The sequence below is a fragment of the Allobosea sp. 05T433 genome (assembly GCF_056396065.1).
Map to the genome: position 1 here is coordinate 113,896 of NZ_JBFTKS010000002.1, position 55,034 is coordinate 168,929.

The 55,034-nt window shown below is 65.6% G+C and carries 56 protein-coding genes, 2 pseudogenes and 1 other annotated feature (1 of these 59 running past the window's edge); of the genes and pseudogenes, 28 read left to right on the plus strand and 30 right to left on the minus strand.

All coding sequences use genetic code 11. The annotated features are described in order from the left end of the window. Window positions 1–225 precede the first annotated feature (225 nt). The 3 genes and pseudogenes from AC1DGP_RS02660 (at window position 226) to AC1DGP_RS02670 (ending at window position 1,676) form a co-directional block, all read left to right on the plus strand. Window positions 226–1,216: pseudogene (locus tag AC1DGP_RS02660) on the plus strand (aldo/keto reductase). A gap of 32 nt (window positions 1,217–1,248) precedes the next feature. Then, window positions 1,249–1,440, plus strand: a complete 192-nt coding sequence (locus AC1DGP_RS02665) for a hypothetical protein (protein ID WP_441504547.1) — start codon at window positions 1,249–1,251, stop codon at window positions 1,438–1,440. Between the two features lie 23 nt (window positions 1,441–1,463). Continuing rightward, a complete protein-coding gene (locus AC1DGP_RS02670) occupies window positions 1,464–1,676 on the plus strand; it encodes an MFS transporter (protein WP_441504850.1) in 213 nt (70 codons plus the stop codon). Here AC1DGP_RS02670 and AC1DGP_RS02675 read toward each other — a convergent pair. After that, window positions 1,673–2,347 (minus strand): LuxR C-terminal-related transcriptional regulator, encoded by a 675-nt coding sequence (locus AC1DGP_RS02675; protein ID WP_441504548.1) that lies wholly within the window; start codon window positions 2,345–2,347, stop codon window positions 1,673–1,675. The genes AC1DGP_RS02670 and AC1DGP_RS02675 overlap by 4 nt on opposite strands. 322 nt (window positions 2,348–2,669) lie before the next feature. On the opposite strand from AC1DGP_RS02675, the gene AC1DGP_RS02680 reads away from it, so the two are divergent. After that, complete coding sequence (locus AC1DGP_RS02680) at window positions 2,670–2,795, plus strand: hypothetical protein (RefSeq protein ID WP_441504549.1); 126 nt, start codon at window positions 2,670–2,672, stop codon at window positions 2,793–2,795. A gap of 197 nt (window positions 2,796–2,992) precedes the next feature. Here the strand turns inward: AC1DGP_RS02680 and AC1DGP_RS02685 are convergent, their stop codons facing one another. The 5 genes from AC1DGP_RS02685 to AC1DGP_RS02705 form a co-directional block, all read right to left on the minus strand. After that, complete coding sequence (locus AC1DGP_RS02685) at window positions 2,993–3,775, minus strand: DUF4344 domain-containing metallopeptidase (RefSeq protein WP_441504550.1); 783 nt, start codon at window positions 3,773–3,775, stop codon at window positions 2,993–2,995. Window positions 3,776–4,637: 862 nt separating this feature from the next. Beyond that, window positions 4,638–5,336 (minus strand): RibD family protein, encoded by a 699-nt coding sequence (locus AC1DGP_RS02690; protein ID WP_441504551.1) that lies wholly within the window; start codon window positions 5,334–5,336, stop codon window positions 4,638–4,640. A gap of 101 nt (window positions 5,337–5,437) precedes the next feature. Then, complete coding sequence (locus tag AC1DGP_RS02695; protein ID WP_441504552.1) at window positions 5,438–6,505, minus strand: NAD(P)-dependent alcohol dehydrogenase; 1,068 nt, start codon at window positions 6,503–6,505, stop codon at window positions 5,438–5,440. Continuing rightward, the gene (locus AC1DGP_RS02700; protein WP_441504553.1) at window positions 6,502–6,858 is read right to left on the minus strand and encodes a carboxymuconolactone decarboxylase family protein; all 357 of its coding nucleotides are present in this window, start codon (window positions 6,856–6,858) and stop codon (window positions 6,502–6,504) included. The genes AC1DGP_RS02695 and AC1DGP_RS02700 overlap by 4 nt, the downstream gene beginning before the upstream one ends. Continuing rightward, entirely contained in the window at window positions 6,855–7,271 is a 417-nt protein-coding gene (locus AC1DGP_RS02705) for a (R)-mandelonitrile lyase (protein WP_441504554.1), read from the minus strand. Before AC1DGP_RS02705 ends, AC1DGP_RS02700 begins: the two co-directional genes overlap by 4 nt. A gap of 126 nt (window positions 7,272–7,397) precedes the next feature. Here AC1DGP_RS02705 and AC1DGP_RS02710 point away from each other — a divergent pair, with 126 nt between their 5' ends. After that, window positions 7,398–8,291, plus strand: a complete 894-nt coding sequence (locus tag AC1DGP_RS02710) for a LysR family transcriptional regulator (RefSeq protein WP_441504555.1) — start codon at window positions 7,398–7,400, stop codon at window positions 8,289–8,291. A 256-nt stretch (window positions 8,292–8,547) separates the two neighbouring features. On the opposite strand, the gene AC1DGP_RS02715 is transcribed toward AC1DGP_RS02710, so the two are convergent. After that, window positions 8,548–9,480: a LysR family transcriptional regulator gene (locus tag AC1DGP_RS02715; RefSeq protein ID WP_441504556.1), complete on the minus strand. Its 933-nt coding sequence runs from the start codon at window positions 9,478–9,480 to the stop codon at window positions 8,548–8,550. A 291-nt stretch (window positions 9,481–9,771) separates the two neighbouring features. Here AC1DGP_RS02715 and AC1DGP_RS02720 point away from each other — a divergent pair, with 291 nt between their 5' ends. The 10 genes from AC1DGP_RS02720 to AC1DGP_RS02765 all read left to right on the plus strand — a co-directional run bounded on the left by AC1DGP_RS02720 (window position 9,772) and on the right by AC1DGP_RS02765 (window position 19,414). Then, complete coding sequence (locus tag AC1DGP_RS02720; protein WP_476831746.1) at window positions 9,772–11,205, plus strand: NAD-dependent succinate-semialdehyde dehydrogenase; 1,434 nt, start codon at window positions 9,772–9,774, stop codon at window positions 11,203–11,205. A 40-nt stretch (window positions 11,206–11,245) separates the two neighbouring features. Further along, window positions 11,246–12,232, plus strand: a complete 987-nt coding sequence (locus AC1DGP_RS02725; RefSeq protein ID WP_441504557.1) for a dihydrodipicolinate synthase family protein — start codon at window positions 11,246–11,248, stop codon at window positions 12,230–12,232. Window positions 12,233–12,265: 33 nt separating this feature from the next. Then, window positions 12,266–12,817, plus strand: coding sequence for a 3-hydroxyanthranilate 3,4-dioxygenase (locus tag AC1DGP_RS02730; protein WP_441488463.1), 552 nt, complete (start codon window positions 12,266–12,268; stop codon window positions 12,815–12,817). A gap of 118 nt (window positions 12,818–12,935) precedes the next feature. Next, window positions 12,936–14,102, plus strand: a complete 1,167-nt coding sequence (locus AC1DGP_RS02735) for an ABC transporter substrate-binding protein (protein WP_441504558.1) — start codon at window positions 12,936–12,938, stop codon at window positions 14,100–14,102. 15 nt (window positions 14,103–14,117) lie between these two features. Then, window positions 14,118–15,032 carry a branched-chain amino acid ABC transporter permease gene (locus tag AC1DGP_RS02740; RefSeq protein ID WP_441504559.1) on the plus strand — a complete coding sequence of 305 codons (915 nt, stop codon included), beginning with the start codon at window positions 14,118–14,120 and terminating at the stop codon, window positions 15,030–15,032. 4 nt (window positions 15,033–15,036) lie between these two features. Beyond that, a complete protein-coding gene (locus AC1DGP_RS02745; protein WP_441504560.1) occupies window positions 15,037–16,038 on the plus strand; it encodes a branched-chain amino acid ABC transporter permease in 1,002 nt (333 codons plus the stop codon). After that, entirely contained in the window at window positions 16,035–16,787 is a 753-nt protein-coding gene (locus tag AC1DGP_RS02750; RefSeq protein ID WP_441504561.1) for an ABC transporter ATP-binding protein, read from the plus strand. The genes AC1DGP_RS02745 and AC1DGP_RS02750 overlap by 4 nt, the downstream gene beginning before the upstream one ends. Next, window positions 16,787–17,488, plus strand: coding sequence for an ABC transporter ATP-binding protein (locus tag AC1DGP_RS02755; RefSeq protein ID WP_441504562.1), 702 nt, complete (start codon window positions 16,787–16,789; stop codon window positions 17,486–17,488). Before AC1DGP_RS02750 ends, AC1DGP_RS02755 begins: the two co-directional genes overlap by 1 nt. A 1-nt stretch (window position 17,489) precedes the next feature. Then, entirely contained in the window at window positions 17,490–18,596 is a 1,107-nt protein-coding gene (locus AC1DGP_RS02760) for an alpha/beta hydrolase (RefSeq protein WP_441504563.1), read from the plus strand. Window positions 18,597–18,598: 2 nt separating this feature from the next. After that, window positions 18,599–19,414 carry an aspartate dehydrogenase gene (locus AC1DGP_RS02765; protein WP_476831712.1) on the plus strand — a complete coding sequence of 272 codons (816 nt, stop codon included), beginning with the start codon at window positions 18,599–18,601 and terminating at the stop codon, window positions 19,412–19,414. A gap of 160 nt (window positions 19,415–19,574) precedes the next feature. Here the strand turns inward: AC1DGP_RS02765 and AC1DGP_RS02770 are convergent, their stop codons facing one another. Beyond that, window positions 19,575–20,198, minus strand: a complete 624-nt coding sequence (locus AC1DGP_RS02770; RefSeq protein ID WP_441504564.1) for a class I SAM-dependent methyltransferase — start codon at window positions 20,196–20,198, stop codon at window positions 19,575–19,577. A gap of 368 nt (window positions 20,199–20,566) precedes the next feature. Here AC1DGP_RS02770 and AC1DGP_RS02775 point away from each other — a divergent pair, with 368 nt between their 5' ends. Beyond that, window positions 20,567–20,947 carry a hypothetical protein gene (locus tag AC1DGP_RS02775; RefSeq protein ID WP_441504565.1) on the plus strand — a complete coding sequence of 127 codons (381 nt, stop codon included), beginning with the start codon at window positions 20,567–20,569 and terminating at the stop codon, window positions 20,945–20,947. 99 nt (window positions 20,948–21,046) lie between these two features. Here AC1DGP_RS02775 and AC1DGP_RS02780 read toward each other — a convergent pair whose 3' ends face one another. The 5 genes from AC1DGP_RS02780 to AC1DGP_RS02800 all read right to left on the minus strand — a co-directional run bounded on the left by AC1DGP_RS02780 (window position 21,047) and on the right by AC1DGP_RS02800 (window position 26,228). Then, entirely contained in the window at window positions 21,047–22,555 is a 1,509-nt protein-coding gene (locus AC1DGP_RS02780) for an amidohydrolase family protein (RefSeq protein WP_441504566.1), read from the minus strand. A 28-nt stretch (window positions 22,556–22,583) separates the two neighbouring features. Continuing rightward, on the minus strand, window positions 22,584–23,372 hold the full coding sequence (locus AC1DGP_RS02785; protein ID WP_441504567.1) for an ABC transporter permease: 789 nt from the start codon (window positions 23,370–23,372) through the stop codon (window positions 22,584–22,586). Beyond that, complete coding sequence (locus AC1DGP_RS02790; RefSeq protein WP_441488475.1) at window positions 23,359–24,138, minus strand: ABC transporter ATP-binding protein; 780 nt, start codon at window positions 24,136–24,138, stop codon at window positions 23,359–23,361. The genes AC1DGP_RS02785 and AC1DGP_RS02790 overlap by 14 nt, the downstream gene beginning before the upstream one ends. 37 nt (window positions 24,139–24,175) lie before the next feature. Then, window positions 24,176–25,180 (minus strand): ABC transporter substrate-binding protein, encoded by a 1,005-nt coding sequence (locus tag AC1DGP_RS02795; protein ID WP_441488476.1) that lies wholly within the window; start codon window positions 25,178–25,180, stop codon window positions 24,176–24,178. Between the two features lie 136 nt (window positions 25,181–25,316). Beyond that, the gene (locus AC1DGP_RS02800; RefSeq protein ID WP_441488477.1) at window positions 25,317–26,228 is read right to left on the minus strand and encodes a LysR family transcriptional regulator; all 912 of its coding nucleotides are present in this window, start codon (window positions 26,226–26,228) and stop codon (window positions 25,317–25,319) included. 116 nt (window positions 26,229–26,344) lie between these two features. Between AC1DGP_RS02800 and AC1DGP_RS02805 the strand changes: the two genes are divergently transcribed. The 6 genes from AC1DGP_RS02805 (at window position 26,345) to arsH (ending at window position 30,900) form a co-directional block, all read left to right on the plus strand. After that, the gene (locus tag AC1DGP_RS02805; RefSeq protein ID WP_441488478.1) at window positions 26,345–27,286 is read left to right on the plus strand and encodes an N-carbamoyl-D-amino-acid hydrolase; all 942 of its coding nucleotides are present in this window, start codon (window positions 26,345–26,347) and stop codon (window positions 27,284–27,286) included. A 286-nt stretch (window positions 27,287–27,572) separates the two neighbouring features. Then, window positions 27,573–28,022 (plus strand): helix-turn-helix domain-containing protein, encoded by a 450-nt coding sequence (locus tag AC1DGP_RS02810; protein ID WP_441504568.1) that lies wholly within the window; start codon window positions 27,573–27,575, stop codon window positions 28,020–28,022. Between the two features lie 185 nt (window positions 28,023–28,207). Then, window positions 28,208–28,579, plus strand: coding sequence for an ArsR/SmtB family transcription factor (locus AC1DGP_RS02815; protein ID WP_441504569.1), 372 nt, complete (start codon window positions 28,208–28,210; stop codon window positions 28,577–28,579). Then, window positions 28,557–29,021 (plus strand): arsenate reductase (glutaredoxin), encoded by a 465-nt coding sequence (arsC, locus tag AC1DGP_RS02820; RefSeq protein WP_441504570.1) that lies wholly within the window; start codon window positions 28,557–28,559, stop codon window positions 29,019–29,021. Before AC1DGP_RS02815 ends, arsC begins: the two co-directional genes overlap by 23 nt. Window positions 29,022–29,152: 131 nt before the next feature. Then, window positions 29,153–30,205: an ACR3 family arsenite efflux transporter gene (arsB, locus tag AC1DGP_RS02825; RefSeq protein WP_441504571.1), complete on the plus strand. Its 1,053-nt coding sequence runs from the start codon at window positions 29,153–29,155 to the stop codon at window positions 30,203–30,205. Next, window positions 30,202–30,900: an arsenical resistance protein ArsH gene (gene arsH, locus AC1DGP_RS02830; protein ID WP_441504572.1), complete on the plus strand. Its 699-nt coding sequence runs from the start codon at window positions 30,202–30,204 to the stop codon at window positions 30,898–30,900. The genes arsB and arsH overlap by 4 nt, the downstream gene beginning before the upstream one ends. Window positions 30,901–31,001: 101 nt before the next feature. Here arsH and AC1DGP_RS02835 read toward each other — a convergent pair whose 3' ends face one another. The 3 genes from AC1DGP_RS02835 to AC1DGP_RS02845 all read right to left on the minus strand — a co-directional run bounded on the left by AC1DGP_RS02835 (window position 31,002) and on the right by AC1DGP_RS02845 (window position 35,464). After that, window positions 31,002–32,477 (minus strand): SulP family inorganic anion transporter, encoded by a 1,476-nt coding sequence (locus tag AC1DGP_RS02835; protein WP_441504573.1) that lies wholly within the window; start codon window positions 32,475–32,477, stop codon window positions 31,002–31,004. Window positions 32,478–32,582: 105 nt separating this feature from the next. Next, window positions 32,583–32,638, minus strand: a sequence feature (sul1 is cis-regulatory element that is thought to sense ions involved in sulfur or methionine metabolism; They are found in Alphaproteobacteria). Window positions 32,639–32,738: 100 nt separating this feature from the next. After that, a complete protein-coding gene (locus AC1DGP_RS02840) occupies window positions 32,739–34,064 on the minus strand; it encodes an O-antigen ligase family protein (protein ID WP_441504574.1) in 1,326 nt (441 codons plus the stop codon). A 278-nt stretch (window positions 34,065–34,342) separates the two neighbouring features. After that, window positions 34,343–35,464: a 2OG-Fe(II) oxygenase gene (locus AC1DGP_RS02845; protein ID WP_441504575.1), complete on the minus strand. Its 1,122-nt coding sequence runs from the start codon at window positions 35,462–35,464 to the stop codon at window positions 34,343–34,345. A 211-nt stretch (window positions 35,465–35,675) separates the two neighbouring features. Here AC1DGP_RS02845 and AC1DGP_RS02850 point away from each other — a divergent pair, with 211 nt between their 5' ends. Continuing rightward, window positions 35,676–37,016 (plus strand): hemolysin family protein, encoded by a 1,341-nt coding sequence (locus tag AC1DGP_RS02850; RefSeq protein ID WP_441504576.1) that lies wholly within the window; start codon window positions 35,676–35,678, stop codon window positions 37,014–37,016. Between the two features lie 205 nt (window positions 37,017–37,221). Here the strand turns inward: AC1DGP_RS02850 and metG are convergent, their stop codons facing one another. Further along, the gene (gene metG / locus AC1DGP_RS02855) at window positions 37,222–38,904 is read right to left on the minus strand and encodes a methionine--tRNA ligase (RefSeq protein WP_441504577.1); all 1,683 of its coding nucleotides are present in this window, start codon (window positions 38,902–38,904) and stop codon (window positions 37,222–37,224) included. A 350-nt stretch (window positions 38,905–39,254) separates the two neighbouring features. Between metG and AC1DGP_RS02860 the strand changes: the two genes are divergently transcribed. Then, the gene (locus AC1DGP_RS02860) at window positions 39,255–39,785 is read left to right on the plus strand and encodes a hypothetical protein (RefSeq protein ID WP_441504578.1); all 531 of its coding nucleotides are present in this window, start codon (window positions 39,255–39,257) and stop codon (window positions 39,783–39,785) included. A 175-nt stretch (window positions 39,786–39,960) separates the two neighbouring features. On the opposite strand, the gene AC1DGP_RS02865 is transcribed toward AC1DGP_RS02860, so the two are convergent. Genes AC1DGP_RS02865 through AC1DGP_RS02880 form a run of 4 tightly spaced genes read right to left on the minus strand, consistent with a single transcriptional unit; the run spans window position 39,961 to window position 43,252 of the window. Further along, complete coding sequence (locus AC1DGP_RS02865) at window positions 39,961–40,716, minus strand: transporter substrate-binding domain-containing protein (protein WP_441504579.1); 756 nt, start codon at window positions 40,714–40,716, stop codon at window positions 39,961–39,963. A 38-nt stretch (window positions 40,717–40,754) separates the two neighbouring features. Continuing rightward, on the minus strand, window positions 40,755–41,519 hold the full coding sequence (gene hpaI, locus AC1DGP_RS02870; protein WP_441504580.1) for a 4-hydroxy-2-oxoheptanedioate aldolase: 765 nt from the start codon (window positions 41,517–41,519) through the stop codon (window positions 40,755–40,757). Window positions 41,520–41,538: 19 nt separating this feature from the next. Continuing rightward, window positions 41,539–42,321: a 2-oxo-hept-4-ene-1,7-dioate hydratase gene (hpaH, locus tag AC1DGP_RS02875; RefSeq protein ID WP_441504581.1), complete on the minus strand. Its 783-nt coding sequence runs from the start codon at window positions 42,319–42,321 to the stop codon at window positions 41,539–41,541. A gap of 37 nt (window positions 42,322–42,358) precedes the next feature. Beyond that, window positions 42,359–43,252 carry a dioxygenase family protein gene (locus tag AC1DGP_RS02880; protein WP_441504582.1) on the minus strand — a complete coding sequence of 298 codons (894 nt, stop codon included), beginning with the start codon at window positions 43,250–43,252 and terminating at the stop codon, window positions 42,359–42,361. A 279-nt stretch (window positions 43,253–43,531) separates the two neighbouring features. Between AC1DGP_RS02880 and AC1DGP_RS02885 the strand changes: the two genes are divergently transcribed. Both AC1DGP_RS02885 and AC1DGP_RS02890 read left to right on the plus strand, forming a co-directional pair. Then, a complete protein-coding gene (locus AC1DGP_RS02885) occupies window positions 43,532–44,257 on the plus strand; it encodes a GntR family transcriptional regulator (protein ID WP_441488494.1) in 726 nt (241 codons plus the stop codon). A gap of 16 nt (window positions 44,258–44,273) precedes the next feature. Next, window positions 44,274–45,173: a sugar phosphate isomerase/epimerase family protein gene (locus AC1DGP_RS02890; protein ID WP_441504583.1), complete on the plus strand. Its 900-nt coding sequence runs from the start codon at window positions 44,274–44,276 to the stop codon at window positions 45,171–45,173. A 28-nt stretch (window positions 45,174–45,201) separates the two neighbouring features. Here the strand turns inward: AC1DGP_RS02890 and AC1DGP_RS02895 are convergent, their stop codons facing one another. The 9 genes and pseudogenes from AC1DGP_RS02895 to AC1DGP_RS02935 form a co-directional block, all read right to left on the minus strand. Beyond that, complete coding sequence (locus AC1DGP_RS02895; protein WP_441504584.1) at window positions 45,202–46,128, minus strand: Gfo/Idh/MocA family protein; 927 nt, start codon at window positions 46,126–46,128, stop codon at window positions 45,202–45,204. Window positions 46,129–46,138: 10 nt separating this feature from the next. After that, a complete protein-coding gene (locus AC1DGP_RS02900) occupies window positions 46,139–47,233 on the minus strand; it encodes an ABC transporter ATP-binding protein (protein ID WP_476826091.1) in 1,095 nt (364 codons plus the stop codon). A gap of 71 nt (window positions 47,234–47,304) precedes the next feature. After that, entirely contained in the window at window positions 47,305–48,615 is a 1,311-nt protein-coding gene (gene melA / locus AC1DGP_RS02905) for an alpha-galactosidase (RefSeq protein WP_476831713.1), read from the minus strand. 36 nt (window positions 48,616–48,651) lie between these two features. Further along, window positions 48,652–49,509: a carbohydrate ABC transporter permease gene (locus AC1DGP_RS02910; protein WP_441504587.1), complete on the minus strand. Its 858-nt coding sequence runs from the start codon at window positions 49,507–49,509 to the stop codon at window positions 48,652–48,654. Then, the gene (locus AC1DGP_RS02915; protein ID WP_441504588.1) at window positions 49,506–50,438 is read right to left on the minus strand and encodes a carbohydrate ABC transporter permease; all 933 of its coding nucleotides are present in this window, start codon (window positions 50,436–50,438) and stop codon (window positions 49,506–49,508) included. The genes AC1DGP_RS02910 and AC1DGP_RS02915 overlap by 4 nt, the downstream gene beginning before the upstream one ends. A gap of 38 nt (window positions 50,439–50,476) precedes the next feature. Then, window positions 50,477–51,772, minus strand: coding sequence for an ABC transporter substrate-binding protein (locus AC1DGP_RS02920; protein ID WP_441504589.1), 1,296 nt, complete (start codon window positions 51,770–51,772; stop codon window positions 50,477–50,479). Window positions 51,773–51,841: 69 nt separating this feature from the next. Beyond that, complete coding sequence (locus AC1DGP_RS02925) at window positions 51,842–52,912, minus strand: LacI family DNA-binding transcriptional regulator (RefSeq protein ID WP_441488502.1); 1,071 nt, start codon at window positions 52,910–52,912, stop codon at window positions 51,842–51,844. 234 nt (window positions 52,913–53,146) lie between these two features. Beyond that, window positions 53,147–53,320 (minus strand): annotated as a pseudogene (locus tag AC1DGP_RS02930) (helix-turn-helix domain-containing protein); the annotation flags it as partial. 89 nt (window positions 53,321–53,409) lie between these two features. Continuing rightward, the gene (locus AC1DGP_RS02935; RefSeq protein WP_441488503.1) at window positions 53,410–53,898 is read right to left on the minus strand and encodes an MgtC/SapB family protein; all 489 of its coding nucleotides are present in this window, start codon (window positions 53,896–53,898) and stop codon (window positions 53,410–53,412) included. Between the two features lie 373 nt (window positions 53,899–54,271). Between AC1DGP_RS02935 and AC1DGP_RS02940 the strand changes: the two genes are divergently transcribed. Continuing rightward, window positions 54,272–54,583, plus strand: coding sequence for a hypothetical protein (locus tag AC1DGP_RS02940; protein ID WP_476775819.1), 312 nt, complete (start codon window positions 54,272–54,274; stop codon window positions 54,581–54,583). A gap of 160 nt (window positions 54,584–54,743) precedes the next feature. Then, window positions 54,744–55,034: the 5' portion of a cupin domain-containing protein gene (locus AC1DGP_RS02945; RefSeq protein ID WP_441504591.1), read on the plus strand. It continues 219 nt past the right edge of the window; the window shows 291 of its 510 coding nt (coding positions 1–291); it begins with the start codon at window positions 54,744–54,746; the stop codon falls past the right edge of the window.

Consider the following 55,034-nt stretch of genomic DNA (forward strand, 5'->3'; position numbering starts at 1 on the left):
GGTTTGAGTTTCGCCCCGGAGCAGACCTCCACCAGCGGCGCACTCGCCGCTCCCGAAAGGTACGGCGCGTGACGAACGCGCCAGTTTAGCACGCCACGGCTCAGGCTTACTCATGAACTACGGATATGACTTCATGCGGTCTATGCCGTCTAATTGATCGATGGCGCCTCCCCTATCTTCGGCAGCACGGCGAGAGAACGCCCTTTGAACCCCGGAGAACAGGCGATGAAGTCACGTCTTCTTGGACAGAATGGCCTAGCGGTGTCGGCCCTCGGTTATGGCTGCATGGGGCTGGATTTCGGCTATGCCAACAGGCTCAGCAGGCAGGAGGGCGTCACGCTGATCCGCCAGGCGGTGGAGCGCGGCGTCACCTTCTTCGATACGGCCGAAGTCTATGGCCCCTACACCAATGAGGAGATGGTCGGGGAAGCGCTACGACCGGTCCGTGACCAGGTGGTGATCGCCACCAAGTTCGGCTTCAACTTCGTCGAGGGCAAGCAGTCCGGCCTGAACAGCCGGCCCGCGCAGATCAAGGCGGTCGCGGATGCCTCCCTCAAGCGGCTCGGCGTCGATGTCATCGACCTGTTCTACCAGCACCGTGTCGACCCCCGGCGTGCCGATCGAGGATGTCGCCGGCGCCGTCAAGGACCTGATCGCGGCCGGCAAGGTCAGGCATTTCGGGCTCTCCGAACCCGGCGCGAAGACAGCACGCCGCGCCCATGCCGTGCAGCCGATCACCGCCCTGCAGAACGAGTATTCGCTGTGGACGCGCGGCGTCGAGAGCAATGGCATCCTGGAAACCTGCGAGGAACTGGGCATCGGCCTCGTGCCCTACAGCCCGCTCGGCAAGGGTTTTCTCACCGGCGCGATGAGCAAGGACACCAAGCTCGGCGAGGGCGATTTCCGCAGCATCCTGCCGCGTTTCACTCCCGAAGCCATGGCGAAGAACCAGGCCTTGGTCGATCTCCTCCAGCGCATCGCCACCGAGAAGGGCGCGAAGCCGGCGCAGATCGCGCTCGCCTGGCTGCTCGCCCAGAAGCCCTGGATCGTGCCGATCCCCGGAACGACCAAGCTTCATCGCCTCGAGGAGAACCTTGGCGCCGTCGCGGTCGAGCTCACCGCCGCCGATCTTGCCGAGATCGAGCAGGCTGCGGCGGCGATCGCGATCGAGGGCGAGCGCTATCCCGCGCAATTGCTCGCGACCACCGGCCTTTGAGCGCCGGCAGGTCAACCGTACGGAACTGGCCCATGAGCAACGACATCGAAGCCAAGGCGCTGGCCTGCGCCGCCGCCCGGTCGCGCCCTGATGCGGCCGGCCAGCCCTGGCGGGTGCTCGGCGTGCTCAGCGTGCTGATGGGTTTCGCGTCGATCTCGACCGACCTCTATCTGCCCGCCTTGCCGGAGATGGCGCACGCGCTCTTCGCGCCGATACCGGGCTGATCGAGCTCACGGTCTCGGGTTTCCTGACCGGCTTCAGCCTCGGCCAGCTGTTCTGGGGCCCGATCAGCGACCGCTATGGCCGGTGCCGGCCGGTGGCGATCGGCCTCGTGCTCTTCGTCATCGGCTCGGCCGGTTGCGCATTCGCGGGCAGCGCCGGAGCGATGATCGGCTGGCGCATCGTCCAGGCCGTCGGCGCCATCATCTCGGGCAAGCAGATGAGATCAGGCTTCCCTTAGGAGTGGAGCCTTGTGACCGTCGCGATGGTCATCGGCGGATAGAGCCTTTGCGCGGCGAGCACCACCTCGAGGCGGTTGCGCACGTTCAGCTTGGCCATCAGGTTGGTCATGTAGCCCTTGATGGTCTTGTCGCTGAGCGACAGCTCGCGGGCAATCTCGCTGTTGCGTTTCCCAAGCAGCAGCAATTTGACGATCTGCTCCTCGCGGACGCTGAGCCTGTTGCTGATCGCCTTCTGGCGTTCGACCGCCTTGTCCTGCAAGGCACCGATCACCTTGGTCGCGAAGGCGGGTGTGACATAGACATCGCCGTGCTGCGCGGCCTGAAGCGCCTGGAACAGATCCTCGCCGGGGCTGCCTTTCAGGACATAGCCCCTTGCTCCGGCATCCAGGGCCCTGATCGCATCATCGGGGCTTGTCGAGGCTGTGAACACGATGATCTTTGTCTCGGGAGCGATCTTCAGCGCGTCCGCAATCGCCTGGAAGACATCCCCCACCATATTGAGATCGACGATCATCTCACCGGGGCGGTGCGTCCTGACGATCGAGACGATATCCTCCGCGATGTTCCCGGTCGCGGTGAGCGCGAAACCGCCCCATCGTTTGAGCAGTGCTCCGATCCCCTCCATCAACAAGGGGTGGTCGTCGACGATCGCAACCGAGCGGTCCGGCATGATCCCAGAACCTCTGTACCGTACTTCACCTCCCCAGGCCGAGCGAATGGTTGCTTAGTCAACGCTCTTTGTAAATGCTAAAAAAATCGAAACATTCTCGAACCATCATGGGCCGGAAGCGGAGCAGGAAGGCCGGGCTGGCAGGGGTTCGACCATGGCTCCGCGATTTGCCGCCCTGCTGCCCCGGCGCTGCGATGGTCAGGGCAACGATCACACCATCAGTTTGCGCCGGGATAAACTTCGAGGCGAGGATTCATCGGGATTTAGTCGCCAATCTGTACTATGATGACGGGGTGGGGACCTACTCAACGAGGGCTGCGCAATGAAAACACTCCTGATCCTGGCTATTTCAGTGGCGTTGTCTGGCGTCGGCGGATGCGCCTATTACGGCAAGGGCAAAGCACCCCCGCCCGCGCCAGCGGCAACGCCCATCGTCACCAAGGGCTGACGCCCCAAGCCAATATGTCAGAGAACGGCCGGTTCAACTGGCCGTTCTCTTCTCACAATACTTGCCTGCTTTGCTCTGCTTGCCTGAATTCTATCCCTCGATGTCTCGGCGACGGGTGCGCGAGGCCGCGCGCCTGGTGAGCCCGATGATAGGGTCCCGAGAGCCAAGCCGGGCTTCACCTTCTGCAGACAGACACTCTATTTCGGCGCGGCGGAATTCACCTGCGGATACAGCCGGGCCAGCGCCGCCTGGTCAAGATGCGGGACGAGCAGCGTCTTGAAGGCGTGGTCGACCTGTTCATATTCGACCTTGCAGCCACTGGCGCGTTCGGCCGGCAGCACGCCCTTGTCGACCAGCGCCTTGTAGCGGACGGGGTCGGAGCCATAGGCGAGGCAAAGCACGTTGTACATGCGCTGCAGCGGAGTGCTGTGAGCATCGGCGAATGTCTGCCCGTCGACCGGGCCGCCCGGCATCCGCTTGAGCTTCTTGAAGCTGTGGACGCCCGCCTCGTTGAGGTAGCAATAGACGATGCCGGCGATCAGGCCGTAGGCATCAGCCTTGTAAAGGTTGAGCTCCATGTAGGACGCAACGAAATCGGCGGCGTCCTCCTCATTCCCCAGCACCGGAATCTTGAGATAGTCGAAGATCGCGTGCCCGCCTTCGTGAAGAAACAGGTCGATGACCGGCCCGACAAGAGCATCGTTCTCACTCACCCAATCGGGCCGCTTGGGACCCCGCGCGATGTCGAGGACATACGCGACATACTCGTAGCAGATCGTGATCTCGTCATTCTCGAACCAGGCATCGATCTCGCCGTCGCAGCCCTTCGCCTTCAGCGTCAATGGCCTCGGCAGCCGGAAAAGCCGGTAGAATTCGGCCGCCTTCTCGAGTGCCTGCTTTTCACGCAGGAGATCGAGGACGGGCTGATGCGCCGGGTTCTTCGGCGCCTCGTAGGTGATGGTGACGACAGGCGCCGGCACGGCGGGCTGCGCGGATGCCGCTCCGGTCACGCTCAAAGCCAAGCCGAAAGCGCACACGCCGAATGACAGTCTGGAGGCTGGCCTCATGGCGGCTCCCCTTCCTGATGCGACCGATCAGGTAGATGCCAGCCTAACCCAGAAGGAGTGCTTGCGGGAGAGCGTCTGCGCCGTGGCAGGTCGGCTGAGACTTCGGATGGGATGACCGGGTTTCGATCGGGACGGCACCTCGGCCTTGCCCGGCATCGCCGCGCGTTGGCAATGGAGGATACGAGAGCCGGAATAACCGTAATGTGTCCTTCGCCTCATAGACCGGACCTTCCCGCCCCCGCGATGATCTGCCCATACTCATGGGGTGGGTTGCAGGGGGTATGAGATGGACCAGAGACGCGTCGCGGCGGCCGTCGAGGCGGCCGCCCGGGCATTGCATGAATCCGTACGAAACCATCATCAGTTTCATTGGGACAAGATGACCGAAACCTGGCGACAGGACTTGCGGATACATTCAGCCCAGCGTGATCGCTGCGCTCGAGGCATCGGACCGGATCGTCGCGTCCTCGCCTCCCAGATCGGCATCGGTTGCGAGGCCGCGGCTGCCCTCGGTCGGGCGCTGACGCCGGCACCGCAAAGGCGGAGCGACACAAGTGGTTGCATCGCCAGGACTGGCCGCGCCATGTGGAATGACGCGGCCATGATCCTGGGCACGCGTCCCTGCGCCCCTGCCGCTGGACCAGCAAGGCCATGTCGATGACGCTGCGACAGCGCACATCGCTACGCTCGAGCCGCTCGAAGGCGTCGTTGATCTCGTCCATGCCGATCATCTCGACATCGGGATGAACACCCTTCTTGGCGCAGCGTCCGGGCCTCAGCGGGGCGCCACGATGTAGCGCAGATGCAGGATGCCATGCGCCAGCGGTTCGCAGCTCTTGAAGGAGAGCTGCACATCGCCGTCGAGGCCGTCTTCTCCGGCCTCGACGAAACCCTGATGTCCGCCCCGTCCGTCGAGGGCGGGCACGAGGAGCAGGCTCAGCTCGTTGACCAGGCTTGCGGCGAAGAAAGAGCCGTTGATACCGGCGCCGCCCTCGAGCAGCAGCCGGTGGATGCCGAGCTCGTGGCCGAGGACATCCAGCATGGCGGCCAGATCGATCTTCGCGGTTTCGGCGACGATATAGGAGACACCGTCCGCGGCGAGTTCGGCGAGATGACTGTCTGCAACCCCAGGGCCGAGCAGCACCACGACAGGGTCGCCGCCGATCTTCGGCCCGGCAAAGTGGAGTTTGCCGGATGGATCGAGCGCTATCGCAAAGCACTCGGCTTCACGGACCGCGAAATGGCAGGGCCGCTCGACCGGGCCGACCTGGGCCGGTGCGTGCGGACCGACCTTGCTGATCTCGGCCATCGTTACCCGGCCGACGAGCCAGGCGTCGGGCTCGAGCCCCTCATGGACCTCTTCATAGAGCCTGGACCATTCGGCCTTGCTGCCATCGGGGCTCCAGGTGAAGCGGCTCGGATGGAGGCTGCCGTCCAGCGACGAGAGCATGTGGCAGATGACGATGGGTCTCATGGCTTGCTCCCCCAAGGCGCTCGCACGGAATGGCACCGCCCTTCGGAATGGCACCACCATGCGCGATGGCGCGGCCATGATCTTGATCCGACCCGCGCGCCCTACCCCGCCTGCGCTGGAACCAGCGAGGCCATGTCGATGACGAAGCGGTAGCGCACATCGGCGCGCTCGAGCCGCAGGAAGGCGTCGTTGATCTCGTCCATGCGGATCATCTCCACATCGGGATGAACCCCCTTCTTGGCGCAGAAATCCAGCATCTCCTGCGTCTCGGCGATGCCGCCGATCGGCGAGCCGGCGATACGCCGGCGGCCGAGCAGCAGCGGCACGGTCGAGGGCTCCGCGAGCGGCCCGACCTGGCCGACCAGGACGAGCGTCGCATCGACATCGAGCAGCGAGAGATAGGGGTTGATGTCGTGCCTGACCGGAACGGTATCGATGATCAGGTCAAAGCCGTTTGCGGCCCTGGCCATGGCCTCGGCATCGCTGGAGACCAGCAGCCGGTCGGCGCCGAGCGCCAGCGCATCGGCCTGCTTGTCTGCCGTACGGCTCATCACCGTGACATCGGCGCCGAGCGCAGCCGCGAGCTTCACCGCCATATGGCCGAGGCCGCCGAGACCAACCACGCCGACGCGGCTGCCCGGTCCGACATTCCAGGTGCGCAGCGGCGAATAGGTGGTGATGCCAGCGCAGAGCAGCGGCGCGACCTTGGCGAGATCGAGCCCGTCGGGCACGCGCAGCGCAAACTCCTCGCGCACCACGAGGTGCTTGGAATAGCCGCCATAGGTCGGCTCGGCCGGCTCGCAGGAGAAGCGCTCCTTGTCGTTATAGGTCTGGACATTGCCCTTGCGGCAGAGCTGTTCCAGCCCCTTGCGGCACTGGTCGCAGGCCTGGCAGGAATCGACCATGCAGCCGACGGCGACATGATCGCCGGCCTTGTAGCGGCGGACATCGCGGCCGACCGCGGTCACCCGGCCGACGATCTCATGGCCCGGCACCATGGGATACTGGCTCCAGCCCCAGTCGTTGCGGGCCTGGTGCAGATCGGTGTGGCAGACGCCGCAATAGAGCACCTCCATCGCAACATCGTTCGGCCGAAGCTCCCGCCGCGTGACATCGAAGGGGGCGAGCGGCGAAGCGGCCGACCGGGCGGCATAGCCAATGGTCTTCATGCCAGGTCTCCCGTCCTGATGGTCGTTGAAGCGCCGGCCTCATCGAGGGCCTGGCGCAGCACAGGAATGGCGGAATTGGCGGTCGGCCAGCCCGCTGAGAGGGCAAGATGGGTGACGAGCTCGGTCAGCTCGTCCGCCGTCACGCCATTGTCGAGCGCGCGCCGGACATGGCCGGGCGGTTCGTTCGTGCGGTTGAGCGCAACCAGGCTCGCGACGGTGATCCGGCTGCGGTCGCACTTCGACAGGCCGGGGCGCTCCCAGACCTCGCCGAACAGGACGCGATCGCCCAAACCGGCAAGGGCCGGAGCGACATCGCCATAGGCCTTTTGCGCAGGGCTGCGATCATCCGTCATCCCTGCACCTCTCCGCGATGAACCTGCCAGAGATAATCCTGGTCCACGACCTTCTCCATCCAGGTCACCACCGAACCATCCTTCATCGCGGCAATGGCGACATGCGCCATGGCGCAGTCCGGCGCGGCGCCGTGCCAGTGTTTCTCGCCCGGTTCGAACCAGACGATGTCGCCGGGCCGGATCTCCTCGACCGGACCGCCCTCGCGCTGCACCCGGCCCAGCCCCGAGAGCACCAGAAGGGTCTGGCCGAGCGGATGGGTGTGCCAGGCCGTCCGCGCTCCGGGTTCGAAGGTGACGGTCGCGCCGCTCAGGGCGGCGCCGCCGGCAAAGGGCGCATCGATCCTGACCGTGCCCGTGAAATACTCGGCCGGCCCCTTTGCAGAAGGCTGCGCCCCGCTTCGCTTGATGTCCATCCACGTTTCCTCACGTCCTCGTGCCTGGAGCCGGACAGACTCCCGCCCCTCCCAAGCACTGTAGCCGCGCGACATTCATTGGATTAGGCGATAGAAACCGCATGAAGCCATATCGGGAGTTCATGAATGCGGCGCGAGGAACTGGTCGATCTCAATGCCTTCCTGACGGTCGCCGAGGAGCAGAGTTTCACGCGCGCGGCCGCCAAGCTCGGCACCTCGCAATCCTCGCTGAGCCATACGATCCGCCGGCTCGAGACCAGGCTGGGCGTGCGCCTGCTGACCCGCACCACCCGCAGCGTCGCGCCGACCGCGGCCGGGGAGCGGCTGCTCGGCACGCTGCGCCCGGCTCTGGAGAGCATCGGCTCGGAACTGGCCTCCCTCAACGAGTTGCGCGAGAAGCCGGCCGGGACGATCCGCATCACGACCTCGGAGCACGCGGCGACGACCGTGCTCTGGCCGGCTCTGGAGCGGTTCCTGCCGCATTACCCCGACATCCATGTCGAGCTCAGCATCGATTCCAGCCTGACCGACATCGTCACCGAGCGCTTCGACGCCGGCGTCCGGCTCGGCGAAGCGCTCGCCAAGGACATGGTAGCGGTCCGGATCGGGCCGGATCTGCGCATGGTGGTGGTCGGATCGCCCGGCTATCTCGCCACCCGCTCCATTCCCCTGACCCCGCATGACCTCGCCGAGCACAGCTGCATCAACCTGCGCCTGTTGAGCGGCGGCGGCCTCTACGCCTGGGAGCTGGAGCGGGATGGACGCGAAGTCCGCGTCCGGGTGGAGGGTCGGCTCGCCTTCAACAATGTCAGTATGATCGCGCGCGCCGCCGAGGCCGGCTTCGGGCTCGGCTTCGTGATGGAGGACCATGTGGCGGAGCAGCTTGCCCGGGGCAGCCTGGTCCGCGTGCTGGAGGACTGGTGCCCGCCCTTTTCCGGCTACCACCTGTATTACCCCAGCCGGCGCCAGCCATCGGCGGCCTTTGCGCTGCTCGTCGAGGCTTTGAGGTATCACACGTGAGGCAGGTCTGACCGCCCCGGCGAATACTGCCGGATGATGAGAGCAGCGTCCGAGAATAGTCGCCCTTCCTCGTCGGCCGCTTTCCCCAGAGCGATCATTCGGCGCGGACAGCCGGACTGCCATGGCCAGCTGCTAGCGGATCTCCCCCCGGCCTGGTGCCCGCGCTCGGAGGAAGCACAGTCGAGATCGAGCGGAAGCCGCGCTGCAGGCCGTGGGGCGAGTCTGCGTCGTCTGACGGCCGTAGGCTCCGTGCCCGTCACATCCCCGCCTCGCTCGACATGCTCCAGTCCAGTTCGCCCAGTCGCCGGATCGAGCCGCGGAGAATGCTCTCGAAAGCCAGGACGGCGGGCGACGGCGAACGGCCGCTGGGCCGGATCATGACGACGTCGCGTGCGATCGTCGGCTCGACCAGGGGTCGGGCGGCGATCGGGCGATGTGGGGTCATGGCCAGCGCATAGGTCGGGAGCACCGCGATGCCGAGACCGGCCTCGACCAGCGCCAATGCCGTGGTGATCTGCGAGACCGCGTAGAGCGGTCGCAACGGCACTTCCGCGGTCTCATAGCCGACCTCGACCAGCAGCCTGATACCGCTGTCCCTGGTCAGGGTGATCAGAGGCTGCCCGGCCAGATCGGCCCATGGCAGCGAGGAGCGCGTGGCGAAGGGATGCGTCCGGGCACAGAACAGCATGAGACTGTCCCGCGCCAGCGGCATGCGTTCGATGCCGTCCTCGATCGCCGAGAACGTGCCCAGCCCGCAATCTGCCCGGCCAAGCCTGACCTCCTCGACGATCGCATCGGTCCGCGCGTCGATGATGGCGACCTCGATGCCGGGATAGCGCTGACCGAGCTCGACGATGGCCATCGGCAGCAGGACGGCCGCCAGCAAGGGGGGAGCGGCGACGACAATCCGGCCACGCCGTCTTTCTGCGAGATTATTGGCATTGCGCACGGCCAGATCCAGGTCGTGCATGATCTTGGCCGACGCGCCCTGGAACTCGCGCCCGCCCTCGGTCAATTCGACGCGTCGCGTCGTCCGGTCGAACAGGCGCAGGCCGAGTTCCCGCTCCAGCTCACGCACGAGCTGCGAGAGTGCGGGCTGAGCCATGTGCAGCCGTTCCGCAGCCTTGGTGAAGGTGCCGCATTCCGCCACGGCGAGAAAGGCCTGGATCTGTCGAAGCGAGACGGTCATGGCAGACACTCATAAGCAAATCATCTGAATTCATACAAATATGTAGAATTGCCGTATAGCCCATCCCAATCGATGATCCTGGTCAAGGCGGGGGTCACGCATCGGGCGGGCCCGGCCCTGGAGATGGCCGGGGATGGCAGGGCTTCAGGTCAAGGAGCGTCCCGCGCTGCAGGATGGCAACGGGCCTGGCAGCGCGCCGCACGGGCCATCGTGCCCCTCGCGGAGCGAAGCCGGATGCTCGTCGATCGCAAGCGCTGTGCTCCCGCCGGCACCGTCCATTCGAGGCTCATGATGAACTGCTACCCTGACCTTCAGATGTATATCGGCGGCGCATGGAAGAGCGCCTCGAATGGGCAGYCGGTCCTGAACCCCGTCGACGAGAGCGTCATCGGCATGGTCCCGCTCGCGACGCGGTCGGATCTGGACGCCGCACTGTCCGCGTCGGCCGACGGGTTCATGATCTGGAGCCGGACATCGCCGCGCCGGCGCGGCGAGATCATCCTCAAGGCCGCCGCCCTCATGCGTGAGCGCATCGAAGAGATCGCCTTCTCGATCACGCTGGAACACGGAAAGCCAATTGGACAGGCCCGCCTGGAAGTGATCCGGGGCTGCGAGTTCTTCGAATGGGATGCCGCCGAGGGCCAGCGCCTCTATGGCCGCGTCATCCCCAGCGAGCCCGGCATCAAATACATCGTCATGCATCAGCCGATCGGGATGGTGGCGGCTTTCTCGCCGTGGAACTTCCCGATGAGCCAGCCCTCCCGGAAGATCGCCGGCGCGTTGGCGGCCGGCTGCTCGATCATTCTCAAGGCTGCCGAGGAGACGCCTGCCGGCGCCATCCATATTGCCCGGGCCTTTCACGATGCCGGGCTGCCGGCCGGCGTGCTCAACCTCGTCTTCGGCATTCCGTCGGAGGTGTCCGACTATCTCATTCCCCAGGAGCAGACCCGCCTGATCGCCTTCACCGGTTCGACCGCAGTCGGCAAGCACCTGACGACTCTGGCGGCGCGCCATATGAAGCCCGTGCTCATGGAGCTTGGCGGCCACGCCCCGGTCATCGTTTGCGACGACGTCGACCCGGTGGCCGCCGCCATCGCCTCCGCGCAGCGCAAGTCGCGCAATGCCGGACAGGTCTGCACCTCTCCGACACGCTTCTTCGTTCACAAAAGCATCTACGCCACCTTCGCCCGGACCTTCGCCGAGAAGGCCCGCGCGGTGACCATCGGCAATGGCCTGGACCCGTCGACAGAGATGGGCCCCGTCGCCAATTCCCGCCGCATCGAGGCGCTCGAGACGCTGGTCGCCGATGCACGGGCCAAGGGAGGGCGCGTGCTGGCCGGCGGCGAACGGCTGGGCAACCGCGGCTACTTCTTCCCGGTCACCGTCATAGCCGATGTTCCCGATGACGCGCGCGCCATGCGAGAGGAGCCGTTCGGCCCGCTGGCGCTGATCAACCCGGTCTCGTCCCTCGACGAGGCGATCGAGAAGGCCAATGCCCTGCGCTTCGGGCTCGCCGCCTATGCGTTCACGCATGCCGCAAGCAATGCGGACCGGCTGGCGGAAAGGATCGAGGCCGGCAACCTCTCGATCAATACCCTCGAGGCCTCCGTCGCGGAGACGCCGTTCGGGGGCGTGAAGGACAGCGGCTACGGCCGCGAGGGCGGGGCCGAGGGGCTATCGCATTACACCGTCATCAAGAACGTCTCGCACCGCATGAGCATCTGAACGCGGTCTCTGACGGCGGGGCCGCAACAGGAGCATCGGCATGAAATATTCAAAGAAAGACGCAAAGGCCTATGCCCGCGCCAATATGAAAGGCATCTGGGCTGCCGCGCTGACGCCGTTCACCCGCGATCTCGCGATCGACCGGGACGGCTTCAGCACGAATATCCGGCACTGGACCGATCAGCTCGGCATCGACGGCCTGTTCATCGCCGGCAAGCAGGGCGAGTTCTTCTCGATGTCGCTCGAGGAGCGCAAGCTCAGCTTCGAGATCGCCGTCGCGGCCGCGGCCGGCCGGGCCGCGACGATCATGTCCTGTTCGGACCAGAACATGGATGTGGTGATCGATCTCGCCCGGCATGCGCAGAAGGTCGGCGCCGACTACATCGTCATCCACGCCCCGGTCCTGCATTTCTTCAAGGCGCAGGAGGAGACGGTCTACGAATACTACCGGACGATTGCCGAGAAGGTCGATATCGGGATTGCGCTGTGGAGCCATCCCGACAGCGGCTACCTGCTCTCGCCACAGCTCTGCAACCGGCTGGCCGACATCGAGAACGTCGTCGCGATCAAGTACAGTGTGCCGCGCCCGATGTATGCCGAGCTTACCAGGCTCGCCGGCGATCGCATCCTGGTCAGCAGCGCCTCCGAGGAGGAATGGCTCGACAACATTCTCGAGCTCGGCTGGCAGCTCTATCTCTGCTCCTCGCCGCCCTGCCTGATCCAGACGCCGCATGATCTGCGGATGCGCGAATATACCGATCTCGCCTTCCGTGGCGACGCCGCGCAGGCGCGCGCCGTGCGCGACAGCCTGAACCCGGTCCGCGAGGCGCTGCGTGGCACAAGGCCCGCCGAGAAACCGCACGCCCATCAGAAATACTGGCAGGAGCTGCTCGGCCAGGCCGGCGGCCGGGTCAGGCCGCCGCTGCTGGAGCTGACAGAGACAGAGAAGGCTGCGACGCGCGCCGCCTTCGAGTCCTGCGGCCTGAAGCTGCACGCCGCAGATGCATCATTGGCCAAGACCGGCTGAGCCGCCGGCAGACGAAACGGGAGAGGTGGAACGATGGCGACGGAAGGACGGCTGAAGGCCTTCAACTTCGCGAAATGGATCGAGGAGCACCAGCATCTGCTGAAGCCTCCGGTTGGCAACCAGCAGATCTGGACGGATTCCGACCTGATGGTCACCGTCGTCGGCGGCCCCAACCAGCGCACCGACTATCATGACGATCCGGTGGAGGAGTTCTTCTACCAGCTCAAGGGCGACATGATGCTCAAGGTCGTGGATGACGGGAAGCATTACGACGTGACGATCCGGGAGGGCGAGATCTTCCTGCTGCCGCCGCATGTGCGCCATTCGCCGCAGCGCCCGCAGGAAGGCTCAATCGGCCTCGTCATCGAGCCGAAGCGGCCCGAGGGCTGGCTCGACGCCTTCGAATGGTACTGCTTCAACTGCACGAAGCTCGTGCATCGCGTCGAGGTCGATCTGGTCAGCATCGTCGACGACCTGCCGCCGCTCTACAAGGCCTTCTACAACAACGAGCAGGCCCGCACCTGCCCGCATTGCGGCACGCTCCATCCCGGCAAGGAACCGCCGGCCGGATGGGTCTGCCTGTAGGAATTCAGCGGCGCGGCCGAATCCCGGCCGCGCCGCGGGTTCCTCCCACGCAAGCGCCAGCACGAATAAGGCGCAGCAAAAATCTCAGAGGCATGAACGCAAGCAACTGGAGCTCACGATGACATTTCGCAGATTGCTATTGGGCCTGCTGGCCTCCGCCTCGATGACGGGAGCTGCCATCGCCCAGCAGCCCGTCAAGATCGGCATGATCACCACCCTGTCCGGACCGGGCGGATATCTCGGCCAGGATATTCGCGATGGCTTCAAGCTCGCCATCGAGATGCAGGGCGGCAAGCTCGGCGGCGCTCCCGTCGAGCTTGTCGTCGAGGATGACGCTCTCAAGCCCGGTCAGGGCAAGCAGATCGCGGAGCGCATGCTCAAGACCGATGGGATCAAGATCCTGACCGGCATCGTCTTCTCGAACGTCGCCGGCGCCACCGTGCCCGACATCGTCGATTCCGGCGCGCTCTATGTCAGCGCCAACGCCGCGCCGTCCAATCTCGCGGGCAAGGAATGCCACGAGAACTACTTCGCCATCGCCTGGCAGAACGACAGCCTGCACGAGAGCGCCGGCCAGAACGCCAACAATCTCGGCTATAAGAAGGCCTTCGTCCTGGCCGCCAACTACCAGGCGGGCAAGGATGCCATCGCCGGCTTCAAGCGGATGTTCAAGGGCGAGGTCGTGGGCGAGGTCTATACCCGTCTCGACCAGACCGATTTCGCCGCGGAGATGGCGCAGATTCGTGCCGCCAATCCCGACTTCGTCTACCAGTTCAACCCCGGCGGCCTCGGTATCGCATTCTTGCGCCAGTACCAGCAGGCGGGATTGACCGGCAAGATTCCGATGGTCGTCGCAGCCCCCTCGCTCGATGCGGTGACGCTTGCCGCGGTCGGCGATGCCGCGCTTGGCGTGAACGCCTCGAGCCACTGGAATTCCGACTTCGACAACCCGGCCAACAAGGCCTTCATGGCGGCCTGGACCAAGGCCTATAACCGCCCGGCGACCTATTACGCGAGCCAGGGCTATGACACGGCGCTGGCCATCGCCTCCGCGCTCAAGGCCACCGCTGGAAAACCCGATGTGCCGGCCCTGCGCAAGGCGCTCGCCAAGGCCGATTTCCAGTCCGTGCGCGGCGCTTTCAAGTTCGGCCCGAACCAGCATCCGATCCAGGATTGGTATGGGCTGCGGGCCGAAAAGGACAGCGATGGCAAGCTCGTCCTCAAGACCGTCGGCAAGATCCTGACGAATTACGGCGACGCCTACGCGGCGCAGTGCAAGCTCTGATCAGGTGGACCGCCCATGGCGCTGATCCTCGAACAACTGCTCAACGGCCTGCAGTTCGGCGTGATGCTGTTCCTGCTCGCCGCCGGGCTGACACTGATCTTCGGCATCATGGGCGTGATCAACCTGGCGCATGGCTCGCTCTACATGATCGGGGCCTATGCCGGAGCCTTTGTCGCGACCAGCACCGGCTCACTGCTGCTCGCAGTGCCAGCCGGGCTCGCGGCGGCGGCGGCGGCCGGCATGGCGGTCGAACTCCTGGTCCTGCGCCGGCTCTATGCGCGCGACCATCTCGATCAGGTGCTCGCGACCTTCGCGCTCATCCTCATCTTCAACCAATCGGTGACGATCCTGTTCGGCAGGCAGCCGCTCTTCGTCTCGGTGCCTCCTGAACTGAACGGCTCCGTCGAATTGCTGCCGGGGCTGGTCTATCCGGTCTACCGGATCGCGGTCATCGCGGTTGGCCTTGCGGTGGCCTTCGGGCTCTATCTCCTAATCAACCGCACACGCGTCGGCATGCTGGTGCGCGCCGGCGCGACCCATCGCGAGTTGGTCAGGGCGCTCGGCGTGGACATTCGCCTGCTGTACACGGCGGTGTTCGGGCTCGGCGCCTTGCTCGCCGGACTTGCCGGGCTGATGGCGGGGCCGATCCTCGCCGTCCAGGTCGGCATGGGCGAGCAGATCCTGATCATGACCTTCGTGGTCGTGGTGATCGGCGGCGTGGGCTCGATCCGGGGCGCCTTCTTCGGCGCGCTGATCGTCGGCCTCGTCGACACCAGCCTGCGCGCCTTCCTCCCCGGCCTGCTGCGCTCGGTCATGAATCCATCCGAGGCAGATGCGCTCGCCGGCGGCCTGTCCTCGATGGGGATCTACCTGCTGATGGCAATCGTGCTGCTCATGCGCCCGAAGGGGCTCTTTCCCGCCCATGCATGACATCATGACCAGTCCTATCGCCCGGGCGCCGGCCCGTGGCCGGCTCCTGACCGCTGCCGCGATTGGCCTGGCGCTCGGCGCCCTGCCCTTCGTCCTGCAGGCCATCGGCCAGCCCTCGCTCGTGCCCCTGGCGACCCGCGTGCTGATCTACGCAATTGCCGCCGCCAGCCTCAATCTCGCCCTGGGCTTCGGCGGGATGGTGAGCTTCGGCCATGCCGCCTTCTTCGGCATCGGCGGCTATGTCGTCGGCATCCTCTACCAGAGCTTCGTCGGCGACACCTTGCTCTTCGGCCTGTTGCCGGGAACGAACCAGCTCCTGATCACCCTTCCCGCCGCGATGCTTGTCGCGGGCATCCTCGCCCTCTGCATCGGCGCGCTCTGCCTGCGCACGAGCGGCGTGCAGTTCATCATGATCACGCTCGCCTTCGCGCAGATGCTGTTCTTCCTGTTCGTCTCGATCAAGGCCTATGGCGGCGATGACGGGCTGATCATCCGCCGCCGCAATGTCCTGCTCGACCTCGACACCCGCAACGACACGGTGTTCTACTTCATCTGCCTGGCGGCGGCCGCGCTGGTCTTCGGCGCGCTTTCGCGGATCGTCGGATCACGCTTCGGCATGGTCCTGATCGGCATCCGGCAGAGCGAGCGCCGCATGGCGGCGATCGGCGTCGCGCCCTATTCCTACAAGCTCACCGCCTTCGTCGTCTCCGGCATGGGGGCCGGGCTCGCCGGGGCGCTGATGGCCAATTACCTGCGCTTCGTCAGCCCCGACATGCTGCACTGGACCAAGTCGGGCGAGCTGATGATCATGGTCATCCTCGGCGGTGTCGGCACGGTCCTTGGCCCGCTGTTCGGCGCGGCTGCGCTCGTCATCCTGGAAACCGTGCTCACCGCCTGGACCGAGCACTGGCAGCTCATCCTCGGGCCTGTCCTGCTGTTCGTCGTCCTGTTCACGCAGGGCGGGCTCAGCGCGCTCTTCAACCGCGTCGGAAGGGTCGGGAGTTGACGCAGCCCCTGCTTTCCGTACGCAACCTGCAGAAGTGCTTTGGCGGACTCGTAGCCACCGACAAGGTCGATCTCGACGTGGTCGAAGGCGAGGTCCACGCCCTGATCGGCCCGAACGGCGCGGGCAAGACCACGCTGATCACCCAGCTCTTCGGCGAGCTCTCCCATGACGAGGGCGAGATCCGCCTGGACGGCGAGGATATCGGCCGGCTGCCGACGCCGCAGCGCGTCCGTCGCGGCCTCGCCCGCACCTTCCAGATCACCCATCTGCTGCCGGACTACACCATGCTCGACAATGTCGCGCTGGCCGTGCAGGCTCATGAAGGGCACAGCTTTCACTTCTTCGCCAATGCCCGCCGCGACGAGGCGCTGCGCGCCAGGGCACGGCAGCATCTGGCGGCGGCCGGCCTGGCGGCGCGCGCCGAGGTGAGAGTCGCCGATCTCTCCCATGGCGAGCAGAAACAGCTCGAATTCGCGGTGGCGCTCGCCTGCGAACCGCGCCTTCTCCTGCTCGACGAACCAATGGCCGGCCTCGGCCATGCCGAGAGCGAACAGATGGTCGCGATGCTCCGGGCCCTGAAGGGGCGCGTCACCCTGCTGCTCGTCGAACACGACATGGACGCGGTCTTCGCGCTGGCGGACCGGATCTCCGTGCTTGTCTATGGCCGCGTGATCGCGACCGGGACGGCCGCCGAAATTCGCGACAACCCGGATGTCCGCATCGCCTATCTCGGCGAGGGAGACGCCTGATGCTGAGCGTACGCAACCTGCAATCGGCCTATGGCGCCAGCCAGGTCCTCTTCGACGTCGCGCTCGACATCGCGGAGGGCGAGGTCGTGACATTGCTCGGCCGCAACGGCATGGGCAAGACCACCACCGTGCGCTCGATCATGGGCCTGCTCCCGCCGAAGGCCGGCGAAGTCCGGTTCGGGGGCCGCGCCGTATCGGGCAGTCCGCCGGAGAAGATCGCCCGCTGCGGCATCGGCCTGGTGCCGGAAGGCCGGCAGGTCTTCCCTACGCTGAGCGTGCGCGAAAACCTCGTCGCCACCGCATCGAACCGGCTGAAGCGTGCACAGCCCTGGACGCTCGAACGGGTCTATCGCCTGTTCCCGCGCCTTGAGGAGCGCGCCGGGCAATCGGCGCGGACCCTGTCAGGCGGCGAACAGCAGATGCTCGCAGTCGGCCGGGCGCTGATGACCAATCCGAAGCTGCTGATCCTCGACGAGGCGACGGAGGGTCTCGCGCCGGTGATCCGCGCCGAGATCTGGTCCTGCATCGAGGTGCTCAAGGCGCAGGGCCAGTCCATCCTGCTGATCGACAAGAACATCAACGTGCTCAAGCGCATCGCCGATCGCCACTACATCCTCGAAAGGGGCCGCACCGTCTGGTCCGGCAGCAGCGTCGATCTCGCGGCGCAGGCAGAAATGGTACATCGCTATGTCGGCGTCTGACATGGTCGCGGCAGAGCTAGTCGCGACGACATCCCTGACCGATCCGGTCGAGGCGCTGCGCGATGCGCTCGCGACGATCCTCGACGGGCTGGTCGCAGCCGGCTGCGGGCCGCAGCATCTGCTCTCGATGACATGGGAGACAGGCGAGCCGGCGGCCTTCCATCTCTCGCGCCATGAGGTCGAGCTCGCCTATCGCGAGGTCTTCGCCGGCTTCCGCCCGCCGATCCGGCTGCAGCCGAGGGCCGAGCCCGGCCTGGCGATCCGCGCGCGGCACTCCGAGCCGACACCACCACCGGAGAGGCTCGTTCAAGGCCACACGCTGCCGCAGCTCGCCCGCCAGTACAGTCCGCGCCTGCAGGCCGACATGAAGGCGCTGTTCCGGCAATGGAGCCGCGACGGCGAAGCCTTCCGCGCTCATCACCGCGGCCGCGACCTGGCCTATGGGCCGGGGCGTTTCGAGACGCTCGACCTCTACCTGCCACGGGGCGTCTCGCGCCCGCCGCTCTGGGTCTTCGTCCATGGTGGCTACTGGCAGGCCTCCGACAAGGTCCAGCACGCGCAGTTCGCACAGGGCATGCTGGCGGCCGGCTTCGCCGTCGCCATGCCGAATTACGGGCTTGCGCCCGAGACCCCGCTGGAGCGGAGCGCGGAGCAGATCGTCGCTGCCCTGAACTTCCTGGTCGGGGAAGCCGAGGCGCTCGGCATCGACGCCGCGCGGCTGCATCTCGCGGGGCATTCCGCCGGCGGCCACCTCGCCGCCATGGCGCTGGTTGCGTCGGATGCCCCGCCCATTGCCTCCGGGCTCTTGCTCTCGGGTCTCTTCGACCTGACACCGCTCGGCCATCTCCCGCTCGGGCGCCTGCTTGGCCTCGACGACCTGGCCCGGGCCGAACGCCTGAGCCTGCACGGCCGGCCCTGCCCCTCCGCACGCCTCGCCTTCGCCGTTGGCGAAGTGGAAAGCGATGCCTTCAAGGCCCAGTCAGCCGCACTTGCCACCGCCTGGCGGGCCGGACCGCCGGTCCTTTGCGCGGGACATCATTTCAGCCTCCTCGACGGCCTGAACGGTGGCAAGCTGCTCGAACTCGCTCGCAACACGGCGGCCGCTTGACCATGTCGCACCCGCGCAAGCCTCTTCGGATCGCCCTGATCGGCTGKGGCGCGATCAGCCGCCGCGTCGCCGGGTTGCTGGCGCAGCGCCTGGGCTCCCGCGTCACTGTCGCGGCCATCGGCCTTCGCGATCTGTCGAGCGCGCCCGACCTGCCGACGGGCGCGGCGCCGATCACGGATCCGGGGCAGCTCGCCGGTCTCGGGCTCGACCTCGTCGTCGAAGCCGCCGGGCGCGAGGCTGTGGCCGGATGGGGCGCGGCAGCGCTGCGCCACGCCCCGGCCTTCGCCGTGGCCTCGACCAGCGCCCTTTGCGACGATGCGCTGCTCGGCAGGCTCCTGGAGGTGGCCGAGACCAATGGCAGCCGACTCCTGATTCCGGCGGGCGCGCTCGGGGGGATCGATGCCTTGGCCGCGGCCGCGGCGCTTCCGCTGGACGAGGTCACCCATACCATCGTCAAGCCGCCCGCGGCCTGGCGCGGCACGGCGGCCGAGGCGATGGCGTCGCTCGACGCGCTTTCGGCGCCCTTGACCTTCTTCTGCGGAACCGCGCGCGAGGCGGCGTCGCTGTTCCCGCAGAACGCCAATGTCGCGGTGATCAGCGCGCTGGCCGGCATCGGGCTCGACCGGACCCGCATCCAGCTCGTCGCCGATCCCGGGGCGAAGGCAAACAGCCATCGCCTTGCCGCGAGCGGGGCGTTCGGCCGGCTCGAGATCGCAATCGAGAACCGCGCCCTTGCCGCCAATCCGAAATCATCGGAGATGACGGCTCTCTCGCTGGTCCGATTGATCGGAGCCGCGGTGAACCCGTTGGCCATCTGACCGGCGGGAGACGCAAAGCAGCGCTCCGAGCCGGGTCCATGCGGCGATCGGCAGCAATCGCGATGCTCCCGCGAGTTCTGCAAGAGATGCTGGCGGACGTTCATTGGTTCCCGCGATCCTCCCGGGCCGCGGGCGCAAATACCCGATTGAGCAAAAGCGGTCAGGTCTCCTTTGCGGCCTCGATCCACAGAAAGGAGGCCTCCTCGTTGTCCTGCGGTTCGATCGACGATTTGCGGACGAGCAATCCGCCATCGGATAGATATTTCAGTGTTTCCGCTTCGCCGTTGTGACCGAAGAACATCGTGGTTCCCAGCCATTCACCGGTCCACTCGCCGGAAACACCTGTTCCAAAGCTTCCGACAAAGACACCGCCCGGCTTCAGCAATCTCGCGATCTTCAGGATCAACGGTCCTTGCTGGACAGAGGGGACATGCGTGATCGAATAGAAGGCGCCAACCGCGTCGAAGGAACCGGCTTCAAGCGCCACGTCGCACATATCCGCCTGGATGAACGTCGCCAGCGGGACCTGCTTTCGAGCCCTGAGGATCTGTTGTGCCGATGCGTCGACACCGATGACGGCATGTCCCAATGCCGCAAGATCCCGCGCCACGGGGATGCCCGCACCGCATCCGAGATCGAGGACCCGGCCGCCATCGGCTGGCAGGCTGTCGATAAGACGGCCGAGCCATTTCTGACGAACAGCAGATACCCCGAACCGTTCGAGATATGCGTCTGCAACGTCGTCATAACCTGCAGCGACAAGGTGTTTGGGATCGCTAGCCATGGCGGAACAGTTGCAGACGACCGCACGCGCGTCGAGCCGCGACGTCTGCAACCCCAAGCATCCCCTCAGAGCTGCAGCAAATCCTCAGACTCTTCCCTGCCCAAGCGGGCCCGAGCGCTGGCGCCCAGAACTCTGGCAACAGCCTATGCCGGTCATCAGGTCCGCCTCCTCCGACGCGCATCGGAGTATTGTCCCAAACGCGCGGCATCAAGGCTGCTGCATCCCGCCGGAAACGCGTGTAAATTCGGCGTTATCGGAGACGGTTGGCGCGAAAGCACCGGCCCACGACGGCACTTCTGCCCGGGGATAGCGGAAGCGACACGGCGTCGGTTGGCCTCGCTTGCGTCACAGCAAGGTGGGAGGGTGTCATGAGGAAACTCGCAACGCTCGCCACTGCCGCTTTGATCATGACCGGCAGTGTCGGAACCGCCGACGCGCAATATTGGCGCGGGGGCGGCTGGGGCTATCACGGCGGGTATTATCGCAACTATGGCTGGGGCGGCGGCGCTGTCGCTGCCGGGCTGGTCGGTGGGGCGCTGCTCGGAGGCCTGGTCGCCGCAGCAACGACGCCCGCCTATGCCTATGGATACGGTTATCCGGCCTATTCCTATTATGGCCCGCGGGTCTATTATCGCCCGGGCTATTACTATGCGCGGCCCGTCTATTATGCCCCGCGCTATTACGGCTGGAACCGGGCTTATTACGGCCCGCACTATTATCCCCGCACGGTCTACCGGGCATATTGGTGAGGCCGTCGCCGACGACCGGCCATCAGCGAAGCCGGCCGGTCGGTCGCGTCCGCGAAGGGGATCTCCGTTCGACGGCCGAATGCCGAACGGAGCCGTGCCTCAGCGCAGCGGCGCGCCGTAGCGCTCGACCTGGTAGGGCTGCCGGGCGAGGCCGACGCAGAAGCTCGCGACCGCATCCTGCAGTTTCTCGGCCAGCAGTTTCATGGGCGCGTTCGCCGCTTCCAGCCGCTCGCGCGCCGCTTCCGCCTCGCGCGCCAGCTTCGCGAGGTCGAGCGTCAGCAGGCGCCCCTCCTTCACGACGAAGCGACCGCCGATCATCACGTCGCGCACCGCCGTGCCGTCTTCGACATGGACGATCTGGTTCACCGTGCGGTTGTGCGGCAGCCAGTTGATATGGCCGAGATCGACGAAGACGAGATCGGCCTTGTAGCCGCCTTCGATCCGGCCGATGCGGCCCTGGAAGCCGAGCGCGCGGGCGCCGCCTTCGGTTGCAGCATGCAGGGCCTCGGGCGTGGTCAGCCATTCCCGGACATCGGGTCCACGCACCTTCGAGACGAAGGAGGCCAGGCGCGTCGCCTCGTACATGTTCTGGTTGTCGCCGCTGTTCGAGCCGTCCGTGCCGATCGCCACATTGACGCCGGCCGCGAGCATCGCCCGCACGTCGGCAAGCCCACTGCCCAGCCGCATATTGCTCGCCGGGTTGTGCGCGACCGAGGCGCCATGGCCCGCGAGGATGCGCATGTCCTCCGGATCGAGCCAGACGCCATGGGCGACCGTGAAATCGGGGCCGAGCAGGCCGAGCTGGTCGAGATGGGCAGTCAATGTGCGGCCATAGCGCTTCATGCCGGAGAGCGCCTGGATCTTCGATTCCGCGACATGGCTGTGCAGGCCGAGACCGAAGCGGCGGGCACAGTCGCGACAGGCGCCGAGGAACCCATCCGAGCAATGCAGCGGGATCGTCGGGGCGAGCGCGATCTTTAGCCGTTCCGTATCGAAGCGCGCCTGCGTGACGAAAGCCTCGAAGCCCTTCAGCGTCTCGGCATAGGGCTGCATCCGGAAGCGGTCGACCTCGGCGCGCAGCGGCTCGGGCAAGGCGTCGTAGAGGCCGGGAATGGCCTCATAGAGCGTGGTGTCGGCGACCATCGGCGCGATCGTCGCGCGCATGCCGACATCCTGATAGGCCCGGGCGACAGCCGACATGCCCTCGACCGACGGCGCTGGCACCTCGAAGAACAGGTCGTAGCAGGCGGTCGTGCCCTTCAGCACCATCTCGGCGCCGTTGAGTGCGGCGCTGAGATATTTGTCCTCGAGGCTGCGGTTGCCGCTGATCCAGGGGCCGGCGGCCAGGAGCAGTTCGAGCGACCAGCGGTCCCCCATGGCCTTGGCGAGCGCGCCATGGCCGTGGGTATGGGCGTTGACGAGGCCGGGATGAACGAGCTTGCCGGTGGCGTCGATCTCTGCCGCCCCCTCGGGGACGGACATGCCGCGCGGACCGATCTCGCGGATCGTGTCGCCTTCGAGCAGCAGGTCGAGCGGTTCAGCCTGAACGCGCTCCGGCAGGAGGACGAGGGCGTTGCGGATGATCGTGTGGAGCGGGCTTGCGGTCATGGCGGGGTCTCCTTCTCGGCGCCGCAGGTCAGCGCCGCTGCTCGGCCGCTGCCCAGGGGAAGAACACCCGCTCGGCGACGACGATCAGCTGGAACAGGACGATGCCGAGCAGGGCCAGGATCAGCATGGCACCGAAGGCGACGGGAACCTTGAAGAACGCGGTTGCGGAGGTGATGAGATAGCCTAGGCCCCGTTCCGCCGCGACGAACTCGCCGACCACGGCGCCGACGACGGAGAGTGCGATCGCCGATTTCAGGCCGGAGAATACGAACGGGATCGAATAGGGCAGACGCACCCGCAGCAGCTCCTGCAGCTTGCTCGCGCGGCAGGACCGGGCAAGCTCGACCAGCTCCGGCGGCACCGCCAGCAGACCCGTGGTCATCGAGATCACCAGCGGGAAGAAGGCGACCAGGAAGGTCACGATGACGCGCGGCAGCTCGTTGGGACCCAGCATCACGACCAGGATCGGCGCGATTGCGACCTTCGGCACCGACTGGGTCAGCACGAGCAGCGGATAGATCGCATCCGCCGCCAGCCGCGAGGAGGAGATCAGCACGGCGAGCGGGAAGCTGACCGCGATCGAGAGCAGGAAGCCGAACAGCACGGTCCTGAGCGTCGCCAGCGTATGCTCGCCCAGCGCCGGGCCCATCGCCGCGGTGTCCTGGAAGATCCGCGAGGGCGCCGGCAACAGGTATTCGGGGATGGCGAAGACCCGGACGGTCACCTCCCAGATCGCCATCAGCACGACCAGCGCGACGAGCGGGATCAGGAATTCGCGGCTCGCGCCGAGCAGGCGCAGGGCTTTAGTGTTCGACATCGAAATGCGTCCCCTGCTCGCCGAAGATCAGTTCGCGGATGCGGCCGGCGCAGCGCTGGAATTCCGGGTGGCCCGACATGGCGAAATCGCGCGGGCGCGGCAGATCGACATCGATGATCTCGGCGATCCGGCCGGGCCGGGGCGACATCACGACGACCCTGTCCGCCAGGATCACCGCTTCGGGAATGGAATGGGTGACGAAAATGATGGTCTTGGGCGCATTCGCCCAGATCCGCAGCAGCTCGATCGTCATGATCTCGCGGGTCAACGCATCGAGCGCGCCGAAGGGCTCGTCCATCAGCAGGATGTCGGGATCATGCACCAGCGCCCGGCAGATCGCGGCGCGCTGCTGCATGCCGCCGGAAAGCTGGCGCGGCCGGTGATCGGCGAAATCCGCGATGCCGGCGACGGCCAGCAGGTCCTTCGCCCGCCGGCGCGCCGTCTCGTCGGCACGCCCCATGATCGTGGAGGGGAACATCACGTTCTCCATGATCGTCGCCCAGGGCAGCAGGGTCGGCGCCTGGAAGACGATGCCCGTGTCCTGCCGCGGCGCGCTGACGCGCTCCCCATTGATGGCGATGCTGCCCTCCGTCGGCGGCACCAGGCCGGAGACGAGCCGCAGCAAGGTGGACTTGCCGCAGCCGGAGGGGCCGACGAGCGTGACGATCTCGCGGTCGCGGATCGTGAGATCGATCCCGTCGAGCGCGCGCACGCCGCCATTGCCGACCGAGCCAAAGACCTGGCCGGCCCCGCTGATTTCAATCATGTCTATTCTCCGGCGTCCCCTGCCCTGTCCGCTCTCGTCACTTCTTCGGCGGCAGGAAGGACATGTCGACCGCGGTCGCCGGATCGAGCTTGGGGTCGAGATTCTGCGACTGGGCAACGACCTCATAGGTCTTGTTCAGGCGCTCGGTGGTGATGCCGCCGACCCCGGCCTCCTTGGCGTGATCGGTGAAGATGAAGCCCAGCGTCGCCTTCAGGCTGCCGAGGCAATCATCGAGATCGACCTGCGGGATCGCCTTCACATGCGCCTCGCAGGTGGCCTGCGGATTGTCGCGCGCCGCCTCCCAGGATTCCGTGGTCGCCTTCATGAAGCTCTTCAGCATCTCCGGGCGGTTCTTCGCGCTCGCCTCGGTGGTGTGGAAGGCAAGCGAGTAGATCGCGAAACCCGCCTCGACGAAGGGCAGGAAGGCGAGCTCCTTGCCAGCGCGCTGGGCCTGCTTGTTCTGATAGTAGAAATTGGTCGAGTAGGACGGGATGGCGTCGACCTTGCCGCTGATCAGCAGCGGACCCATGGCCGAGCCGTCGACGGTCACCCACTCGATCTTGTTGGGATCGGTCTTTGCCGCCGCGGCGACCGCCGGGAAGTAGAGCCGGTGGCTGTTGCCCGGCGTGATGCCGATCTTCTTGCCTTCGAGCCCGGTGAAGGTGGTGATCCCGGAATCCTTGCGCACGAAGAGCGAGTGCGGGGAATGGGCGTAGACCGCGCCGATCATCTTCAGCGGCACGGAGCTGCGCTGGCGCGCGGTGAACAGGGCGGAAATATCGGCCATGCCGATATCGGCCGCGCCGCCGGCCACCTTGCTCAGCGTGTCGCCGGAGCCGTTGCCCTTGCTGATCCGCAGCTCGATGCCATTGCGCTGATAGATGCCCGACGCGATGCCGGCATAATAAGGCGCGTAATCGCCGGTCGGAATCCAGTCGAGCATGAGATGCACGTTCTCGGCCGCACGAGCGGCAGACGGTACGGACAACGCGACGGCCGCGCTGAAGATGGCTGTGAGAGTGCTCGACGTGAATTTCGACATTGTGGTCGCCCTTCCTGGTTCCCCTATGGACAGAAACAGTGGGGACGCCGATCAGATCAAATACCAATTTCGCTGCGATACATAATATATGGTTATGCTGCAGCGCACATCGTGCGGCGGCTGCATCCGCCCCCGCTCAATCCGGCATGGCGGGGTCGGTCGCGAGCGGCAGCAGCTCCATCAGCCCCTGCACGAAACTGCGGGCGATGCGCGACAGCGGCTCGACCCGCGAGGAGAGCAGATGCGGCCGCGTCGTCGTCTTCGGCACCAGAGGGCGGGAGCGGATATTCGGCCAGGCGTTGTCGACCAGCACGAAGTCGTCGACGATCGCGATGCCGCCGCCGGCCTGAACCAGCGAGCAGGCATTCGGCGTGAAGCGCACCTGCGCGTTGAAGCGGATGGGCTTTGGCGTGGCGCCAAGAGCGCGATTGACGACCATGCCATAGGGCGTCTGCGAGCCATACCCGATCATCGGATAGGGCACGAGATCGGCCGGCTTCAGCACGCGCTTGCTGCCGAGCGGATGGCCTTCGGGGAAGATCACGCGCAGGCGTCCCTCGGCGATCTGCGTGGCTTTTACGCTCGGATCCTCGACGGCCATGGAGGTGACGGCGAGATCGGCGCGATGGCTGGCGATGCGCGCGATCAGCTCGGCCAACGTGAGGATCTCGAAATCGACGCGCACATCGGGATGCGACTGGCGGAAGCGGCCGATCGCCTTCGGCACCAGCATGTGGCCGACGCTGGGGCTTGCCAGCAGTCGGATCGACCCCGCGCTGCCGCGGCGCAGCTCCTCCGCCATGTCGTTGACCCGGGTCACGCCCTGATGGACGAGCTCAGCCTCGGCGAAGAGCTGCCGCGCCTCGGGCGTCGGCTGGACGCGGCCCTTGACGCGCTCGAACAGCGTCAGGCCGAGCCGATCCTCCGTATAGGACAGGAGCCGGCTGATCGCCGGCTGGGAGACCGAGAGCAGGCGCGCCGCGCCGCTGATCGAGCCTGTCACCATGACCGCGCGGAACATCTCGATCTGCCGAAGATTCATCGCCATGGCACATAACCTCCCCTTATAGTTCAGTAGAGAAATGGTATATACTTGTTTTGGTGGCGCCCGGCTAGATTGCGGCCAGTTTGAACTGGCCTTCACAGCCCAAGGAGTCTCTTTCGATGTCCCGCCTTCTTACCGTTGCAGCGGCTCAGCTCGGTCCCATCCACCGCGCCGATGATCGCGCATCGGTCGTGCGCCGGATGATCGCGCTGATGCAGCAGGCAAAGGCCCGCGGCGCCGATTTCGTCATCTATCCGGAACTCGCCCTGACGACCTTCTTCCCGCGCTGGTATTGCGAGGACCGTGTCGAGGCCGACCAGTGGTTCGAAACCGCGATGCCCGGCCCCGACACGCAGCCGCTCTTCGACACGGCGCGCGCGCTCGGCATCGCCATGAGCTTCGGTTATGCCGAGCTGACGCCGGAGGGACGGCATTTCAACAGCTCGATCCTGGTCGACAGGACCGGCCAGATCATCGGCAAGTACCGCAAGGTGCATTTGCCCGGCCATGCCGAACGCGACCCGACCCGGGCGCACCAGCATCTCGAGAAGCGCTATTTCGAGCCCGGCGACCGCGGCTTCCCGGTCTGGCGCTTCGAGAACGGGCTGGTCGGCATGGCGATCTGCAACGACCGGCGCTGGCCCGAGACCTATCGCGTCATGGGGCTGCAGGGCGTCGAGATGGTCGTGCTCGGTTATAACACGCCGACCACCAACGGCCATTCCAAGACCGAGACGCTGGCCGACCGCCTGTTCCATCACCGCCTGTCGGTGCAGGCCGGCGCCTATCACAACTCGACCTGGGTCGTGGCGGTCGCCAAGGCCGGCGTCGAGGACGGCTTCCCGCTCTTCGGCGGCACGCTGATCGCCGATCCCAGCGGCAAGATCGTCGGCGAACTCGACCATGACGAGGACGGGCTCTTGATCCATGCCTGCGATCTCGATGCCACGCGCTTCGGCAAGGAGACGATGTTCAACTTCGCCGCTCATCGGCGCGTCGAACATTATGACCTGATCACCTCACGAATCGGCGTCGGCGCGCCACTCGGCACCACCGACTAAGGCATCGGCAGGACAAGTGGATCGCGGCTTTCGGGAAAGCCGATGCGAACACGGAACGGTCAGATGATCGGACCCGGTACGATATCCGGTCCGATCACCCAGGCATGCTCCGCCCGGGCGATCCGCATCGGGAAACCGGCGCGCGCCGGCCGCGCAAGAGCGCCTCGCCTTCTTCGCATCATTTGGTGCGACGTTGGTCGGCTGACTTTGTCGGCCAGAGCGGACAAGAACGGCTTGAAGGGCCTATAGTCCCTTTTCGATAGTCTGAAAGTCAGGGGCGGCACAGGTGAAGGAACCAGACCGGGTCGATGAGTATGTCGGCATTCGCCTGCGAAGAATGCGCCGCCTGACGGGCTACAGCCAGACGAAGCTTGCCGAGTTGCTGGGGATCACGTTTCAGCAAATCCAGAAATACGAGAAGGGTGTGAACCGGATCAGTGCGAGCCGGCTCCAGCATATCGCCAATATCTTTCAGGTCCCCGTTTCCCATTTTTTCGATGGGGCGCCGGCGATCTCGACTCCAGCCGCAGATTCAGTGCCGGACGCCCCCTCCCCGGAGGTCGCTGACCTGCTCGCCACCCGCGACGGCATCCGTCTGGCCAAAGCCTTCGCTTCGATAAGGAACTTCAAGACACGCCGCCGGATTGTCGCCCTCACCGAAGCGATGGGCGACGCCGAGGAAGCGTCTGAAGCCGAGCCGGGTCGCGCCACGGCTGCAGGGTCCGGCTGCGACTGAACCGTTTTGTCGCGGCGCAGCTGAGGCAGCGGAAGAGGCGAGCCCCTGGCGTTCGGCGACCGTTGCGACGTCGGCCCCACCTCCTTGCGCATGGCGCGCGTTCGGCACGGCCGGAAACACAGAGGGCGACATTCAAGGAAACGGAGGCCCTTGCCAACATCTATAATATCCATTAACTTGGATATATGGATAATTTACAAACCATTCTCGCCATGGCTGCACTGGCACAGCCCACGCGCCTCGACACCTTCAAGCTTCTGGTGAACCGCGAGCCCGAAGGCGTTCCCGCCGGCGAGCTCGCGCGGCTGCTGGATGTTCCGCAGAACACGATGTCGGCTCATCTCGCCATCCTGTCGCGCGCACGACTGATCGCGGGCGAGCGGCAGAGCCGCTCGATCATCTATCGCGCCGATCTCGACGGTTTCCGCGCGGTGATCGCCTTCCTGCTGAAGGATTGCTGCGGCGGGCGGGCAGACCTGTGCCAACCGCTCATCGACGAACTCGTTCCCTGCTGCCCACCGAAGGTCCCCGCCGATGGACGTCATCATCTACCATAATCCCGACTGCGGAACCTCGCGGAACACGCTTGCCCTGATCAGGAACGCCGGCGTCGAACCTCACGTCATCGACTACCTGAAGATGCCACCGTCCCGGGCGATGATCGTGGACCTGGTCGCGCGGATGGGTCTCACGCTCCGGCAGGTCCTGCGCGAGAAGGGGACGCCATTCGCCGAACTCGGCCTTGCAGATCCGTCGCTGGGCGACGACGCCTTGCTCGACGCAATCGAGAAGCACCCGATCCTGCTCAATCGACCGATCGTGGTGACACCGAACGGCGTGAGGCTGTGCCGCCCCTCGGAAGAGGTGATTGACCTGCTGCCGCCGCAGCGCGGTCCGTTCGTCAAGGAGGACGGCGAGCGCATCGTCGATGAGGCCGGCCGCCGCATCGCGAGCGGTGAGATCATCGGCCGAGATATCGCATCCGGCCCGATGATCTAACTCTCTGTGTTCGCATCGGCTTTGCCCCGAAAACCGCAATCCACTTTTCGGGCCGATGCTTTCTGTGTTCGCATCGGCTTTGCCCCGAAAACCGCAATCCACTTTTCGGGCCGATGCCTTGGGAAAATCGCATGTCCACGTTCGAACGCTACCTGACGCTGTGGGTGGCTCTGTGCATTCTTGCCGGCGTCGCGCTCGGCCAGCTGTTCCCGAGCGCCTTTCAAACGATCGGCAGCGCCGAGATCGCGAGGGTCAACCTGCCGATGGCAGTCCTGATCTGGCTGATGGTCATCCCGATGCTGCTGAAGATCGACTTCGCCGCCTTGCGCCAGGTCGGCCAGCACTGGCGTGGGATCGGCGTCACACTCTTCGTGAACTGGGCCGTGAAGCCGTTTTCGATGGCCCTGTTGGGCTGGTTCTTCATCGGCTGGCTGTTTCGCCCTCACCTGCCCGCCGACCAGGTCGATTCCTATATCGCCGGTCTGATCATCCTGGCGGCGGCGCCTTGCACGGCAATGGTCTTCGTCTGGTCCAACCTGATCAAGGGAGAACCGCATTTCACCTTGAGCCAGGTCGCGTTGAACGACGCGATCATGATCGTCGCCTTCGCCCCGATCGTCGGCCTGTTGCTTGGCCTGTCCGCCATCACCGTTCCCTGGGGCACGCTGACATTGTCGGTCGCGCTCTACATCCTGGTTCCCGTCATTATCGCGCAGCTCATCCGCAGGAGCCTGCTCGCCTCCGGCGGTGACGAAGCGCTGCATCGCCTTCTCGCCGCCCTATCGCCTGTGTCGCTGGTGGCCCTGCTTGCGACCCTGGTAATGCTGTTCGGGTTCCAGGGCGCGCAGATCCTGGCCCAGCCGTCTATCATCGCGATCCTGGCCATCCCGATCCTGATCCAGGTCTATTTCAATGCGGGACTGGCCTATCTCCTCAACCGTGCGGCCGGCGAAAAACACTGCGTCGCTGGTCCCTCGGCCCTGATCGGAGCCTCGAACTTCTTCGAGCTCGCGGTTGCAGCCGCCATCAGCCTGTTCGGTTTCAACTCCGGCGCCGCCCTCGCAACGGTGGTCGGCGTGCTGATCGAAGTGCCGGTCATGCTGTCGGTCGTCTGGATCGTGAACCGTTCCAGGGGCTGGTACGAGCGGGGAAGCCCGCGCAATCCTGCAAAGGCAACGTCATGACCGATCTTCCGAATGTCGACCTCGACCGTCTGGTCGCTCCCGATCTCACCCAGCTCGAGCCCGCCCGGCGCGCCACGCATCCACCGCGCATCCTTCTGCTCTACGGCTCACTTCGGACGCGCTCCTACAGCCGGCTGCTGACACTCGAAGCAGAGCGTATCCTCAAGCATCTCGGCGCCGAAACGCGGGTATTCGACCCTGCCGGCCTGCCAATGGCCGACAGCGTCCTGCCGGACCACCCGAAGGTTCAGGAGTTGCGGGATCTGGCGCTATGGTCGGAGGGGCAGGTCTGGTGCAGCCCGGAGCGTCACGGCACGATCACCGGCGTATTCAAGAACCAGATCGACTGGATACCGCTGGAGCTTGGCTCGATGCGCCCGACCCAGGGCCGAACGCTGGCGGTGATGCAGGTCTCGGGTGGCTCGCAGTCGTTCAACGCCGTCAACACATTGCGCGTGCTGGGGCGCTGGATGCGAATGGTGACCATCCCGAACCAGTCCTCCGTCGCAAAGGCCTTTCAGGAGTTCGACGAGGTGGGCCGCATGAAGCCCTCCGCCTATTACGACCGCGTCGTCGACGTGATGGAGGAACTCGTCCGCTTCACGCTGCTGACGCGCGACCGCTCCGCCTATCTCACCACGCGCTACAGCGAGAGGAAGATTGCTGCCGAGGCGGTTCCGGTCAGCGCTATCTAAGTCAACACGGCGCGCGCGGGAGCAAAGCGAAACCAGTCAGGCCCACGCGACGGGCGCAGAACCAGGCTGCGACTGACATCGCCGCGGCCGGCGCCCCCGTTTCAATGGCCCGATGCGAGCGCTCCGTCTGCCTTGTCGTGGACGGCGAGGCGCTCGATCATCGCCGCGGTCGCCTGGTTGACGCCGATCGTCTCGATGGCGATGCCCCGGTTCCGGAACTTGAGCACCACGCGGTCCAGCGCGTTGATCGCGGTGATGTCCCAGAAATGGGCTGCGCCAAGATCGATCACGACCTGCTTCACCTCCTCCTCGCGGAAATCGAAGGCCGCATGGAAGGCTTCGGCGGTCGCGAAGAAGATCTGCCCGGTGACGCGGTAGACGCGCGTGTCACCCTCGCGCTCGGATCTAACCGCGAAGAAGCGCGTGACCTTGTGGGCGAAGAACAGCCCGCTGAGGATGACGCCGAACAGCACGCCCTTCGCCAGATCATGCGTTGCGACCACCACCGCGACCGTGCCCAGCATCACGACGCTGGAGCTCTTCGGGTGGATCAGCAAGGTCTGCAACGAGCGCCACTGGAAGGTGTTGATCGAGACCATGATCATGACGGCGACCAGCGCCGCCATCGGGATCCGGGCGACAGAGGGGCCGAGCACGACGATCAGGAACAGCAGGAAGCTGCCCGCCCACAGGCTCGAGAGGCGGCCGCGGCCGCCCGACGAGACATTGATCACGGATTGGCCGATCATCGCGCAGCCGGCCATGCCACCGAAGAACCCGGCGACGATGTTGGCTGCGCCCTGGCCGGCGCATTCCCGGTTCTTGTCCGACGTGGTGTCGGTCATCTCGTCGAGAATCGCCGCGGTCATCAGGCTTTCCAGGAGTCCAACCATGGCCAGCGTCAACGCATAGGGCGTGATGATCCTGAGCGTCTCGAGGGAGAACGGCACCTGCGGGATAGCGAAGGCGGGCAATTCGCCGGGCAGCGCGCCCATGTCGCCGACCGTGCGGATATCGAGGCCGAAAGACAGCGACACCGCGGTGAGCAGGACGATGGCGACCAGCGGCGACGGCACCGCCTTGGTAAGCCGTGGCAGCAGATAGATGATGGCGAGCCCGGCGGCGGTCATGGCGTAGACGACGGGTCCGCGTCCGAGCAGTTCCGGCATCTGCGCCATGAAGATCAGGATCGCGAGCGCGTTGACGAAACCGGTGACGACGGAGCGCGAGACGAACCGCATCAGGTTGCCGAGCCTGAGGATGCCGGCCACGATCTGAAAGATGCCCGTCAGGACCGTCGCGGCGAACAGGTAGCCAAGCCCGTGTTCCCTGACGAGCGTGATCATGACGAGCGCCATGGCGCCGGTGGCGGCCGAAATCATCGCCGGCCGCCCGCCCGCGATGGCGGTGACGACGGCGATGCAGAAGGAGGCGTAGAGCCCGACCTTGGGATCGACCCCGGCGATGATCGAGAATGCGATCGCCTCAGGGATCAGGGCCAGCGCGACGACCGTGCCGGCCAGGATTTCGCGCGTGACGTTGGGCGCCCATTCGCTGCGCAGATGAGAGATTGCCATGGGGAGAGTGAAGCCTTCATGGCCCCGCCGCGAGCAACAGGCAGGCGAGGCGCGCACATACGGACAGCTCCGGACCGGGCCGGGGCGTTCATCGTTCCGTCGTTGCGTTGTCCGGCGGATCGGCGGCCGGAAGAGCCACCCGGGATTTCACCGGGTCCTGACTAGTGAACCCAGCTCTGTCGCAGTTTTCGCTGCGGCGCAACCCAGTTGGCGCCGACCATGCGCGTGACGGCGCGGGCACTGAAATGCGGAAGGCCGCCCTCAGACCCGCCTGGTCGCCATGCGGGCGGCAAATTCGAGGCCGGACACGGCCAGGGCAAACAGCATCCAGAGCGGGTCGGCGCGATTGAGGAAGAACGATTCCAGCATGCCGACATAGGTCATGAAGATGACGATCATCAGGAAGAGGTCGGCCAGGTTCCGACTCGCCGCGACCCGGTCGGCGCGGAGATAGTTCCTGAGAGGCAGGATCATCAGGCACCAGGCCATCACGATCGCGCCCGGAATTCCGAACATCACCATCGCATCGAGATAGCTGTTATGGGCGGACCCGATGCCGCGAACGTCCCAGCTCGCCTCGAAATTCTCCTCCAGCGTCGAGACCACGGGCGTCTGCCAGAAGCCGAAATAGCCATAGCCGAACCAGGGCTTCTCGCCGATATGGACGCTGGCAAAGCGCCAGATCTCGTCGCGGCCGGTGAAGGTGGGGTCTGAGATCAGGGCAGACGAGATCCTGAGCAATGTCGGCGACAACACGGTGCCGACCGTGAGCGCGGCGACCAGCAGCACCAGCACGGCATGGGTCAACAGCATCAGGCGAGGCCCGGCCATGGCGCGGCCGAGCAGAACGAGGCCGACCGCCACCGGCAGGAAGCCCATCGTCGTCTTCGAACCGCTGTTCAGCACGAAGATCGCACCGAGACCGATGATCAGCAGGCCGCGCAGTTTGAACCCCATGCGCCAGCAATAGATGCCGAACATGATGAGGATCGAGAACACCGGCGCAGCGAAGTTCTTGTGCGAGAGATGGCCGCGCCAGTCGCCGGCATGGCCGCCCTCGACGCCCTCAGAGCCATGGATCGCCAGATGCGGGGCAAGCAGGATGACGGCATAGACCAGCAGGAGCACGGCGAGCGTGGCATTGGCCGCAGCGCTGGCGAAGTCCCGCTCCGTCCTGGGCAGGAGCAGGACACCGACCACGACGACCATGGCGAACGCGGTCAGCAGCAATCCGCGCAACGCGGCTTCCGGGTCCGGTGCGCGCGTGGTGGACAAGGCGGCAACCAGCAGGACGATGATCCACGTGCTGTTGCGCAGCTGTGCGAGAGCTGCCCGCTCGCTCAGCCGCAGCATCGCCCCGAGATAGACGATGGCGAGGCTGACATAGCCGATCTGGTTGACGACATTGCCGGTCGAGGCCCCGGTCTCCGTGCTGTCGGGCACACCGGCAAAGGGCTGCAAGGTCAGGATCATGATGAACAGGCCAAAGCCGCTGAGCAGCGCGGCAACGAGCCGTGCATCGTCGGCCGGGACGCCTGACGCGGAGGCGGCCGCGCTGGTTCCTGTCTCTGCGATGCCGACCGTCATGCTGTCCCTGACACACTCGCCCCGTTCTGCAGGCCGCGCGTTAATGCAGCCGCGCGATCACGCATCATATGCCATGCAACCTTAAGAGCCTGTAGCCGCAGACAGATAGGCCGCCGGCCAGGGCTGCGGCCTGGCCTGATGGCCGGCCGAATTCACCGGTCGTGGCGGGGCGCTGCGCCTGGGATCATAGGACCCGATATCGTATCGGGTCTATGGTCTGCGACTTCCGTGATTGCATCGGCTTTCCCAACCGCAATCTACGCTTTCGGGCCGATGCCTTAGCTCGTCCCGGCGAGATAACTGCCTCCGGCCTCCATGAACACCTGATTGTCCTCCCGCAGCCTGGCTGCAGCATCGTCATAGAGGAATGGCAGGAAGGCGAAGCGCTTGCCCCGCGTCACCTGCGAGACGGCATGAAGCAGCGAGCAGGAGAAGACGACGGCGCCGCCGGGCGGCGGCTTGAAGCTGCGCGCGCCATATTCGGGAAAGCTGACCTCGCCGCCCTCGAAATCGGCGTTCAGGTTGATGGAGACGGCAAAGCGGCGATGCGCCGTGCCCTTGGTCGTGTTGTCCCGATGCGCGCCGAAATGCCCGCCGGTCTGCGCATCGTAACAGCCCACGAGATAGCGCTCCATGCGGGTCACCGTGAACTGGTGGACCTTCCTGATCTCGGGAACGATGCGCTTGCCGATCTTGCCCTGAATGACCCCGATCAGCTCCGTGTCGCCGATGAGGACGTCGGAGCGGCGCTTGTGGGCATGGTCGGAGATCAGGACGGTCTTCCCGTCCTTCTCGCGCATGAAGCCGGATTCATTGCCGCCTTCGGCCTCGTGCAGGGCGATCAGCTGCCGGCAGAAATCCGGCTCGAAGACATTGGGCAATACCAGGACGGGCGCATGCACCTGGAAGCCCGGGAACGCGTCGACCGGTGGAAGCGCGGCGAGGAACGCCGCAACCTCATGGCGCTCGCCGCCCTCGCGGGTGAGGGGAAAGACCGCCATGACGCGCAGCGTCGGATCGAGCACATACCAGGCGCGACGCAGGGGCGTATCCGTGCCTGGCTCGGCCTCGATGGGCGCGACGCCAAACTCCTTGCTGATCAGCAGATCGAAATCCCAGAAATAGCGGATGCCGGGCATGCGCTGCCTGACGCGCTGCTTGAGCTCGTCATCGGGGTCGTTGCTGACGCCGAAGAAGGCGATCTTGTCGTCGTCGAAGAGGTCGCGCTGCTCGGACAGGATCTTGAGCGCGGATACCGTGCTTGCGCGCGCGGCGGAACCGAAGAAGCACAGGACAATATAGCGCCCGGCTGCGCTGGAGAATTTATAGGCCGGGTTGCTTGTGGAACGCTGCTCGAACCACGGCGCAGGATCGCCGACGCCCATCGACCTGTATTTCACGGCCAATTCCCCAGATGTTATCGGATGAGAATGGCATATCGCCCACTATTGGCAAGGATGACAGGCGCTTCACCTTCGCTTCGATGAGCGATCGACGAGCTTTGATCTCCGCGCAAGCGACTAGACCCCGCATACAGCGCGCGCCCCGCTATGCTATGGCTGGTTCCACCATCAACAACGCATGGCTGCTTCTGCAGCCGGAACGGAGTCCATGTCCAGTACCGATGGCAGCATGTTCGACCTGGTCGGAGTGCTTGCCGTATTGCTTCTCGTTGCCGCAAACGGCTTCTTCGTTGCGGCCGAGTTTTCGCTGGTCGCGGTGCGCCGAAGCCGCGTTTCCGAGCTTGTCACCGCGGGGCGCATGAATGCCGCCGCCCTCAAGCGCGCCGTCGACAATCTCGACGCCAACCTCGCCGCGACGCAGCTTGGCATCACCATCTCCTCGCTGGCGCTCGGCTGGATCGGAGAGCCCGCTCTGGCTCACCTGATCGAGCCGCTCCTGAACGGCCTGCCCGGCTCACTGGCGACGGCCAGCTCCCATGCGATCGCGGTCGCGATCTCCTTCGTCATCATCACGGCCCTGCACATCGTTCTCGGCGAACTCGCTCCCAAGAGCCTTGCCCTTCAGCGCAGCGAAGAAACGGCGCTCTGGATCGTGCGGCCACTCGGTCTCTTCCTGTTCCTGCTGCGGCCGGCGATCATCTCGCTGAATGGCCTCGGCAATCTCGTGCTGCGCCTGTGCGGCCTGCGGCCGGGAACGGGAGAGGAATCCCTGCATTCGCCGGAAGAATTGAAACTCCTCGTCCAGGCAAGCCAGGAGGCCGGAATCCTCCAGCCGGCGCAGCAGGAGTTGGTCGAGCGCGTGCTCAGCATCGGCGACCGGCGCATCGCCGACATCATGACACCGCGCCGGGACGTCGCCTGGATCGACGCCGACGACACTCATGACGAGATGCTGCGGACCATACGCGAATGTCGCCATGAGCAGTTGCTGGTCGGGCGCGGTGGCATCGACGAGCCCCTGGGCATGATCCTGAAGCGGGACCTTCTCGACCAGGTCCTGGACGGCAAGGCGCTCGATCCCATGGCCGTGATCTGCGACCCCGTCATCGTGCACGAGACGACGCCGATCTTCCGCGTGCTCGAGCGCTTCAAGAAGGCTCCGGTCCGCCTGGCAATCGTCATCGACGAATATGGCGGCCTCGACGGCATCGTCACCCAGACCGATCTCCTCGAAGCCATTGCCGGCGACCTGCCCGATGTCGAGGGCGAGGAACCCGATATCGTGGAACGCGACGATGGTTCGCTGCTGATCGACGGCATGATGCCGGCGCATGATGCCTTCAATCGGCTTGGCTTCCGACTGCGCTCGGCGGAAGGGGATTTCCACACGATCGCCGGTTTCGCCCTGGCCCGGCTCGAGCACCTCCCCGAGATCGGCGAGCATTTCGACTATGCAGGCTGGCGGTTCGAAATCGTCGACATGGACGGCAGGCGGATCGACAAGCTCCTGGCGCAGCGCATCACAGGGGAGGTTTCCGCCCACGGGTGAAGCGCCGCGCCGGCAGAGAGCGCCCTTCGCCCGTCGGCTCTGGGGCCGTCAGCCTCTGGCATGATCTCGCCCGCCTCGTCGCGATGGGGCGGGCAAGATCAACACGCGGCGCAGGCTCATCAACGKACCGGCGGAGAGGCTCGCAGCCAGTTCGCGGCCATGCCGTACTCGCAGCCCCGCCGATCGGGCGCCCTCCTCGACGAGGTCAGCGGCCAGCGAACCGTGCCCGGTTCTGCGCGACCCAGTCCTGCGAGAGCTTGACGAAGAGAGGCGGCAGCGACGCGAGCGGCCGTCCGCCATGGTGGTCGGCCAGGATATCGCCGGCATCGGGCCAAGTCGTGGGTTGGTCGGCACGCCCCAGCGCAGCGAGGACGCGGCTGGCGCTTTCGGGAATGAACGGCCAGGCGATGTCGGCGGCGGTCGCAAGGAGGTTCACGCTCGTTCTGATCACCACGGCGCTCCGCTCCGGATCGGCGGCGCGGGCCGACCAGGGCGCCTCCCGCGCGAGATAGCCGTTGGCGAGCCGCCAGATCGCGCGGACCTGTTCGGCCGCCTTGCGCAGCGCACGCCGGTCATGATGCGTGCGAAGCGCATGCAGATGTCCCGCAAGTTCATCCGACAGAGCCAGCTCGGCGGAGCCGGGAGCGCCGTTCGCCGGGACGATCCCCTGATGGTGGGCCGTGACGAGTTTCAGCACGCGATTGACGAGATTGCCGAACGTGTCGGCCAGGTCGGAATTCACGTCGGCCGCGAAGCGCGCGAAACTGAAGTCGGTGTCATGGTTCTCAGGCGCGTTCGCGGCCAGCCACCAGCGCCAGTAGTCGGCCGGCAGCAACGCCAGCGCCTGGTCGAGGAACACGCCCCTGCGCTGGCTGGTCGAGAACTTACCGCCTTCATAGGTGAGCCAGTTGACGCCCTTGATCACATCGACGCTCTTCCAGGGCTCGCCGGAACCCAGCAGCGTGCAGGGGAAGCTGACGGCGTGGAAGGGCACATTGTCCTTGCCGAGGAACTGGATGGCGTCGACATCTCCGACCTTCCACCACCAGCGCCGCCAGTCGCGCCGTTCCGGGTCGAGATCGGCCCATTCCTGCGTGGCGGCGATATAGGCGATGGGCGCATCGAACCAGACATAGAAGACCTTGCCCTCGAAGCCGGGTTTCGGCACCGGGACGCCCCAGGACAGATCCCGTGTGATGCACCTGTCCTGAATGCCTTCGCTGAGCCATTTGCGCGCGATCGAGGTGACGAGCGGCGGCCATCCGGACCGGCTTGCGATCCACGCCTCCAGCTCGCCGACCAGGGCCGACTGGCGCAGGAACAGGTGCCGGCTCGGCCTGACCTCGAGATCAGTGCTGCCCGAGAGGGCCGAGCGCGGAGCGACCAGGTCGACGGGATCGAGCGGACGGGTGCAGCTTTCGCATTGGTCGCCCCGCGCGGCTTCGAAACGGCAATGCGGGCAGGTGCCGATGATGTAGCGGTCCGGGAGGAAGCGCCTGTCCGCGGGCGAATAGACCTGTTCGAGCACCCGCTCCTCGATGAAGCCGTTCTGCTCCAGGCACTGGAAGAAATGCTGGGTCAGCGCGTGGTTGCGCGGCGAGGACGAGCGGCCGAAATGATCGAAGGACAGGCCGAGCTGACGATAGATCCCGGCCTGGATCTCATGCTGCGCATGGCAATAGGCTGCGACGTCGGTCCTGGCTTCGGCCGCCGCCAGTTCCGCCGGGGTTCCATGTTCGTCGGTCGCGCAGATGAAGAGAACCTGGTCGCCGATCTGTCGTCGGTAACGGGCGTGGATGTCGGCCGGGAGCAGCGAGCCTGCCAGATTGCCGAGATGCTTGATGCCGTTGATATAGGGAAGTGCGCTGGTGATGAGTGCGTTCGCCATGATGCCCTCCTGGGGTCATTCCACGGGTGACGCGCCGAGACCTGATGAAACAAAAAAGCCCTCCGCAGAACCGGAGGGCTTGGGTCCGACGCTCACTCGCGCGGCGATACGCACGCGCTCACCCCCTCCGGCCAATCTCCTGCTGGTCGGGCCTGCGCATTCGCGTGGCGTGGGCGGGAAGGAACATCTGTAAATCCGCGTCTGATCTGCCTGACGGGTGCCAGCAATCGGCGGGGAAATCAAGGCCGCGGTCAGGCCTGAGGCCGCATAGCGCCATGCCGATGAGGGGATTGGGTAGGGAGCCGAATGGCCAATGTGCGGTTTCCCCGAACCGCCATAGCATGGCCGCCATGAACCTGATCTTTCTTCACGGGGCACCGGCAAGCGGCAAGTTGACGGTCGCCAAGGCCTTGCTTGCGGCGATGCCGGCGCGACTGCTGGACAATCATGCCGCCATCGACGCCGCGCGAACCATTTTCGACTTTGGCGCTCCCGGCTTCTGGGAGCTGGTAGACACGGTTCGCGGATCCATCTTGCGGGCCGCGATCGAGAACGACATTTCCTGTCTGATCGTCACCCTCTGCTATTCCGAGCTGGAGGACCGTCCGTTCTTCGATCAGCTGGAAGACGATGTGGTCCGCAATGGCGGTTCTGTCTTTCCCGTGTTCCTGCATTGCTCGGAACGAGAGGCCGCACAGCGTGTCGGCAATGCCGACAGGGTCCAGCGACGCAAGACGAGTTCCGTCAAGGGCCGCTCCGAATTCCTGTCGCGCTACACCATAGCCCCGGTTCCACGGGAGAACTGCCTCGCGATCGATACGGAGATCACTGCGCCGGATCGCGCGGCCGAACAGATCATGCAGCACTTCGCCTTGCGCTAAAGCATCGGCCCGAAAAGTGGATTGCGGTTTTCGGAATGGCCGATGCAATCACAGATGGTCAGGTCATCGAACCGGATACGATATCCGGTGCGATGATCCAGCGAGCGGTAGCGTGTCCGGCACCGCGCGCACGGATGCGAGGGGCTCAGCCGTCCCGGAGCGCTCCCGTCGCGGATCAGCCCTGGTCCCGGGCGACCGTGAGACCCTCGACCCCATGCTTGTCGATCAACCCCGAAACCAAGCCGGACGAAATCGCGGTCGCCACGAAGCGCTTGATATAGTCGATCGCTGCGGCGTTCCTGGTCGGTGTTCCCACGGCTTGCTGCACGGCCATGTAGCGGCCTGGCAGGATCCGGGTTCCGGGGATCGCCTTCTGGTCCGTCACCAATCTGGGGCGCAGGCCCGCAAGGGCATCGAGTTTGCCCTCGAGGAAGACTGACGCTGCATCAGCGATGGTCTTGGTCCGGACCAGCGTCGCATGCGCGATGTTGCGGTCGAGCCAGAGCCCGTAGGCCGTCCGATCGGTGACGGCGATGCGCCGGCCCGACGCGTCCACGTCATCGATCCGTTCCAGCGACGAACCGTCCGGAACAAGGTAGCTCGCCTCGATCTCGGTATAGGCGGGGGTGAAGCTGATGAACGCGGCGCGCTGCGGCTCAGCCCCGATCAGGGCGATGTCCCATTCGTCCCGCTCGGCGGCATCGGCAATCAGGCCTGGCGATTCATAGGTGACGTAGCGCAGCTCCACTCCCAGGAGATCGGCAAATGCACGCGCCATGTCAGGCGCCACTCCAACCGGCCCGCCATCGGGAGTCCTGTCGGAGACCAGCAGGAAGTTAGACAGATTGATCGCAGCCCGCAGAACCCCGCCCGGTGCGAGAAGCTCTGTCAGGTCCTCCGGGGGCGGGCCGACATGGTCCAGCAATCGCATCTTCGCCTCCGATCCCAGCACCGAATGCTGACCAGCCATCACGACCTGAACTGCCTTGCCAGGGCTTCCGTCGCCTTGACCAGCATGGCCGCATCGACGCCGACCGCCGTGAAGAGCGTGCCGAGCTCGATGCAGCGCGCCGCGAATGCAGTGTCGGGCGTCAGGATGCCTGCGGGCTTGCCGCAAGCGCGAATGCGACCGACCGCCTTCTCGATGAGTGCGGTCACCCTGGGATGTCCGGGCTCGCCGACATGGCCAAGGCTGGCTGCGAGATCGGCCGGGCCGATGAACACGCCATCGACGCCATCGACGGCCGCGATCGCCTCGAGATTGTCGAGCGCGTCCTGGGTTTCGATCTGGACCAGGAGGCAGAGCTCCTCCCCTGCCCGCTTGCCGTAGTTCGCGACCCGTCCGAACCGCGTTGCCCTCGTCACGCCGGAGACGCCGCGAATGCCGGCTGGCGGATAACGCATCGCCGCGACCGCCGCCTTCGCCTCCTCCGCATTCTGGACATAGGGGATCAGCAAGGTCTGGGCGCCGAAATCGAGGAACCGCTTGATCAGCACCGCATCGTTGCTCGCGGGGCGGACCACTGCCGAGACCGGATAGGGAGCCACGGCCTGCAACTGGGCCAGGACCGTCAGCGGATCGCCCGGCGAATGCTCGGTGTCGAACAGCAGCCAGTCGAAGCCGGAGCCGGCGACCGCCTCGGCCGCATAGGCGCCGGGCAGGCTGCACCAGAGGCCGAGCTGATGCCGGCCCTCGCTCAGGGCGCGCTTGAACGTGTTCGTCGGCAGTTCCATGGCAACCTCAGGTGCAACCTTAGTTGAAAGAGACGCCGATGGCGCCGAGCGGGCCGTAATCGACCTGTATGACGTCTCCGGCTGCGATGTCGACTGGCCGCGTGAAGGAGCCGGCGAGGACGATCTGCCCCCTCTTCAGCCCCGCGCCGACGACATGGAGCTTGTTGACCAGCCAGGCGATGCCGGCAGCCGGGTGGCCCATGATGGCAGCCGAAACCCCGGATTCCTCGATAATGCCGTTCTTCGACAGCGTCGCGCCGACCCAGCGGATGTCGACATCCATCGGACGGACCGGTCGGCCGCCGACCACGATCGCGCCGAAAGCGGCATTATCGGCAATCGTGTCGGTGATCGCGCGCGGAACGTCAGTACGGTAATCGATGATCTCGAGCGCCGGCACGACCATTTCGGTCGCGCGCATCACGTCATAGATGCGCTTTCCCGGTCCTTCGAGATCCTCGCCCATGATGAAGGCGAGTTCGACTTCAAGCCTCGGCTTGATGAAGAGGCTCGCCTTGATCTGGGCACCGTCGTTGAAGAGCGCATCGTCAAGGATGCAGCCATAGTCCGGCTCGCTGATCTTCGAGGCCATCTGCATGGCGCGCGAGGTCAGGCCGATCTTGTGGCCCACCATTCTCGCTCCGCCCGCGATCCGCGCATCTGCCCACAGGCCCTGGATGCGATAGGCGTCCTCGAGTTCGATCGCGGGATAGGTCCTGCTGAGCTGCGGGACCGGCTTCAGCGTGCGCTCTGCCTGGAGCAACGCATCGGCCGCCTGCTGGCGTTCGGTATCGGTCAGCATCGGAACACTCCTTGGCGGCGCGGGTCGCGCGAACGGGTCACTTGATCGGCGGGCGCGGCAGCACGGTCTCGCCGGGCTCCATGACGTAGGTGTAGTCGAGCGAAGACCAGGGGACCGGCACCATGGCGTCGGATGGGTGGGGTTCGTCATGGCGGATGAAGTCGCCGACAAGAGCCCTGGTGACGCCGAATTGCACATCGGAATCGATATGCGGGTCGCGTGGGTCGTAGACCTGCGAGATCAGCACCTTGAAGCCGGGTTTGACGATCAGCGCATGCAGATGCGCCGGACGATAGGGATGGCGGTCCTGCACGGCGAGCAGCCGGCCGACCACGCCGTCGGTGGGGATGGGGTAGCCCACCATCTTCACCGTCGAGAACCAGAAGCGCCCTTCGCTGTCGGTGGTGAATTTGCCGCGCAGGTTCATCTCGGCCTGCTCGGGATCCTGGTTCTCGTAGAGCCCGACGGGGGACGCATGCCAGACATCGACCTCGGCTTCGACGATCGGTGCACCGCGCTGGTCCAGGACACGTGCGGTGACGAGCAGCGGATCGCCCGGCGTGTCGGAGCGGATGATCGTGCGGCCATTTTCGACATGAGGAGCATTCAAGCGCCAGAATGGTCCCAACAGCGACTGCGACGTTTCGGTATTGCCGCCATCGCCGTTGTTGAGCAGGCAGACGAGCGACGAGACACCCAGCGAGCCCGCCATGAGCACCATCTCGTTATGGCTATCGCTGGCCAGCTTGCCGATCTCGTTGAGGATCGCGGTTGCCTCGCGGAACTCCGCTTCGCTCAGCCGCACATCACGGACAAAGGCGTGGAGATGGCTGACCAGCGAGGTCAGGATCTCGCGCTGGCGCGGGTCTTTCGTGCGCTGCATCACGGCCAGCGCATCGCGGGTCACATCCTGGTGGCTCTCGATGATCATGGCGTCCTCCCTGCGATCTCCACTCCTGTAAAATCGATTATCTGTCAATCAAGAGCCGCATGAAGAACGCCATGCGCCGGCTCCGCACACGCTGAGCGAGGCCTTCCAGCGCAGTAATTCCCGAGAACCTTCTGAAATAAGCCCATCTGTGAGATAGTTGCACCACATCTGGAGAAGCAGCCCATCTACTCGCGGCGTATCGATCGCCGCCCGGTTGACGTAGATAATCGATTATCATACCACCTCGACTCTCGCGCCGACGGGTTCAAGGGAGGGACGATGAACATCGCTGTCGACGACCTGCCCCCCGCCGAGTTTTCGTCGAAAGGCACTCCAGCGACGGCAAAGAACACCAAGGCGTCGCTTCTGGTGAATCGCCTCCGCGAGGCGATCCTGTCCGGGGAACTGGCGCCCGGCACCAAGATCAATCTCGATACCGTCCGTCGGCAGCTCGACGTCTCGCTCAGTCCCCTTCGCGAAGCGCTTGCCCGCCTGATTGCGGTGGGGCTTGTCGAACTGCACGACAACCGCGGATACACTGTCGCGCCGGTCTCGCTGTCCAACCTTGCCGAGATCACGAAACTGCGCGTCGAGTTCGAGAGCCTGGCGCTCTCCTCAGCCATCGCGAAAGGCGACCTGGCCTGGGAAAGCGACGTGATGCGCGCCCTTCACCGTCTCAACCGGATAGAGCGGATCGCCAGTGAGCCGGCAACACTGGAAGCCTGGGAGCACGCGCATCGCGACTTCCACATGATGCTCCTCGCCGGTTGCGGGATGCCGCTGCTGCTGAACGCCTGCGTCATGCTGCACAACCTGAACGACCGTTATCGACGGATCTTCCTGGTGGCCCAAGGCGGGGACCGCAACGTCGCCGCCGAGCATAGCGAGATCGCCCAGGGCGCGGTCGCCCGCGACGCCGACTATGCCTGCGCCAAGCTGCGCGAGCATATCCAGCGCACCGGGTCCAACCTCCACACCCGCCTTGCCGGCCAGTTGCAGCCCTGAAGCGATGGAGCGTCCCGTGTCATCGCCATCAGGTCAGCCGCCTCTTGGAATCGCGCATTTCACGACGATCGATGTGCCGCCGCTCGACTTCGTCGCACTCGCGGCGAAAGTCGGTTTCTCCGCGGTAGGGCTTCGGCTGAATCCGGCCTTTCCTGGCGCGCCCTTCTACGAGATCCGCCCCGGCAGTGCTCAGATGCGGTCGATACGGTCCCTGCTGACCCAGACCGGCCTGCGCGTCTACGATATCGAATTCGTCGTCATCGACGCGAATTTCGCAGCGGACGCGCTGATCCCGATGCTGGAAAGCGCGGCGGAACTCGGTGCCAGGCGCCTGAGCGTCTGCGGCGACGATCCCGACCATAGACGGCTCGTCGCCAGCTTCGCCTCTCTGTGCGACGTCGCGGCACGCTTCGGCATGGGCGTCGACATCGAGAACATGCCATGGCGCCGTGTCGCCAGCATTCACGACGCCGCAGCGATCGTAGGGGAGGCCGACAAGGCAAATGGCGGGGTCCTGGTCGATGCCCTTCATCTTTCGCGAGGCGGCGGTCTTCCGATCGACCTGAGAACGATCCCGTCGCATTTCATCAGGAGCGCGCAGCTCTGCGACGCGGTGGCCGAACGCCCGACGACATTCGACGAGATCATCAGGGAGGCGCGCGCGGGACGCAGGCTTCCAGGCGAGGCCTCCCTGCCCTTGCAGGACCTCCTGGCGGAACTGCCGGCCGACGTGACGCTCTCTGTCGAGGTGCCCAATCAAGGGCTGCCGGCGGCAGAGCACGCGAAGGCGGTGTTCGAGGCGGCACGGCAGGTGATCGCTGCGCACGCACTCGCCACACCGACTTCGAGGACACCGCTTACGGAGGTGGCTACGGGGCGCTCTTCAGTGGCCCAAGCAGGACGGCGAGCGAACTGAGCACGATCAGATAGCGCCCCGGGGAATGTCAGCCCTCGAAGGGCTCGACGGTCAAACGCCGCCCCAGCATGAATGCGTCGCCGACCAGCGCCAGCGGCGCGAGGTCGACATCGCTGCGGCCTTCCGCGATCAGCGCTTCGAAGCGGCGATAAATCTCCGCATATTCCCGCTCCGGCTCGTCGACCAATATGCGGCCGTCATGGCTCAGCGTCCTGCCGCCCGAGGAGAGCATGATAAGGCCGGCCTCAGTCTCGACATGGATGTCCCAGCTCTGTTCGCCCTCCTGGCGGAAGTCGAATTCTGCGTGGATCGGCAGCCCCGAACCATCCGCGAGATCGAGCGCGGCGGCGATCGGCGCCTGGCGGTTTGCCGGGACGGATAGCGAGGCGCCGGTCACGAAGACCGGCTCGGGCAGAATGGTGGTCAGAATCGAGAGGGCGTTGATGCCGGGGTCGAAGACGCCGAGCCCGCCGGGCTCGAAGATCCAGTCCTGCCCGGGATGCCAGACGCGCACATCCTCCTTCCAGATGATCTCGACCGAGCGCGGCCGGTGCTGCGCGAGAAGGGCGCGCGCCGGCGCGACAGCGGGCGCAAAACGCGAATGCCAGGTGGTGAACAGCGTCCGGCCGCTCCGTTCCGCCTTTGCGACGAGAGGGCCGAGTTCGCTGACGCTGGCGCCCGGCGGCTTTTCAAGCAGGACGTGCATTCCGGCTTCGAGCGCCTCTGCCGCCAGCGCATGCCGGCCTTGAGGCGGTGTGCAAAGGGCAACGGCATCGAGATCGATATCCGAGGCCAGCATCGCGCTGAGCGAGGTGAAGACGGGCAAGCCAGGCAGCGTGCCTTCCCGGCTCGCCGCCGCGACCAGCTCGAAACCGGGCGTGGCCGCAATCGCGCCGAGATGCTGGCTGTGCGCGATCTTGCCGAGCCCGACGAGTCCGAGGCGGATCCTCGACATCCCGCCCGCCTCAGCTGTGCGCGACGGTTTGCGCAGTCACGCGCGCGCCGTCGGGCCGGAACAGATGCGCCAGTGCGATATCGACATGCAGCGGCACCCGCTCGCCGGGCTTCGGCTTCTGCTGTCCCTCGACCTGAACGGTGATCGGCTGGCCGTCGGAGAGGACGCCGTAGATCAGCGAGGAGCCCCCGAGCTGCTCCACGAGCTGGACCTTCGCCTCGCCGATCCGCGTGCCGGCGCCGCCGAGCCGCAGGTGCTCGGGCCGCAGGCCCAGGCTGCAATCGGCGCCGTCCTGGCCAGCCAGATGCGGCAGGGGCAACACGGTCTCGGCCAGGGCCACCCGCGCTTCTCCTCCTGTCGCCGGCAGCATCCTGGCCTGCAGGAGGTTCATCTTCGGGCTGCCGATGAAACCCGCGACGAAGCGGTTGACGGGGTTGTTGTAGAGCTCCAGCGGCGAGCCGATCTGCTCGACCTTTCCGGCGCGCAGAACCACGATCTTGTCGGCCATCGTCATGGCTTCGACCTGGTCATGCGTGACATAGATCATCGTGTTGCCGAGCTGCTGGTGCAGCTTGGCGATTTCCACGCGCATCTGCACGCGCAGCTCCGCGTCGAGATTGGAGAGCGGCTCGTCGAACAGGAAGATCTTGGGTTCGCGCACGATGGCGCGGCCGATGGCGACGCGCTGGCGCTGCCCGCCCGAGAGCTCCTTGGGCTTGCGGTCGAGCAAGTGATCCAGTTGCAGGATCGCCGCGGCACGGGCCACGCGCATATCGATCTCGGCCTTGGTCATCCGCGCCGTCTCGAGCGCGAAGGCCATGTTCTTGTAGACATTCATATGCGGGTAGAGCGCATAGGACTGGAACACCATCGCGATGCCCCGTTGCGCCGCCGGCACCTCGTTCATCACCGCGTCGTCGATGCGCAAGGTGCCGTCGCTGATATCCTCGAGCCCGGCGATCATCCGCAGCAAGGTGGATTTCCCGCAGCCAGACGGACCGACGAAGACCACGAACTCGCCGTTGGTCACGGACAGGTTCACATCCTGGATCACCGGGTGATCGCCGAAGCGCTTATGGACATGCTCCAAGGTCAGCCAACTCATCGTTCCCTCCTTGCGGCCTTATCGTTCTTGTCGTTGCGGGCAGGCAGGCCGCCTGCCCTGCTTGGGCGCGCTCAGGCAGCGAGTGCCGTCGAACGGATGCCGACCGGCATGGCCGAACCATGGGCCGCGATCAGGTCGTCGACCATGGCGCGGATCTCGCCCAGCGAGAGGACACTCGCGGCATGGCGGTCCAGCACCGCGGCGCGGTAGACCGCGTCCCGGTCGCCTTCCAGGGCAGCGCGCACGGTGAGGTCCTGGACGAAGACATGCGGCGCGCAATGGGCGGCGAGCTCCGGCGGCAGCGTGCCGGCATGGCAGGCTCGCAGGCCGTTGCGGTCGACGATCACGGGCACCTCGACACAGCAATCCTGCGGCAGGTTCTCGATCAGCCCGGTGTTGCGGACATTTCCGTAGATGAGCTGGGGCTCGTTCGTGACCATGCCGTTGATGATCGATGCGCCGTATTCGTCGCTGCGCTCGAGCGAGAAGCTCTCGCCGGCCAGCAGCTTTTGCCGCGTGTCGGCATAGCGTCGCAGGTTGCGCTCGCTGCGGCGAATATACTCGTCGACCGGCACGTCGAATTCCGCGATCTGGTCCTCGCGGCGCAGGAAATAGGGCGTGTATTCGGCCGTATGCTCGCTGGATTCGCTGACAAAGCGGCCGAGATGCTCCAGCAGGGCGAAACGGATCTTGTCCTTCGCAAAGATCTCCGGATTGCGGGCGGCACGCCGCAGCTGCGGATAGGCATCCTTGCCGTCGATTTCGAGCCGCAGGAACCAGGTCATGTGGTTGATGCCGGCGCAGTCATAGCTCAAGCGGGAGCGATCGACCCCGAGATAGGAAGCAAGGTCGCGCGCCGTGTGCTGGACGTTGTGGCACAACCCGACCACCTGCTGCTCTGGGAAGGCCCTGTAGACCGCCCAGGTCAGAATGCTCATCGGGTTGGTGTAGTTCATCAGCAGGGCATTGGGGCAGACCGCCCGCATGTCCCCGACCAGGTCGACCATGAAGGGAATGGTCCGCAACCCGCGGAAGATGCCGCCGATACCGACGGTATCCGCGATGGTCTGCTTCAGGCCGTAGCGGCTCGGGATCTCGAAATCGAGCAGCGTCGCCTCGTGCATGCCGATCTGCACCATGTTGATCACGAAATCCGCGCCCTCCAGGCAGCGCCGGCGGTCGGCATGCTCGGTCACGGTCGCCCCGGCATCGAACTGGCCGGACGTCCAGCGCGCCATCATTCCCGCCGTTTCGAGGCGCTCGGCATCGATGTCGTACAATGCGATCTCGCATTGCTTCAGCGCGGGAAGACTGAGGATGTCGGTGAGCAGGTTCTTGACGAAGACGACGCTGCCGGCGCCGATCATGGCGATCTTGGTCATGTCATGGTCTCTCTTGGGTAGAGGTCGGGAAAGGGCTCACTTGAGGCCTGTGCTGGCAATCCCCTGAACCAGATAGCGCTGGAAGATCAGGAAGATGAGCAGCATCGGCAGGAGGGAGATCAGGGCCAGCGCCATGACGCCGCCCCAGTCCGGATTGGCCTCGCCGCGCAGCAGGTTCAGGCCCAGCGGCAGGGTGAAGAGTTCCTGGTCGGTCAGGACGACCAGCGGCCAGGCGAAGTCGTTCCAGCGCCACATGAAGGTGAAGATCACCAGCACGGCGATGATCGGCTTCGAGAGCGGCAGCACGATGCGCAGGAAGATCCGCATCTCGCTGGCGCCGTCGAGCCGGGCGGCCTCGATCAGCTCATCGGGAATGCTGACCATGAACTGGCGCACCATGAAGACACCGAAAGCTTCGGCCGCGCGCGGCAGGATGACGCCCCAGGGCGAATTCAGCAGCCCCAGCCAGGAGGTCACGAGGAATTCCGGCACCAGGATCACCTGGATCGGGATCATCAGCGCGCCCAGGATCGCGAAGAACAGGATGTCGCGCCCGGGGAAGCGGAACTTGGCGAAGACGTAGCCGCAGAGCAGGTTCGCGGACACGGTGATCAGCACGGCGATCACGGCGATGAAGGTCGAATTCATCACCCAGGTCAGGAAGGGATGGCGCTGCGCGATATTCCTGAAATTCTCCAGCGTCAGCACCTGCGGGATCAGGCTCACCAGCGGCTGGAAGACCTCGGAACGAGGCCGGATCGCGGTCGCGAGCATCCAGTAGAGCGGAAAGATCATCGCCAGCGCGCCGAGCACGACAGCGATCCAGATCAGCACGTTGCCGGTTCGGCGGGTGCCGGGGCGCCTGGCGCCAGCCTCGAAGGTGACGCCGCTCATAGCACGTTCTCCGATTGGCGGCTGACCCGCCACTGAATGATCGTGAAGCCGAGCACGATGGCGTAGAGCACGACGCCGATCGCGCTGGCATAGCCCATCTCCGATGTCATGAAGGCGGACTGGTAGATGTATTGCACCAGCATCGTCGTCGAGAATCCCGGGCCACCGCCGGTCATCACGTAGATCAGGTCGAAGACCTGGAAGGAGTGGATCACGCTGAGGATCAGCAACAGGAAGGTGGCGGGCCGCAGGAGGGGCAGCGTGATCTTCCAGAACTGGCGAGAGGGCGACGCGCCATCCATGGTCGCGGCTTCGTAATAGAGCGTCGGGATCGACTGCAGCGCGGCGAGATACACCACCATGCAGAAGCCGACCCTGACCCAGAATGTCGCAATCACCAGCGACGGCAGCGCCCAGGCCGGCGAGGAGAGCCATGGGATCCGGTCGCCGCCGAGGCGCACGATCAGGGAGTTGATGACGCCGTAATGCTCGTTGAACATCCAGGCGGCGATGATGCCGGTGGCGACGGCCGAAACCACGACCGGAAGGAAATAGACGCTGCGCAGGAAGACCCGCCCCGGCATCCGTCGGTTCAGCGCCACGGCCAGGAGCAGCCCGCCTGCCATGGTGGTGGGCACCGAAGCCACGGCATAGACCGCCGTATTCAACAGCGCGTGCCAGAACTGCGTGTCGGCCACCAGCCTGCGATAATTGGCCAGGCCGGCATAGGTGACGTCGCCGATCAGGCTCCAGTCATGGAAGCTGATATAGAAGGCATAGAGCAGCGGAAAGAAACTGAAGGCGCTGAACAGAAGCAGGTTGGGCGTGATCAGGAGATAGGGCAGCATCCAGGGCCGCCGGAAGGAGCGGCGCCCCCGCGCCCCGGTAACGGGGGGCGCGGTGCTGGTCATGACGACGCTGTCGGACATGGATCACCTCGCAGACGGGACGGCAGGCCGCACCGCCGTCAGCTCTTGAGGACGCTGCGGATGGTGCCTTCCACGTTCTCGGCCGTGTCCTTTGGCGACTGGCCGGAGGTGAAGGCGAGGTCGAGCTGCTCGCCGAGCTTCGTATTGATGCGGCTGAAATCCGGCAGCGTCACCGTCGCGGCCAGATGGTCCGGGATCGTCCGCGACTGCTCGACGAAGACCTGCATCGCGTCGGGACGAAGCGGGTAGTCCAGCTTCGTTTCCATGAGGCTGCGCCGAACCGGCAGGAAGCCGGCGGCGATGCAGAAGTCGCGCATATTGGCCTCGTTGGTGGCATAGCGCAGGAAGTCGATGGCGACATCCCGGTTCTTGCTGTCGCGCGTCACGGCCAGACAATTGCCGCCGAGATCGGAGGCCATGCTGACGCTGCGCGGCATATAGGTCACCTGCCACTCCGCCTGTTTCATCGCGTCCTGCAGGAACGGGATCTGCCAGTCGCCATGCACCAGCATGCCGATCGTCCCGTTGGCGAAGAGGTTCTGCGTCTGCTCGTTGGTCTTGATCGAGGTCGTGGGCGGGACGAGCTTGTCGGTGAACCAGGACTGGGCCCAGGCGATCGCCTCGAGACCCTCCTTCGACGAGAGCTGCGGCTGGAGCAGCTGCTCGTCGAGCAATTTGCCGCCATTCTGGTAGAGGAAGGGCAGAAAGCGATAGGCGGCGGTGTTCTGCCAGGCGCAGGCGAAGCCGAATGGCGCTCCGGCCTTGTCCTTCAGCATCCGGGCGATCCGGATGAACTCCTCCCAGCGCCAGCTGTCCTCGAGCCGCCGCGGCAGCTCGATTCCGGCCCGCCGGAACATCTCCATGTTGCAATAGACCGCGAGCGTGTCGGTGTGGTGGGGAATGGCGAAGGCCTTGTCGCGATAGGTGACGGCCTTCCACAATGCGGGGGCGAATTGCGCTGCCAGGCCGCCGTCGAGATGCCCGCTCAGATCGACGATTGCGCCTGCTTTCGCATAGCGGCCGACCTGCTGGTACTGGATGCGGACCAGATCGGGGGCCTGCCGGCCGGCGAGGCGCGTATCGACCTGCTGATAGAGCTGGCCGGAGGATCCGCTGAGCTCCAGCCGGATCGAGACATGCGGGTTTTGCGCGGTGTAGCCCGCGATCAGCCGGCGGAAAGCGTCCTCCTCCGCCCGGTTGCCCCAGACCGCGAAATTGAGGCTCACCGGCGCCTGGGCCCGCGCCGCCCTCCCCGACCCGACCGAGAGAGCGAGCCCGGCGCCCAGAATATGCCGCCGAGAGAAAACCGTGCCTGTTCCGTTGAGGTTCGTCATCCCTGTTTCCTTCCCTGGATCATCACCGCTTTTCGCGGCTTGGTTTTTTGGTGTTGTTGGTCACGGGCTCTAGGCTGGCAGGCCACCACCCTTCAGGCCGCCGCAGGATTCCCGGATCACGAGCTGGACCGGAAGCTGCGTGTACCGAACGGGGCTTTCCCCGCCCTCGAGCTGGTCGATGAGGCTCGTCGCCGCCTGCTGGCCGAGCTCGAGCCGGCGGTGTTCCACCGTCGTTAGCGCCGGAACCGTGAAAGCCGCGAGCGCGATGCCGTCGAAGCCGACCACGGCCATGTCCTCGGGCACGCGCAGGCCGTGACGACGCAAGCCGTGCAGCACGCCGATCGCCATCTGGTCGTTGAACACGAAAAGCGCTTCGGGCCGCGGCTGCGGCAAGGCGAGCAAGAGCTCCACCGCCTTCACGCCTCCTTCCGGACTGTTCGCGACCTCGATTTCCCAATCCGGACGCGGCGGCAGACCGGCTTCGAGGAGCGCCCGACGATAGCCGTGCACACGCTCCCGCTCGCGCAGGGGATGCCGCTGCTGGCCCGAGATATGGCCGATCCGCCGATAGCCGCAGGCGAGCAGGTGCTGCGTCGCCATGTAGCCCCCGCCCTCGAGATCGACGCCGACGGAGGTGATTTCGGTACCGTCGCCTTGATCCTGCAGCGCGACACAGGGGACGCCGTGGCGTGCCAGTTCCTTCAACGCGTCCCAGATCGCCCGCGTTGGAGCCGAGGTGATGACGCCGTCCGAGACGCCCCCGCGCAGCCGCGCGATCGCCTTGAGCTTGGCCGCCTCGTCTTCCGCAACGAGCACGTCGAGCAGATAGCCGCGCTCCTGCGCCACCTGCTGCACGGCGCCGATCACCTCGGCCGAGTAGGGATTGCCGATATCGGGGGTGATGAAGGTGAGCGTGTTGGTGCGCCGCTGCCTCAGGTTCCGTGCAACGGAATTCGGGGTGTAGCCGAGATCGGCGGCGGCTTTGCGCACACGCTGCTGCGTGGCCTCGGAGAGACCGACGCGCCCACTTGCGCCATTGAGCACCAGCGAAACCGTCGCCTGCGAAACCCCCGCACGCTTCGCGACATCGGTGCTGGTCGCGGCTCCCGGTCGCTTCGATGGTTTCTGCTCGCGCGGCAACGCCTTCTCCTGGAATCTAATACGTATTAGATTAAGAGCTAACCGCTCATGGAATGCCTGTCAACGAAGGCCGCAGCGCCGACCTGACGGCGCATTCCTAAGGCCGGGACCAGTCGATCAAGCTGGTCATGGCAGCCGCCCGGCTGGCAGAAAACCTCAACCTGCGCGCGCCGGTTGGCCAGTGCATCCGGGCGCACGGCAGGCCCTGAGCCTTGGCGCGCAGCCGGCTCGCGCCACGGTCCGCCCCGCTTCCTTCAGCATCGGCTTCCGGGTGGAATCCCGGTCGAACAGCGGGAAGCCCAGCTGAGCCACCAGATTGGAGATCGTGTAGCTGATCACCGAAGTCGCGCGCCCAAGCGCGCGCCGAGCCCGCCCGCCTCTGCCCCCTCCGACGGGCTTGTCGGGCATGGAGCCGATATTCGATGACTTCCGCTCCCGACGCGCCTTCCGCAATCGCGGGATGAGCGCAGGAAGCATGTGCCGCAATCGGGTGCCTCTCAGTCCTCGTCGCGCGCCCGTGCTTCCCCTTGCGCAGCTCTCGCCGCATCTCCCCCGGCCCGCCGCCCGGCCCAGCGCTCGATCGAGTGATTGATCGCCAGCAGCAGCAATGCGAGGCCCGTTGCGGTCACGACGATCTTCCAGTCGCCCAGGCCGGCAGCGCAGCCGAGAGCGGCCGTCACCCAGATGGCCGCAGCCGTGGTGAGCCCCCTCGGGGTCATTTCCCGATCGCGAAGGACGATCACCCCGGCGCCCAGAAATCCGATGCCGGTCAGAACACCCTGCACGACACGGCTTGCCGCATCGGCCTGATCCGGTTCGCCGAAGATCCCAGCTGCCGCTGCCGTTCCAAGTCCGACCAGACCGAATGTGCGAATGCCCGCACTGCTCTGCTTGAGCGTGCGCTCCCAGCCGACGGCTATGCCCGCGGCGGTCCCCGCCAACAACCTGAAGATCAGGTCGACTTCAGCCCATGAAAACAGCTCCATAGGGCTATTCCCGCCCGGGGGTATCAAGGTCGCTACGCCGTACGCGCTCGCGCGTGCCGGCCGCCTCGACGGCATCAGGGCCTGCCGGCCCAGCCGCCTTGAGCGGCACAGGCGAAGGTGAGAAAGGGCCGTCGGGGCCCCGTTGCGCTGAATCGCGCGCCCCAATCTGAGCTTCCTGGCCGTTTCTCATGGGGTCTCCTTCGCTATCACCCCTTCCCCAACGCCGCCCCCGACAGGCTGTTCCGATGCAGGCGTGAAGAAGACCGGCGAGGCACCATCCGCCAGGAATGCCCGGCCGAGGGCCATGCGCCGCCCCGTGGCGAACACGTTGCTCCGCCATGCGTTATCCGACCAACTTTGGACCGGAGAGATGATGAGCGACGGAAAACATGAGCTCCGATTGGCCTTCAAGCGCATCGAGCGGGAGGTTCCGCAGGGTTTCGCCTCCCTGTTGCGCTGGCTGCGCCATCCCGCCTCGCGCTGGGCCCGCCTCCCCGCGGGCCTCATCCTCGTGGTCGGGGGCATCTTCTCGATACTGCCCGTGCTCGGGCTCTGGATGCTGCCGCTCGGCCTGCTACTGATCGCAGCGGATATCGCGCCCTTGCGCAAACCCATGGCGCGCTTTGTCCACGCTGCCATGAACCTGTGGGCGAGGCTGCGAGCACGCTGGCAGCGACGAGGCTAAGGCTGCTCCGCACGAGCGATCCCGAGCAAAAAGCGCCCACTGAGGACCGAATGCACCAATGCGCGGTACGTCCCGGACTGCGCGCCGCCGGGACGTACCGCCGGACCGGGAACGATGGGTCATTCCCAGCGTTATGCCGCCGAGTTCCGCGGGGCACGACATGGCGATCGTCACGGCGTTTCATTTCGAGGAGCACGGCACCGTGCCGAATAATCCGCGCCTGCCCGTGCTGTTCTACGTGGCTGCGTTTCCCGCCGAAGCCGCGGATATGGCGACCCTCATGGAAGAGCGTTTCGAAGGGAATGGCTGGCCCCCGCAATGGCGCAGCGGCATCTATGACTTCCAGCACTATCACACCGAAGGGCACGAGGCTCTCGGGATAGCCGCCGGCAAGGCGACACTGCTCCTAGGGGGAGAAAGAGGCCGTGAGATCGAGGTTGCCGCCGGAGAT

Bases quoted from the DNA above. Each gene is read 5' to 3' on its own strand.
- AC1DGP_RS02780 (WP_441504566.1), bottom strand. From the start codon at position 22,555: ATGACCGCAAGCCCGCTCCACACGATCATCCGCAACGCCCTCGTCCTC.
- AC1DGP_RS02815 (WP_441504569.1), top strand. From the start codon at position 28,208: ATGGATAATTTACAAACCATTCTCGCCATGGCTGCACTGGCACAGCCC.
- metG (WP_441504577.1), bottom strand. From the start codon at position 38,904: ATGGCGAACGCACTCATCACCAGCGCACTTCCCTATATCAACGGCATC.
- AC1DGP_RS02760 (WP_441504563.1), top strand. From the start codon at position 17,490: ATGGTCGCGGCAGAGCTAGTCGCGACGACATCCCTGACCGATCCGGTC.
- AC1DGP_RS02910 (WP_441504587.1), bottom strand. From the start codon at position 49,509: ATGAGCGGCGTCACCTTCGAGGCTGGCGCCAGGCGCCCCGGCACCCGC.
- AC1DGP_RS02710 (WP_441504555.1), top strand. From the start codon at position 7,398: ATGCGGCGCGAGGAACTGGTCGATCTCAATGCCTTCCTGACGGTCGCC.
- AC1DGP_RS02735 (WP_441504558.1), top strand. From the start codon at position 12,936: ATGACATTTCGCAGATTGCTATTGGGCCTGCTGGCCTCCGCCTCGATG.
- AC1DGP_RS02805 (WP_441488478.1), top strand. From the start codon at position 26,345: ATGTCCCGCCTTCTTACCGTTGCAGCGGCTCAGCTCGGTCCCATCCAC.
- AC1DGP_RS02705 (WP_441504554.1), bottom strand. From the start codon at position 7,271: ATGGACATCAAGCGAAGCGGGGCGCAGCCTTCTGCAAAGGGGCCGGCC.
- AC1DGP_RS02715 (WP_441504556.1), bottom strand. From the start codon at position 9,480: ATGACCGTCTCGCTTCGACAGATCCAGGCCTTTCTCGCCGTGGCGGAA.
- hpaI (WP_441504580.1), bottom strand. From the start codon at position 41,519: ATGGAACTGCCGACGAACACGTTCAAGCGCGCCCTGAGCGAGGGCCGG.
- AC1DGP_RS02730 (WP_441488463.1), top strand. From the start codon at position 12,266: ATGGCGACGGAAGGACGGCTGAAGGCCTTCAACTTCGCGAAATGGATC.
- AC1DGP_RS02880 (WP_441504582.1), bottom strand. From the start codon at position 43,252: ATGATCATCGAGAGCCACCAGGATGTGACCCGCGATGCGCTGGCCGTG.
- AC1DGP_RS02770 (WP_441504564.1), bottom strand. From the start codon at position 20,198: ATGGCTAGCGATCCCAAACACCTTGTCGCTGCAGGTTATGACGACGTT.
- AC1DGP_RS02785 (WP_441504567.1), bottom strand. From the start codon at position 23,372: ATGTCGAACACTAAAGCCCTGCGCCTGCTCGGCGCGAGCCGCGAATTC.
- AC1DGP_RS02755 (WP_441504562.1), top strand. From the start codon at position 16,787: ATGCTGAGCGTACGCAACCTGCAATCGGCCTATGGCGCCAGCCAGGTC.
- AC1DGP_RS02865 (WP_441504579.1), bottom strand. From the start codon at position 40,716: ATGCGATTGCTGGACCATGTCGGCCCGCCCCCGGAGGACCTGACAGAG.
- arsH (WP_441504572.1), top strand. From the start codon at position 30,202: ATGACCGATCTTCCGAATGTCGACCTCGACCGTCTGGTCGCTCCCGAT.
- AC1DGP_RS02790 (WP_441488475.1), bottom strand. From the start codon at position 24,138: ATGATTGAAATCAGCGGGGCCGGCCAGGTCTTTGGCTCGGTCGGCAAT.
- AC1DGP_RS02775 (WP_441504565.1), top strand. From the start codon at position 20,567: ATGAGGAAACTCGCAACGCTCGCCACTGCCGCTTTGATCATGACCGGC.
- AC1DGP_RS02835 (WP_441504573.1), bottom strand. From the start codon at position 32,477: ATGGCAATCTCTCATCTGCGCAGCGAATGGGCGCCCAACGTCACGCGC.
- AC1DGP_RS02940 (WP_476775819.1), top strand. From the start codon at position 54,272: ATGAGCGACGGAAAACATGAGCTCCGATTGGCCTTCAAGCGCATCGAG.
- hpaH (WP_441504581.1), bottom strand. From the start codon at position 42,321: ATGCTGACCGATACCGAACGCCAGCAGGCGGCCGATGCGTTGCTCCAG.
- arsC (WP_441504570.1), top strand. From the start codon at position 28,557: ATGGACGTCATCATCTACCATAATCCCGACTGCGGAACCTCGCGGAAC.
- AC1DGP_RS02690 (WP_441504551.1), bottom strand. From the start codon at position 5,336: ATGAGACCCATCGTCATCTGCCACATGCTCTCGTCGCTGGACGGCAGC.
- AC1DGP_RS02920 (WP_441504589.1), bottom strand. From the start codon at position 51,772: ATGACGAACCTCAACGGAACAGGCACGGTTTTCTCTCGGCGGCATATT.
- arsB (WP_441504571.1), top strand. From the start codon at position 29,153: ATGTCCACGTTCGAACGCTACCTGACGCTGTGGGTGGCTCTGTGCATT.
- AC1DGP_RS02915 (WP_441504588.1), bottom strand. From the start codon at position 50,438: ATGTCCGACAGCGTCGTCATGACCAGCACCGCGCCCCCCGTTACCGGG.
- AC1DGP_RS02700 (WP_441504553.1), bottom strand. From the start codon at position 6,858: ATGACGGATGATCGCAGCCCTGCGCAAAAGGCCTATGGCGATGTCGCT.
- AC1DGP_RS02800 (WP_441488477.1), bottom strand. From the start codon at position 26,228: ATGGCGATGAATCTTCGGCAGATCGAGATGTTCCGCGCGGTCATGGTG.
- AC1DGP_RS02860 (WP_441504578.1), top strand. From the start codon at position 39,255: ATGAACCTGATCTTTCTTCACGGGGCACCGGCAAGCGGCAAGTTGACG.
- AC1DGP_RS02850 (WP_441504576.1), top strand. From the start codon at position 35,676: ATGTCCAGTACCGATGGCAGCATGTTCGACCTGGTCGGAGTGCTTGCC.
- AC1DGP_RS02695 (WP_441504552.1), bottom strand. From the start codon at position 6,505: ATGAAGACCATTGGCTATGCCGCCCGGTCGGCCGCTTCGCCGCTCGCC.
- AC1DGP_RS02795 (WP_441488476.1), bottom strand. From the start codon at position 25,180: ATGTCGAAATTCACGTCGAGCACTCTCACAGCCATCTTCAGCGCGGCC.
- AC1DGP_RS02675 (WP_441504548.1), bottom strand. From the start codon at position 2,347: ATGCCGGACCGCTCGGTTGCGATCGTCGACGACCACCCCTTGTTGATG.
- AC1DGP_RS02895 (WP_441504584.1), bottom strand. From the start codon at position 46,128: ATGTCGAGGATCCGCCTCGGACTCGTCGGGCTCGGCAAGATCGCGCAC.
- AC1DGP_RS02885 (WP_441488494.1), top strand. From the start codon at position 43,532: ATGAACATCGCTGTCGACGACCTGCCCCCCGCCGAGTTTTCGTCGAAA.
- AC1DGP_RS02680 (WP_441504549.1), top strand. From the start codon at position 2,670: ATGAAAACACTCCTGATCCTGGCTATTTCAGTGGCGTTGTCTGGCGTC.
- melA (WP_476831713.1), bottom strand. From the start codon at position 48,615: ATGACCAAGATCGCCATGATCGGCGCCGGCAGCGTCGTCTTCGTCAAG.
- AC1DGP_RS02725 (WP_441504557.1), top strand. From the start codon at position 11,246: ATGAAATATTCAAAGAAAGACGCAAAGGCCTATGCCCGCGCCAATATG.
- AC1DGP_RS02745 (WP_441504560.1), top strand. From the start codon at position 15,037: ATGACCAGTCCTATCGCCCGGGCGCCGGCCCGTGGCCGGCTCCTGACC.
- AC1DGP_RS02665 (WP_441504547.1), top strand. From the start codon at position 1,249: ATGAGCAACGACATCGAAGCCAAGGCGCTGGCCTGCGCCGCCGCCCGG.
- AC1DGP_RS02900 (WP_476826091.1), bottom strand. From the start codon at position 47,233: ATGAGTTGGCTGACCTTGGAGCATGTCCATAAGCGCTTCGGCGATCAC.
- AC1DGP_RS02740 (WP_441504559.1), top strand. From the start codon at position 14,118: ATGGCGCTGATCCTCGAACAACTGCTCAACGGCCTGCAGTTCGGCGTG.
- AC1DGP_RS02840 (WP_441504574.1), bottom strand. From the start codon at position 34,064: ATGACGGTCGGCATCGCAGAGACAGGAACCAGCGCGGCCGCCTCCGCG.
- AC1DGP_RS02935 (WP_441488503.1), bottom strand. From the start codon at position 53,898: ATGGAGCTGTTTTCATGGGCTGAAGTCGACCTGATCTTCAGGTTGTTG.